Source organism: Planktothrix sp. FACHB-1355, assembly GCF_014748295.1.
Classification (GTDB): Bacteria; Cyanobacteriota; Cyanobacteriia; order Cyanobacteriales; family Aerosakkonemataceae; genus Aerosakkonema; species Aerosakkonema funiforme_A.
Map to the genome: position 1 here is coordinate 1 of NZ_JACJUP010000003.1, position 44,037 is coordinate 44,037.

32 protein-coding genes and 1 pseudogene are annotated in these 44,037 nt (G+C 43.4%); 22 read left to right on the forward strand and 11 right to left on the reverse strand.

Annotated features, from left to right (window positions below; all coding sequences use genetic code 11):
• The first annotated feature begins 492 nt into the window (after positions 1 to 492).
• Positions 493 to 4,605 carry a DUF2157 domain-containing protein gene (locus tag H6S82_RS00575; protein WP_190466135.1) on the forward strand — a complete coding sequence of 1,371 codons (4,113 nt, stop codon included), beginning with the start codon at positions 493 to 495 and terminating at the stop codon, positions 4,603 to 4,605.
• A 186-nt stretch (positions 4,606 to 4,791) separates the two neighbouring features.
• Positions 4,792 to 6,189 carry a 1-acyl-sn-glycerol-3-phosphate acyltransferase gene (locus tag H6S82_RS00580; RefSeq protein WP_190466139.1) on the forward strand — a complete coding sequence of 466 codons (1,398 nt, stop codon included), beginning with the start codon at positions 4,792 to 4,794 and terminating at the stop codon, positions 6,187 to 6,189.
• A gap of 38 nt (positions 6,190 to 6,227) precedes the next feature.
• Here H6S82_RS00580 and H6S82_RS00585 read toward each other — a convergent pair whose 3' ends face one another.
• The 3 genes from H6S82_RS00585 to H6S82_RS00600 all read right to left on the reverse strand — a co-directional run bounded on the left by H6S82_RS00585 (position 6,228) and on the right by H6S82_RS00600 (position 10,299).
• Positions 6,228 to 6,461: a Nif11-like leader peptide family natural product precursor gene (locus H6S82_RS00585; RefSeq protein ID WP_190466141.1), complete on the reverse strand. Its 234-nt coding sequence runs from the start codon at positions 6,459 to 6,461 to the stop codon at positions 6,228 to 6,230.
• A gap of 455 nt (positions 6,462 to 6,916) precedes the next feature.
• Positions 6,917 to 8,524: a mechanosensitive ion channel domain-containing protein gene (locus H6S82_RS00595; protein ID WP_190466144.1), complete on the reverse strand. Its 1,608-nt coding sequence runs from the start codon at positions 8,522 to 8,524 to the stop codon at positions 6,917 to 6,919.
• 311 nt (positions 8,525 to 8,835) lie between these two features.
• A complete protein-coding gene (locus tag H6S82_RS00600; protein ID WP_190466147.1) occupies positions 8,836 to 10,299 on the reverse strand; it encodes a serine/threonine-protein kinase in 1,464 nt (487 codons plus the stop codon).
• A 292-nt stretch (positions 10,300 to 10,591) separates the two neighbouring features.
• Here H6S82_RS00600 and H6S82_RS00605 point away from each other — a divergent pair, with 292 nt between their 5' ends.
• Together H6S82_RS00605 and H6S82_RS00610 are read left to right on the forward strand one after the other, a co-directional pair.
• Complete coding sequence (locus tag H6S82_RS00605) at positions 10,592 to 11,383, forward strand: C1 family peptidase (RefSeq protein WP_190466150.1); 792 nt, start codon at positions 10,592 to 10,594, stop codon at positions 11,381 to 11,383.
• A 121-nt stretch (positions 11,384 to 11,504) separates the two neighbouring features.
• Positions 11,505 to 12,590, forward strand: a complete 1,086-nt coding sequence (locus H6S82_RS00610; protein ID WP_190466153.1) for a nucleotidyltransferase domain-containing protein — start codon at positions 11,505 to 11,507, stop codon at positions 12,588 to 12,590.
• Positions 12,591 to 12,666: 76 nt separating this feature from the next.
• Here H6S82_RS00610 and H6S82_RS00615 read toward each other — a convergent pair whose 3' ends face one another.
• The 3 genes from H6S82_RS00615 to H6S82_RS00625 all read right to left on the reverse strand — a co-directional run bounded on the left by H6S82_RS00615 (position 12,667) and on the right by H6S82_RS00625 (position 15,868).
• Positions 12,667 to 13,518: an Npun_R2479 family HD domain-containing metalloprotein gene (locus H6S82_RS00615; protein ID WP_190466157.1), complete on the reverse strand. Its 852-nt coding sequence runs from the start codon at positions 13,516 to 13,518 to the stop codon at positions 12,667 to 12,669.
• A gap of 150 nt (positions 13,519 to 13,668) precedes the next feature.
• A complete protein-coding gene (locus H6S82_RS00620; RefSeq protein WP_190466161.1) occupies positions 13,669 to 15,180 on the reverse strand; it encodes an NHL repeat-containing protein in 1,512 nt (503 codons plus the stop codon).
• Between the two features lie 109 nt (positions 15,181 to 15,289).
• The gene (locus tag H6S82_RS00625; protein ID WP_190466165.1) at positions 15,290 to 15,868 is read right to left on the reverse strand and encodes a GNAT family N-acetyltransferase; all 579 of its coding nucleotides are present in this window, start codon (positions 15,866 to 15,868) and stop codon (positions 15,290 to 15,292) included.
• A 120-nt stretch (positions 15,869 to 15,988) separates the two neighbouring features.
• On the opposite strand from H6S82_RS00625, the gene H6S82_RS00630 reads away from it, so the two are divergent.
• Positions 15,989 to 16,738, forward strand: a complete 750-nt coding sequence (locus H6S82_RS00630; RefSeq protein WP_190466169.1) for an MOSC domain-containing protein — start codon at positions 15,989 to 15,991, stop codon at positions 16,736 to 16,738.
• 127 nt (positions 16,739 to 16,865) lie between these two features.
• Here the strand turns inward: H6S82_RS00630 and H6S82_RS00635 are convergent, their stop codons facing one another.
• The gene (locus tag H6S82_RS00635) at positions 16,866 to 17,663 is read right to left on the reverse strand and encodes a glucosamine-6-phosphate deaminase (RefSeq protein ID WP_190466171.1); all 798 of its coding nucleotides are present in this window, start codon (positions 17,661 to 17,663) and stop codon (positions 16,866 to 16,868) included.
• Positions 17,664 to 17,930: 267 nt separating this feature from the next.
• On the opposite strand from H6S82_RS00635, the gene kaiC reads away from it, so the two are divergent.
• The 16 genes and pseudogenes from kaiC to H6S82_RS00715 all read left to right on the forward strand — a co-directional run bounded on the left by kaiC (position 17,931) and on the right by H6S82_RS00715 (position 34,232).
• Complete coding sequence (gene kaiC / locus H6S82_RS00640) at positions 17,931 to 19,637, forward strand: circadian clock protein KaiC (protein WP_190466174.1); 1,707 nt, start codon at positions 17,931 to 17,933, stop codon at positions 19,635 to 19,637.
• Between the two features lie 63 nt (positions 19,638 to 19,700).
• Entirely contained in the window at positions 19,701 to 20,057 is a 357-nt protein-coding gene (locus tag H6S82_RS00645; protein ID WP_190466176.1) for a circadian clock KaiB family protein, read from the forward strand.
• A 329-nt stretch (positions 20,058 to 20,386) separates the two neighbouring features.
• Positions 20,387 to 21,172 (forward strand): annotated as a pseudogene (locus H6S82_RS00650) (Photosystem Q(B) protein 1); the annotation flags it as partial.
• Positions 21,173 to 21,361: 189 nt separating this feature from the next.
• The gene (locus H6S82_RS00655) at positions 21,362 to 22,666 is read left to right on the forward strand and encodes an NF041680 family putative transposase (RefSeq protein ID WP_190463076.1); all 1,305 of its coding nucleotides are present in this window, start codon (positions 21,362 to 21,364) and stop codon (positions 22,664 to 22,666) included.
• 174 nt (positions 22,667 to 22,840) lie between these two features.
• Positions 22,841 to 23,179: a TrbI/VirB10 family protein gene (locus tag H6S82_RS00660; RefSeq protein ID WP_191055937.1), complete on the forward strand. Its 339-nt coding sequence runs from the start codon at positions 22,841 to 22,843 to the stop codon at positions 23,177 to 23,179.
• 10 nt (positions 23,180 to 23,189) lie between these two features.
• Positions 23,190 to 23,978, forward strand: coding sequence for a hypothetical protein (locus H6S82_RS00665; protein WP_199317857.1), 789 nt, complete (start codon positions 23,190 to 23,192; stop codon positions 23,976 to 23,978).
• On the forward strand, positions 23,975 to 24,841 hold the full coding sequence (locus H6S82_RS00670) for a hypothetical protein (RefSeq protein ID WP_190475925.1): 867 nt from the start codon (positions 23,975 to 23,977) through the stop codon (positions 24,839 to 24,841). Before H6S82_RS00665 ends, H6S82_RS00670 begins: the two co-directional genes overlap by 4 nt.
• Positions 24,835 to 26,184 (forward strand): AAA family ATPase, encoded by a 1,350-nt coding sequence (locus H6S82_RS00675; RefSeq protein WP_199317858.1) that lies wholly within the window; start codon positions 24,835 to 24,837, stop codon positions 26,182 to 26,184. Before H6S82_RS00670 ends, H6S82_RS00675 begins: the two co-directional genes overlap by 7 nt.
• 74 nt (positions 26,185 to 26,258) lie before the next feature.
• A complete protein-coding gene (locus tag H6S82_RS00680; RefSeq protein WP_190463773.1) occupies positions 26,259 to 26,534 on the forward strand; it encodes a hypothetical protein in 276 nt (91 codons plus the stop codon).
• Positions 26,535 to 26,809: 275 nt separating this feature from the next.
• Positions 26,810 to 28,630, forward strand: a complete 1,821-nt coding sequence (locus H6S82_RS00685) for a M23 family peptidase (protein WP_190463772.1) — start codon at positions 26,810 to 26,812, stop codon at positions 28,628 to 28,630.
• Positions 28,618 to 29,184 (forward strand): hypothetical protein, encoded by a 567-nt coding sequence (locus tag H6S82_RS00690; RefSeq protein ID WP_190463771.1) that lies wholly within the window; start codon positions 28,618 to 28,620, stop codon positions 29,182 to 29,184. The genes H6S82_RS00685 and H6S82_RS00690 overlap by 13 nt, the downstream gene beginning before the upstream one ends.
• Positions 29,185 to 29,348: 164 nt before the next feature.
• The gene (locus H6S82_RS00695) at positions 29,349 to 31,139 is read left to right on the forward strand and encodes a type IV secretion system DNA-binding domain-containing protein (protein WP_190463770.1); all 1,791 of its coding nucleotides are present in this window, start codon (positions 29,349 to 29,351) and stop codon (positions 31,137 to 31,139) included.
• 176 nt (positions 31,140 to 31,315) lie between these two features.
• Complete coding sequence (locus tag H6S82_RS00700; RefSeq protein WP_190463769.1) at positions 31,316 to 32,290, forward strand: GTP-binding protein; 975 nt, start codon at positions 31,316 to 31,318, stop codon at positions 32,288 to 32,290.
• A 128-nt stretch (positions 32,291 to 32,418) separates the two neighbouring features.
• Positions 32,419 to 33,162: a nitrile hydratase subunit beta gene (gene nthB, locus H6S82_RS00705; protein ID WP_190463768.1), complete on the forward strand. Its 744-nt coding sequence runs from the start codon at positions 32,419 to 32,421 to the stop codon at positions 33,160 to 33,162.
• Positions 33,163 to 33,194: 32 nt separating this feature from the next.
• A complete protein-coding gene (nthA, locus tag H6S82_RS00710; protein WP_190463767.1) occupies positions 33,195 to 33,815 on the forward strand; it encodes a nitrile hydratase subunit alpha in 621 nt (206 codons plus the stop codon).
• Between the two features lie 45 nt (positions 33,816 to 33,860).
• On the forward strand, positions 33,861 to 34,232 hold the full coding sequence (locus H6S82_RS00715) for a nitrile hydratase accessory protein (protein ID WP_190463766.1): 372 nt from the start codon (positions 33,861 to 33,863) through the stop codon (positions 34,230 to 34,232).
• Positions 34,233 to 34,310: 78 nt separating this feature from the next.
• On the opposite strand, the gene H6S82_RS00720 is transcribed toward H6S82_RS00715, so the two are convergent.
• Both H6S82_RS00720 and H6S82_RS00725 read right to left on the reverse strand, forming a co-directional pair.
• The gene (locus H6S82_RS00720; RefSeq protein WP_191055938.1) at positions 34,311 to 35,375 is read right to left on the reverse strand and encodes a DNA-binding protein; all 1,065 of its coding nucleotides are present in this window, start codon (positions 35,373 to 35,375) and stop codon (positions 34,311 to 34,313) included.
• A gap of 896 nt (positions 35,376 to 36,271) precedes the next feature.
• Positions 36,272 to 36,613 carry a hypothetical protein gene (locus H6S82_RS00725; RefSeq protein WP_191055939.1) on the reverse strand — a complete coding sequence of 114 codons (342 nt, stop codon included), beginning with the start codon at positions 36,611 to 36,613 and terminating at the stop codon, positions 36,272 to 36,274.
• 268 nt (positions 36,614 to 36,881) lie between these two features.
• Between H6S82_RS00725 and H6S82_RS00730 the strand changes: the two genes are divergently transcribed.
• Positions 36,882 to 41,504 carry a toprim domain-containing protein gene (locus H6S82_RS00730; RefSeq protein ID WP_347339446.1) on the forward strand — a complete coding sequence of 1,541 codons (4,623 nt, stop codon included), beginning with the start codon at positions 36,882 to 36,884 and terminating at the stop codon, positions 41,502 to 41,504.
• Between the two features lie 175 nt (positions 41,505 to 41,679).
• On the opposite strand, the gene H6S82_RS00735 is transcribed toward H6S82_RS00730, so the two are convergent.
• Together H6S82_RS00735 and H6S82_RS00740 are read right to left on the reverse strand one after the other, a co-directional pair.
• Positions 41,680 to 43,254, reverse strand: a complete 1,575-nt coding sequence (locus H6S82_RS00735) for a UvrD-helicase domain-containing protein (RefSeq protein ID WP_191055940.1) — start codon at positions 43,252 to 43,254, stop codon at positions 41,680 to 41,682.
• A gap of 144 nt (positions 43,255 to 43,398) precedes the next feature.
• The coding region (locus H6S82_RS00740) for a hypothetical protein (RefSeq protein ID WP_347339447.1) at positions 43,399 to 44,037 on the reverse strand (639 nt) is incomplete at its 5' end.

Below are 44,037 nucleotides of genomic sequence, written 5' to 3' on the forward strand. Positions count from 1 at the left end.
AAGTTTTAGACAAAAAAATACTTAGTATTTACCCTATTGCCAGAATGACATATATGTGTAAATGTCAAGCAGTATAGGGAATATTCCTAAGTATACGTAGATTTATTTGTATATATTTTGATATTTCTGCGTAAGTACGCAAATGGACATATCTGCATACATCGCATATTAAGGGCAAATTTTTTAAGAATAATTAATATAATTTAAAATTACCTAAAATCCTAAAGTAGAACTATACAGAAGAGCTACTTTTGTTACGGAAAGCGCGGTTAAATAAGTAGCGATCGAAGGCAAAATTTTAAGTTAAATGCAAGCTGCATTCATACAATTAGCTTTCTTGTCCCCTTTTCTTTGCACCTCTGGGAGAGTGCGATCGATCGGGACAATCAAAACAGATCGCTTTCAGAAGTGGCATAGCAGCACATAACTAAAGCCTTCAAAAAAGTTCATAATTGGGTATCTCGCAGTGTGAGAGTAGCGACTAAGTAGGAAATGCCATCCCAACCCGACCGTCAGATCAGACTAGAAATGATGCTCTCGTCCTCGCAGCCGACGCTGTTAGAGGGTCTAGACATATGGCTGCGCTTAGGTTTGATTTCTGATGCACAGGTGAGGCAGTTGTGCCAAAAGTATCTCATCTGTCCTCTACCCCAGCCGATCGAGACACTAGAAGTACCTGCGACGACAGTCCCAGCTCAGAGCAAACCGCCACTAACGCCAGTAAACGAACCGCAACCACCGAAGAGGCGAAACAGGATATTCCAGTCCTTATTGGCAGAACTCAGCGTCCGTTGGCTGCTGTTTTTGGGCGTGTTCATGGTCGTTCTGTCGTCCTCTGGGGTACTAGCCGCCAGTCAATGGCAGAGGTTTCCGGCATTTGGACAGTATGCGGTGTTGCTCGGTTACACCTTAATCTTTTGGGGAGCCAGCTTGTGGACAGCTAGACAGAAAAATTTACAATTGACCGCTCAGACTTTGCAACTGGTAACTCTGTTTCTAGTGCCGGTGAATTTCTGGGCGATGGATGCGTTTCGTTTGTGGGGAAACCCTACTGAATGGGTGACTGTAGGAATCGCGTCCCTTACTTTAACGGGCATAACCGTCTTTACTCTCAAAAATCAACCTCGCAATCTCGAATACTCTGTAGCGATTAACTATTTAGGACTTTGCTACCTGCACTGGGGCTGGGAATTTTCAGGATTTCCGCTACTGGCAGTTTATCTGGGAATAGTGGGAACGGTTGCTTTGCTAATTTGGCGGTTTTTCGTCGCCAAACTCCGCTCTCGAAACACTTCGGAAAAAGCGGAGATAGAAACAGGGGAGGATGCTAAAGCCCCTACAGACACAGACCCAAACATAGATTTGCTCCTATCTGGCTTCTCATCTCTGGGCGAGAAGTCTTGGGACAATAATTTGTCCGGATTACCAAATGATTTATTATCAAATGGTTGGCCTACTTCCAGTTCTCAGCTGCCAGCGACAGATCGCCGCCAAGGAAAAGTCGGTATTGTAGTTTATGCTCTTGCTGTTTTGCTGGTGCGGGCGATATTTTCTAACTATGTAGAAATCGGACAACTCGGCTTAGCGGTAGGAATTTGCGGTTGGCTTTTAGCTTGGCTATCGCTGCAACGTCCCAGTCCCTTAAATTTTTCATCGGCGTTTTCACAATCGAATTGGGAAGCGATCGGCGCTATCTTGTTGTTGGTAGGCTGGGTAGTTTCCGTAGGCGTAGATCCAGCTTGGCAGGCGATCGGAGTTAGCGGCTTAGGTTTATGGTTTTTTTGGAGTCGCTTGCAAAGATTTTGGTTGTGGGTGGATTTCTCTGCCATGTTGGGGATTGGGTTGCAGGCAATTTGGTTATTTTGGCGCTTAATTCCTCCAGAAAATCAGGATCGGTTGATAACTACTGCGATCGAGCTAAGCAATGCACAAGAAAATCCCTATCCTTTACTGAGCCTAGTGCTATTTCCCTATGCTATTTGGATAGTCATCCTGACAGACTGGCTCTGGAGACGGTCAAAGTCGGAACTAGCGGAATTTGGAGAAACGATCGCGTTTTCCTTTGGATTGATTACGACTTGCATTAGCTTAGTTAATCCTTTGTTGCGATCGCTCAATTTGCTGGCTGTTACCATCAACTTGGCAATTGTCAATTGGCGACACCCCAGAAGTACCTTGGTGTATCTGACGCACATCAGCATTATTTTGTCGCTTGTCTCCGCGCTCGATTATTTGTTGCCAAATTTGAGTTTAGAAAATTGGGCGACTGTTTTATTAGGTTTAACGATCGCGGAGTGGTTATTAAGTCTTAAAGGGCTGAGAGATCGAGTACCGCAGATACAAACGCCCATCCAAGCAACAGAAAGCTCACTATTATATAAAAATCCAAATCCTAAATCTAAAACTACAAGTCGCAGTGCTTGGTACATAGGTTTGAGCCTAGCTGCGCTGAGTTACATATTATTTGTGGTTGACTTCAGCAGCACTTCTATTTTGAGGTTGTCGTGGCTGCTAGTACCGCTAACTCTGACCTTAGTTGCCAATCGCAGCGAAACACCCCAAAGATCCCTTGCCAATTGGTTAAGCTTAATTGCTTTTGGGATGGCGCAGATTTTGACGGTGTACATACCAGATGCGAGGTTAGTCGGTCTGGGTGTTGCCAGTATGGCGATGTTGGTAAATAGCCGCTATTTACGGCATTTGGCAGCAACATTAGTTACTGTAGGTTTTACGATCGGCTTCCTCGGTTTTAGCTTGTGGGAAGGCTTTCCAGGATTCCTGCCACTGTCGGTAGATGGTTGGTTTCTGGTAAGTGCGATCGCCATCAATATTTTATGGTGGCTGCGAAGTTGGTTGCTGGAACGATCTGTAAAAGCAGTGCAAGCCGCAGCAGAAGGTGTAGGAGAAAAATCCTCTCCATCTTTATATATTCTTTATGCGCGGGCAGCGGATCTGTGGGCGATCGCCCTGTGCAGTCAGGAACTTGTGGTGCTGACATTCCGCAGTGTGGGGATTTATAACGATATTTTTACTGCCGCACTTACGTATTTAGCAACTGCTGTCTTGCTGATGGGGGCAAATTTTTATCGCTGTTTGCCACATCCCAGGAATCTATGTGTTTATGGGATCGCTTGGGGATTCGAGCTGTTCTTAGCAGAAAGTGTGAAATTGGGCGGTGGTTCTTACTTGGATTTAGCCATTGCCAACATTGGTATCTCACTTAGCGGTTATATTCTGGCTTTATGGTGGATAAAACGCAATCCATCAGCGCCCAGCAGTATCAGAATTTTGCCTCTAATTTATGCTTTTTTGGGTCTGGCGCTACGAGGGAGTACTTTCAACAGTTGGACGGGAGTACTTTTATTTGGCGCATCAATTGTTGGACTTGGGATGGGCGGTAAAAGTCCGGCTTGGAAAGCGTTGCAATATCTTTCGCTTACAGGTATTTCTCTATCTGTATACGAACTGGTAATTTATCAAATGCGACTGTCAGGGGGAGGTAACCTAGCAGATGGTTTGACTCTATTGGCAGTAGTGGCTTGTGCGATCGCTTTTATCTATCGCTTGTTGGCAAGATGGTTACAACCATTTCTACACCTCTCCTTAGCAGAAATTATCAATACGGCTCATATTCATTGGGCGCTGGGTAGTACGCTGATGTTTGCTGTGGCGTCGATAGGAGTTGGCACTGGACCCCAACTGACAGTAATTGGAGTTGCGGTGAGTCTGCTGCTAGCTGCTTACGCGATCGCACAGGGACGCTACGAGTTTAGTCGGTTTAATCCTAGTGAGTGGGTATATCTGGGATTAATTGAAGTTGCCGGAGTATGTGCCTATGCGCGATTATTTTGGACGGAACTGAGCGTATTAGATCCTTGGTTGGCAGCGATCGTCTGTGCCATTGCCTTAATTATGTACAACGCCCCTTGGCAAAATTGGGGTTGGCCAGCAACTGCTTGGAAGAACTCAATGGCAATATTGCCTGGATTTACTGTTTTAGCTACAAGTTTAGTAATCGATCGCATCACTTTAATTGTGGTTGCCATTGTTTATTTATTGCTGGCCAAGCTAGCACAAAATGTTCGCTTAACTTATGTCAGCGTTATCATAGTCGAGTGGGTCACTTACCGCTGGTTTTGGCAAGAGATGCAACTCACCAATATCTCGAATAATATCTTGTGGTATGTCATCCCCCTAGCTTTAGCCGTGCTGTACCTTGCCCAAGTCGATCCTGGATTAACGCAGCCAAAACAAAAACAGATTCGTCATATTTTACGCCTGCTGGCAATAGGTTCGATTTGTGGAGTATCTTTATGGACTGAGCATTGGACTGGTTTGGTTTCCGGCATGATAAGCTGTAGTGCGATTTTTGTGGGATTGGCCTTGAGAATAAGAGCTTTCCTGTTTATCGGCACTGTAACATTTTTAATTAACGCCAGCTTTCAGCTAGTGATTCTCAACGATCGCTATTCGTTTTTAAAATGGGCGATCGGTTTGGTTGTCGGTATCGGTTTTATGTTGCTTGCTGCCAATTTTGAAACTCGCCGTTCCCAGATCTCCAGCTTGGTGCGAAATTCGCTCTCGGAATTGCAAAATTGGGAATAGGGCATAGGGCATAGTTAATAGGGGAGGGTTCTATAGATAAATTAGATTTGGAAGAAGTGAATTTCAGCTAAAGTAAATGCTTACCTAAACTCTATAGGGCACAGGATATCGGACAATTTTTTATCTTTTATGTACTTATGGCTTGTGCCCTATCCTCAATACCCCATCCTCCATACCTCAAGTACTATGAACCAAGTTCAACCCCGTTTGGAATTTATCCCCCCAGCTTTCAATCCCCTAGTACTAAGATGTACAGAATTGCTCCTGCCATTTTGGCTGCGATATCAAACTGCGATCGGTGAAATTACAGCTGAAAATGTTGAAGTTTTGGTCGATCTCTACCGTCAGTTTCAGGCAGGTAAAATCCGCTTTTTGATGGCATTTCGCCATCCTAGCACTGAAGATCCGTTCAGCCTGATGTATCTACTTTGGAAATTAGTGCCGCGAGTAGCCAAAAAGCAAGGCGTTTTTCTGAAATACCCAATTCACGCTCATTTTATATACGATCGCGGCATACCTCTGTGGGCTGGATCTTCCGTGAGCTGGCTGTATTCCCAGTTGGGCGGCACCCCCATTCATCGCGGTAAACTAGACCGAGTGGGTTTGCGATCGGCACGCGATTTATTTGCCAATGCACCATTTCCCATGATGGCATCCCCGGAAGGAGCTACTAACGGTCACAATGAAATTATTAGCCCGCTTGAGCCTGGAATTGCCCAAATGGCGTTTTGGTGTGTGGAAGATTTGCTGAAAGCCGAACGTCAAGAACAAGTTTTTATCGTGCCGATCGGCATAAAATACCAATATACTGAATCTCCCTGGAAATCATTAGAAAAGCTGATGAGCGAGTTGGAAATCGATAGCGGTTTACCTGTAGGGATGAAAGACCAAACCGAAGCGATCAATGAAGATTTATCATCTATTCTTCATCCTTCTTCATTGCTTTATCGAAGACTTTATCGATTGGGCGAGCATATATTAACTTTAATGGAAGACTTTTATATCCGCTTTTATCATCAAACACTGCCAAAAGCACCAGAAATATCAACCGAGAATGCTAACGAAGTACTGGCAATACGACTCAAGGCACTGCTTGACGTGGCATTGCAAGTAGCGGAAAAGTCTTTTAACCTTCCCGCTAAAGGCAGTTTAATCGATCGCTGTCGCCGTTTGGAACAAGCGGGTTGGGATTGGATTTATCGAGAAGATATCAAGAACCTAGAAGCATTATCGCCTCTAGAGCGCGGTTTGGCCGATCGCATCGCCGAAGAAGCGGCACTGCGAATGTGGCATATGCGACTGGTAGAAAGTTTTGTGGCTGTCACTGGCAGTTACGTTTTGGAAAAACCAACGGTAGAAAGATTTGCCGAAACAACTTTATTACTTTGGGATATGTTAACCCGCATTAAAGGCGGTAATCCCTTCGGGCGTCCGCGACTTGGTAAGCAAAAGGTAAAAATAACGCTGGGAGAACCTATATCGGTTTCATCTCAATGGGATGCCTATCAAACCAGCCGCCGTAAAGCTGTTGCCGATTTAACTCAAAATTTGCAAAATGCTTTACAAGATTCGATCGCAAATTGATTCGCTTTAGGGGTGGGCAATGCCCACCCTACAAAATATTACCTTGGCAGCAGATGCCGCCGAGGGCCTACACCCGGATTGATCGCAGAAGCGATCTCTTCTGGAGACAATTTTTCGATCTGAATATGCAAATCTTCAACAGTGAACTGATAACCGCGTTCTCCGGCAATTTTGACAAAAGTTTCTGGATCTTTGGTTGCTTTTAGTTTAGCTTTTAAAGCTTCATCTTGCTGGATAGCTTTAAAAAAGCGGGCAGCAGATTCCTGTGTCATGACCTTACGTCCTTATTCTAATGTGAATTTCAAATCCTGTAGTTCAAGTTGCAGGGGCTTGTAGATCTTGGAAATAGTAATTTGGGTTGAGCTGAATAAACTCAACCTCTGCTGTGAGAAGGCCACTTGGCATCGTGCGATCGCCTACCCCTTATCATATAAGGATAAATCCAGCAACCAAGAATTTCACTAAATCTTGACATAAGTTAAAGCTTTTGGTCTCAGAGATAACCAAAAGATGACAACCTTTATGGTAAAGGATACCGTTGGCGAATTAACTGGGGAGTCTAACCCCTCAATCGATTCGCCAACAGTATCGTAGAAGGTTCAACCAAGCTACTTGTGAATAGAGGCAAGAAGCAAAGTTGCCCCAGATAGGTTGGCTGCTGATAAGTCTGTTTGTTGCAAGTTTGCCCGATCGCTTGGGTATAGTTAACTAAGTTGTTAACGAAAAATTAATTTTCAACTTTAGAGTCTCCATTATTTGGCTGATTGTTCAAAATTACTACATTGGCAGAATCGGGGAATGTAATTCCTTCTCGATCGAACACATCTTTGATCATCTTACGCAGTGTGCGTTCAATTCGGAAATGATTACCCGGTTTTACTTTTGTGATGGTACGAATTAACAATTCAGAACTTCCAAACTTTTCCACACCTTCTACCAGTGTTGGTTGCAGTACCTCTGGGTAATTTTTCTTTAAATCTTTTCCGATTCCTTCCAAAATTTCGTACACATAATTGAGGTCAGTATCATAGGAAATGCCAACTTCTACTACAGCATAAATATACTGCTTAGAGTAGTTAACAATATCTTTTATTTCTCCATTCCTAAGAATGTGTTGCTGACCGTTAGAATGCCGGATACGAGTAGTTCTTAGGTCAATCGCTTCCACAAAACCAGATGCTTGATTAACCTCGATATAGTCACCTACTAAGTAATAATTTTCAAACAATATAAAAAATCCACAAACTATATCATTGATGAGGTTCTGCGCTCCAAAACCAACTGCTATACCTAAGATACCCACACCTGCTAAGATAGGGGTAGGATCGATGCCGATCAGCTTGAGGATGGTAACCGCCGCAGTGAAGTAGATAGCGTATCTCAGGAAACTTTTGAATAAGGGGATGATTGTCAGCCGTCTCTGTTTTTGTAATTCCGTTAAATCTTCACTTCTGAGGACTAAATCTTCTAGAATCGCATTGGCGACTTGGATTAAAACACCGCTAATAAAGAAAATACCAATAATTTCAAGGATTTTAGTACCGTAAACAGCCATCCAAGCAAGAAAATCTATTTGCTGAACCACAATAGTTGCTATGCCAACATAGATGACGTACTCCAGACGTTTTTTCAAAAGTGTAACCAAGTGTCGGAGAGGTTCGTAGAAGCGTAGCAAATTGTCGGGTCTTGCATTTCTAGTAGCTACGACGTCGATAGTTTCAACAATAGTGGATATGGCTTTAACAATGAGTAAGCCAATTGCAATGATGATATAAATTTTTAAACCAACAGATAGATAATTCGGAACGAGTTTTGGCAGTCCGAAAAATTGCGAGGATAGAATAAGAACAAATATCCAAATGATATTGGTGAGGTTCGTTTTTAGGAAGTTAAAAAAAACGGCTATGCTCTCATCATTACCTTCAATGTCATCAAAATTTTGAGCCCGAACGCAGGCCAAGTCTAAGAAACGATGTAGGGGTGGGATGCCATACCTAACCAACCACAAAAGGATAACAGTTTTGAAGCTGGCGGCAACTAAATTTAACCATAATTGCGGCGGAATACCGCGAATTAAATTTACTTGGATTTCCAGAACATTTTTGCCTTGAAAAATCAGAAAGCCGTTCCCAACTACCAGTAGCAGACACAGCATTGCACAAAGAAAAATTAAACCACGCCTGATATTGCGCCGCTGGCCTAGTAGTTTCTCAGTTTTTCCCTCCAACCAAGAAACATTCTTAATCAGCTTAAAGCTGATTCCCACCAGCCAGTAAAACACAGAGAAAGCGAGAATCAGAACACCTACTTCAGCAAGGATAATTACAATGTCCACTTTGATTTACCTGGTAGCTATATTTATTTTATAATTACATAAATTAAAATTATAATAAATAAAATTAATTTAAAATACTTAATTCTATAAGTAAAATCAATATATTAACGCGAATCTTTGCTGTGTAAGCATTCCCATTCCCAATGCCTCTTGCCAAATGGTCAAAAAAACCCCTTTTCCACTGGAAAAGTAGGGAAGAGCTATATTGGTTAACAAACTCACGAAGCGACAACAAGCACTCAAGCATTTACTGGGTGTGAGGTTGATTGGTTTTTGTCAATACAAATAAGTCATATATTCTCAAAAAGACTCTAAATTCCTTCCTCAAGCAAATTCTCCGCTATTTTATACCATTCTTCACGCAAAGCGGCATCTTCTGGTTTATTAGTTAGGGGACGTCCGCGTAACTCCGGATGTTTGGCATGAAATCGCTTATCGACTTTAGCGATAAATACTGCTTCTGAAATTCCGGCAGCTTGGCGACGACTGGCAATTTTTGCGGCTCTATCTTTTTCGCTAAAAGTGGGAAGAGATGGGAAAAATTTTCGGTCTGGTAGAGCGATCGATCTTGTCGCCTGCATCAGCCAATTAAAGCCTGCCCAGGCAGCAATTCCGGCTATTACAGTCAAACTAACGCCTGCAATTCTTTTTCCCCAGCTTCTCAAGAAACCTTTGGCTGGAGACTTTACTATTGTGGGACTGGATGGAGTTGTGGCTGTCGGTGCGGCGGGATGGGGTTTGGCGGGAGCAACCACAATTGTACGGATTTGGGTAATGTTTGGTTGTACGGGTTTTACGGATGGTACGGGTTGTACTGGTTGTACTAGTTGTACGGATGGTGCGGGTTGTACTGGTTGTACTGGTGTGGTAGAAGGGAAATACTTAAGTACTTCGTCAGCAGATTGATAGCGATCGCGTGGTTTATAAGCCAACATTTTCTTTAGCACTATTTCCAGTTGAGAACTAACTTTTATTACCTTTCCCCAATGCCAAGTTCCTTTATAACTATCGTACAAATCCTGGGGCTTCTTGCCAGTTAGCAATACAAGTGCCGTCACTGCCAAAGAGTATAAATCGCTATTGGGAAAAACTTGTCCCTGTTGCAGTTGTTCCTCTGGGGCATAACCTTCTTTACCTAAAAGAGTCGGTAATTTACCTACTTGAGTAAACTGGGAAATAGCTGCGATCGCAACTTGCTTGACACCACCAAAATCAATTAACATCGGCAAGTTATCGGCAGACCTGATGATTATGTTATCTGGAGAAACATCCCGGTGAATCACTCCCTGTGAGTGGATGTAAGACAGCACAGGCAAGATTTGTGCGAGTATTTGCTTAACTTCTGCTTCTGGAAAAGTACCGCGAGATTTTAATAAATCCCACAAAGTCCGACCTTCAATGTAATCTTGCGCCAAAAACAAGCAACTACTTCCAGCAATATTTGCCTCAAAAAATTCCCGAAACCCCGGTACTTGTGGATGTTTGAGTTGATAAAGCGCACCGGCTTCGCGCTGAAATAACTCCTTGGCTTTTTGTAACTCGCCTGCGCCTTTAACTTGAGGAGCAAATTCTTTGAGTACGCAGCGTTCGTTAAAGCGATGCAGATCCTCTGCTAAATAGGCGCGTCCAAAACCACCCGCTCCCAAATGCTTCAGAATGCGATAGCGAGTTTCCAGAATATGCCCCACAGCTAGCCAAAGCGGTTCCCCGCATTGGAAACAAAAGCGGTTCTGAGTCTGGTTTTGGTGTCCTTTACTGCAATAGAGAGGCATCATAGGTTTGGGGCAACTTCTGGAAATATGATAGCTCTGCCTTATCTCAAATTCTAAGCTTGACTGTGAAAATCTGAATGATAACCTAATCGTCTCCACAGTCAGATTTGGCAGTAATAGAAATCTTTGTATTCTCTTGTTGCTACTTTCAAATTTAATTGGTAATTTTTCTACGGATACAGTTCACACGCCTAGCGGCAAAGTATGACGAAAAGTTAAATTTTCGACCTCCGCAAGTGCGGCAAGATATGATCCTCATGCAACACTTAGTCCCCTACGACACGCATCTATACTTATGAAGCACATCAGACGAGTTCTCGCCTTGACCGCGATCGCCCTGCTGCTGTTCTGTCTCCACCCACTATCTGTCCGCGCTGCCCGACCGAATACTGTAATCGTCCCCGAAACGTATGTCCCTCAAACAGAATACTTTCTCAGCGATCGAGAACAGTTCCCAGTCCGGTCTTTGGGTCTGTGCGGTAGTTCGGCGATCTTCTCTACGATCGAGGCGTATCAATATAAATACAGGCTTAATATAGGTAGTCGTATGATATCAGTGCAAAACCCGATTAATAACTTAGGAAAGAAATGGTTATGGGACACTTGTATCAACGACACCGACCCGAAAGACGTACTGGCATATGAGGCAGATTTAGACCATCTCTACGAGGATCTAGACCCATTTACAAGTAAATGCGACCCCGATGCGTGGGATACGAAATGTGCAGGGCAGAGCGGCTCGTCTCGATGTACGGGAACAGGGTTGTATTATAATAGTTACGACGTGGCCAACCCCGATCCGCGCACGATTAAGTATGTGATAGAAAGCGATCGACCAGTGATAGCCAGGATCAGGATAGATGGCAGGTGGGGGCAATACCACGGTGGCGTATATCACAATCAACCCACAACACAGCCAAATTTTGTCATATCAGTAACTATATGGGGATTTGGACACGACGAGAGTGATGGAGATTATTGGTTGGTCAAGAATAATTGGGGGCCGACCTGGGGCAACAATGGCTGGATGCAATTAAAAATCGACACTCAAACAGTACTGACAGCCTACGCACTACCGCCAAATTAGGTCAAGAACTCACCGTCAACCCTAACGGGTATGACGGGAGTCCCCTTGCCGCATCTCAGATGGGAACGCCAGACAAGAAAGAGCAAGGGATTTCCCTAAGATCGTTCTCGAACTAACTCTTATGAATCGTCAAGAAGTCGAACAAAGAACAATTCTCATCGCTTTAACGGGCAGTCGAGGTTACGGTTTAGCTACGGAAACTTCTGACTATGACTATCGCGGTATCTTTGTGGCGACGAAGCCTTATTATCTAGGATTAAAACAGATTGAGCAAAAGGATACGGGTTGGACAGAAGAACCGGGAGAATTTTCTTATTTAACGAAAGATACTTGCATTTATGAGTTAAGGAAGTTTCTGGATTTGTCTGTAGACAACAATCCCAATATTTTAGAACTGCTGTGGTTCAAAGACTACGTTCACCTCACGGAAGTTGGCAGAACCTTAATCGAACATAAGCAAATGTTTCTGTCAAAAAAAGTCAGACAGACTTACGCTGGTTACGGTTATGCTCAAATCAAAAAGTTAGAGTCTCACCGCCGCTGGTTACTCAATCCACCTCAAGATAAACCGAAACCGGAAGATTTTGGTTTGGCATCAAACGAACCGCTCACAATCGTGCAAATTAATTCGTTTCTGGAATATCTCTATATTTTGATAAGGGAACGCATTCAATTTTTGTCAGAGGCGGAAGAGCTTCATAATTTGCTGATGGCTGAAATAGATTTCAAGGCTGTATTAAAACAGTATCCTTTGCCAGAAGAGACTCTAGAATATACCAGGAACATCACTAACACATCGGAAAATTTTATTAAATTGCTGCAAAAAAGTCAACAGTACCGTAGCGCTCGCAGAGAATATGAAAACTATCAAAAATGGAAGCAAAACCGCAATCCGGCAAGGGCGGCAATGGAAGCCAAAGTAGGGTACGATGCTAAATTTGCTATGCAGGCTATTCGGCTGTTAAAAAGTGGAATTGAGATTTTGGAGACGCAAAGGGTGATAATCGATCGCAGAGAAGCAGGTGATGCCGAAGAGTTACTGGCAATTAAAAAGGGCGAGTACAGCTATGAACAAGTAATGGCGATCGCTAACAATTTGTACAGTCACCTTGATGTTGCTTATGCTAAATCTACACTGCCAAAAAACGTGGATAAAGAAGCCGTTAATCAACTTTGCATTGATTTAGTAACGAGACAAGGATGGTAACTTTATCTAATTATAATTGTAGGGTGCTTGGGAAAGCACCCTACAAGTAAATTTGCGCGAACATTTACCAATATATTTAAGATGCCCCAACATTAGATTGCTCATGCTCCACTACGAATACATTCGCGTAGAGATTAGCTAAAACTTGTTTCCCTTCTTGCGTCAGTTCTAAATAGCGCAGCCCATCTTTAATGTAAGGATAGACTACATTCCAGTAAAACTTGGCATAATTTTGACGCACATCGCCTGGGTGATGATAGCCTAAGTTTTTATTCACACCCGTTTCTTCAAATTCATAGTAGAGGGCGCTAATCTTTTTCAGATATCGCGGATCGCTCAACTGACCGATGAGATCGGCGGCGCGAACTAACCCTGGATAGTTGAGTGTATCTTGGTGATCCTCATCTGCGGGTATGGGGAAACGAGTGAGCTCGATGTTGCGCTTAATGATCTCCGCATCAATTAGCTTGTGATATCCAAAGCGCTCCTCAATAAAAAGTTTGCCTCGGTCTACGTGATAAGCAGCTAAACTGGCATCGGATGACCCTGGCGGCAGCTGGATCATTGTGCCGTTTATGCCGGTGGCGCACAATCTGTCATATGGATGATCTTGCCTGCAAACGCCCTTAACGTAACCGATATCGTGACACAACAAGGAAATGATGGCGTGTAACCAATCTTCACAGGATACCCCACCTTCGCGAATGTGTTTGCCTCGCAGAATTTCTTGTCCGACTAAGGTGACTAAGATGGTGTGTTCGACATTGTGATAAAGAGCGTCGCTATTGGCGATATTTTCTAGGGCCATACTTCCGGCCCAACCAATTATATCGGCGTAGTCGGGTTTCCAGCCGCCATAGGTGCGTCTGTAACCTTCTCGCAGCTGGTGGACGAAGTGATCGATGATGAATTGAGTAGCATCAAACATGATGTGAAACGAGACACGACAGGTAGTGGGCGAGTTATGCGGTTTGTGACCGCATTAGTTTAAATGTTTACTTTTTATGATGAAATGTTTCCCTGGTGAACTGGGTGATGGTAGGCACCACCCATTGTGACTTGAGTTCTACCGATGCGGTTAACCAAGAAAAAATGTGATGCCGATCGGACGAGCTAATCTGGTATCGGGAGGCACCAATAGAGATCTGGTAGTTCCGTTGTAACGCAAGACTGCACCTATGTTAGAAGCATTTCGGCGATTATCGAAACCGACAACAAACAGGTTGCCGTCGGGTGCAAACGCCAAGCTACCGATGAAATTGCTACTGGGAGAAGTGCCAGTATAATTTGTCGATAAAACGCTGACTGAATTGCCGGTTTCCAAATCGTAGCGTCTGATATCGTTGGCGAAGTCGCTGACGTAGAGGTCGCCGTCTATGGGATTTATTGCCATTCCCAGAAGACTGACAAAGCCAAAACTTTCCGGTGACGGTGAAGGGGATGCAAACACGGTGGATTGCTTTGTTTGGATGTTGTAGCGCAATAGCTGACTGGGGAGACCGTCGCTAAAATCGGCTTCGCCATTACGTGCGATGCTACCTTCAGTGGTGACGTAAAGGCTACCGTCGAGGCCAAACAGCAGACCGTTTGGCCCGTTTAAGCCGCCCGGTTGTTGGTTTCCTGTCGCAAATACGTCGATGAATTGGCCTGTTTTTCCGTTGTAGCGCAGGATTCGATCGCTCAGAAAACTGCTGACGTAAAGATTGCCATCGGGGCCAAAGGCTGTACCGTAGGGGCGAAACAAACCGCCCGTTTCGTCAGCGGGTGTGTTGGGATGATCGCCAACGAAGACATCGATAAATGCTCCCGTGACGCCATCGTAACGTAAGATGGCGGAAGCGCCCTGTTCTCTTGCAGTTGCGGGTTTATTTCCGCTGCTGATATAAAGGTCGGAGATGCCATCGCCGTTACCGTCTGGCCCGTAGAGCAGGTTGTCGGGAGAAAACAGTCCGCCGCTGTTGGCGGGAATGAATTCTCCTAGAAAAGTTCCGGTTTTGGGATCGAAACGCAGTACGTTGTTACCTTCGGTATTGCCAACTAGAAAAGTATCTAATACGCGGAAAGCTTGGACGGGGAAGCGTTGTTCTTTAATGCCGAATTTGACGAAATGGTCAAATGCTGTGAGTTCTCCCCGTTGAACAGCTGCGGCAACATCTGGATTTCGCTGTAAATAAATGCGGGTATTGAAAAGTGTATTGGGGTCGCGATTTTCAAATTGACCGAATTGCTGGAAGTGGTCGTAAGCGGTAATGCGATCGCTTTCTACAGCAGTGGCAACATCTGCATTTTTTTCTAGATAAGCGCCGGTATTAAATAATGTGCTGGGGTCGCGACCCTCAAATCGACCAAATTGCTGGAAGTGGTCGTAGGCGGTAATGCGATCGCTTTCTACAGCAGTGGCAACATCCGCATTTCGTTCTAGATAAAAGCTGGTGTTAAATAGGGCGCTGGGGTCGCGACCTTCAAATCGACCGTATGCGTTAAAGTGGTCTAACCCGCTGTTAAATAAACCGTTAATTAGGGCAGATGCAACATCGGGATTGCTGTTTAGATAAAACTTTTCGTCAAAAAGTCCTATAGCGTCTACCATAAAATAGATTTTTCCTCTTTTCTTGAGTTGGCTAAATTAGTGAATTTTACACTTGAAAGAGGCTTTAGTCAACTTAGCGATCGCCTTTTGTCTATCCTCTCCTTACGCTTCAGTTACCAAATAGCAGCGGTAAGATTATCGCTAAGAGAAAGAAAAGCATTAGCAATACGTACATTACCCAAGTGATAATAATTTCTATCCGATTTGGTAGAATCAATACTTTTTTCATTACTATCACTGGTATGGGAACTCCAATACCAAGCGAAATTGTAACTTCCTTGACATTTTGATATCCTTGCGATCGATAAAATTGTACGGCATTGAGGGCAGCAGAAACCCACAAACATCTAATTCGTCTTTTTATTGCTTCATCTTCTAAAACTGTCAATAATTTTGTCCCTATGCCTTGACGAACAAACGCTGGAGCGACGAATATGGCGTTGATGTTTGGATCGATAAGTGAAAGTGCAGAGAAGCCAACTATTTGACTTTCTGTTTCGGCTACAAAAATAATTTCTGGCCAGTTGCGACCTTGTTTTTTGTTATTGAGTAATGTTTGCAGTTGACTCGCGTTATAATCATGAGCGCAAAGGACTTGAATAGAATCAACTTGAAGTTTGGTTATTTCGCTCATGTCTTGCGACTGTGCAAGGCGAATCGAAATGGGAGTGTGTTCAGTGGGGGACACTTTCAGAAAAACAAAGTTAAGGGATAGATTAGTCTATTCTAGGGCACGTTCTCCAGAACTGTAAATTAATATCCGATCGCATATAATTTTACCATCGTTAATTTGCTTAATAACTTAATAATGAAGGTTACAAAACTTTTTGTCAAACAGCAACATAGAATGCCCGTAAAAGAGTGTAAAATTATTAGTTTACGTCGGGAATACGGTATTGAGGGAGATATCAACGCACAAGCGGGTAGTCCGCGTCAGGTGCTGATTGCCAGTACGCCAACTCTGGCTGATTTTAACTTAAATCCTGGCGACTTGGGAGAAAATATCGTTATTGATACGCAAGTCGAAAGTTTTTCATCCGGTCAAGTTTTGCAGGTGGGAAAATCAGCACTCATCCGACTGACTTTTATATGCGAACCTTGTGCAAATTTAGAGAAAATTCAACCAGGTTTAGCTAAAAGGATCGCAGGTAAACGAGGATTTTTAGGAATTGTCGTTAAGGATGGTGTTATTGAGTTAGGTGACGAAGTTTCTTTAACTTCGCAACTGTTTCCAGCACTTCCTGATGATACCAAAGGACGGTTTAATGAATTTGTCCGGAGAATTCCTCCAGGAAAAGTGGTTAAAACATCGGATTTATTGTTAGCGCTGGGTGTATCGAAAGCTTACTATCGGACTATTCCTATTTTTTTGAAAAAAGCTAGTAGGGATTTGCCTATTCATCGGATTGTTCGCGCCGATGGCAGTTTGCTTTCGGAGTATATTTCAGAGCAAGAGCAATTGCTAAAGCAAGAAGAAATTGAAATTGCGTATAATCGAATATCCAGCGATAGCCACTATTGGGATACCTGGAATTTTCACGAATTAGAATTGTTATAATGAGCAAAATATGATATGATGATGGGTTAGGGCACTGCAATCAATTATTAGTTGAAAAGGCTAAATTTATCGCCTGTGCCTAACCCACCCTACGGTTAGATAAGCTTTTAAGAGCGTAAAAAATAAGTCAAAGCAAGCTGGCTGAATCTACATCCAAAAATAATATTGCTTGCTCATGTCGCCGAAGTACAGAAGCAGGAATTGCCGTACTAATTTCTCCTTTCAACATATCTCTAACTGGAGCAGCTTTGCGTTCTTCTGGCGCTAGGCAAAAGATTTTTCTTGCAGAGAAAATCATCGGAATGGTGAGTGTAAAAGCATATTGCGGTACGGCTGATAAATTGGGAAAATGACCTTCGTTTACTTGTTGTTCGCGTGTCTTTTCATCCAACTTTACCAGTTTGATAAGTCTAGTTTCATCGAAAGATGCTACAGACGGTTCGTTAAAAGCTAAATGTGCGTTTTCTCCTACACCAAGACAACAAAGGTCGATCGGTTGAGCTTGCAAAAGTCGGGTGTAGCGATCGCACTCCTTTAATGGTTCCATTGTATCGCCTTCGATATAATGAAAAGCAGCGGGATTTACCCGATTTTCCACTCGATCGCGCATATATCGCCGAAAACTGGCGGGGTGTTCCCGATCGATTCCCAGATATTCGTCGAGATGGAAAAGCGTAATTTTAGTCCAATCTACGCCGCCTTTGACAATCAGAGCATCTAGAAATTCGATTTGGGAATTGCCTGTAGCCAAAATTACAGTAGCAGAACCCTGTTGCGCGAGGAGGTTCTGTAAATAATCTTGTGCGAGTTGCGCCAAATCTTGAGCCATTGTAGCTTGCGAGTCGTACACTCGCACTGACAAGGCATCGACCCGAAAAGTTTTGACGGGTGCAGGTGATTGGGAAGTGCTTTCTGGATTAGACATAGTTCGATTCTACCGCTCCTGGTTTCTCCCGAAAGAAGGAGACTGGCTTCTATCGAAAGAACGTTTTTATGGTTGAGTCCGTGTGAAGAAATGGGAAAAATCGGAAATATAGTGGAATTTCAACCTAGAATGGAGTTAGTAAGATAAAAGAGGGGAATCTGCAACAACTGCTTGTGTCTATATAGCAACAAAACCAGGAACGACAAGCTCTTTTTGCAGCTGCTGGTGAGGCCACTGTTTGAATTCCCGCTCACTTTTTAACTGGATATGACTGAACAAAAGACGATCGCACAGCCACACAAGGCTATCCTAATCAAATGTCCGACCGGAATTCAGGGACTTGACGAAATTACCGATGGGGGATTACCGCAAGGGCGTCCCACACTTATTTGCGGCAAAGCTGGCTGTGGCAAAACGCTAATGGCGATGGAATTTCTGGTACGCGGCGCACTTGAGTACGACGAACCGGGTATTTTCATGTCCTTTGAAGAATCTGCCCAGGAACTGACGGAAAATGTCGCTTCTCTTGGTTGGGATTTAAAGGATCTGATTGCCGAAAAGAAAATGGGGATTTATTACGTTCATGTGGAACGCAGTCAGATTCAAGAAACGGGCGAATACGATTTGGAAGCTTTATTTGCTCGGCTTGGTTATGGGATCGACTCTATTAATGCCAAGCGAGTTGTTTTAGATACAATAGAAGTTTTGTTTGGCGGTTTATCTAACGAAGCTGTGGTACGAGCGGAATTAAGGCGGCTTTTTCTGTGGTTAAAATCCAAAGGAGTTACCGCGATCGTTACCAGCGAAAGTGGTAATAATACACTGACACGGCACGGTTTGGAAGAATACGTTTCTGATTGCGTAATTCGCCTGGATCAGCGCGTCAACGATGAACTTTCTACGCGACGTTTGCACATAGTTAAGTATCGCGGTTCTAGACACGGCACGAATGAATATCCATTTTTAATCCAAGAGAACGGTATTTCTGTTTTGCCCATTACTTCGATCGCATTAGAACACGAAGTATCCAACGAACGCATATCAAGCGGTATCGATCGCCTGGATACAATGCTGGGCGGTAATGGATTCTTTCGCGGTAGCAGCATCTTGATTTCCGGTACGGCTGGAACTGGAAAAAGTTCTATTTCCGCCCATTTTGCCAACGCTACTTGTCAGCGAGGGGAACGATGTCTCTATTTTGCCTTCGAGGAATCTGCAAACCAGATTGTTCGCAATATGCGCTCGATCGGCATCGATCTGGAAACAGCAATAAAAAAAGGTCTGCTGAAAATCAAAGCCTTACGCCCTACTATGTATGGGTTAGAAATGCACCTTGTCAATATCCATCAGTTGGTTAACGAATTTAAACCGACTGCCATTATTATCGACCCGATTTCCAATCTCACTTATACCGGCAACGAAAGTCAAGTCAAATCATTTTTAATGCGCTCGATCGATTTCTTTAAAACCAAACAAATCACGACTTTATTGACAAGCTTAAATTCTAGTGGCGCTCTTGTGCAACAGACAGACGTAGGGGTTTCATCCCTAATGGATACCTGGCTGATGCTGCGCGATATAGAAAGTAACGGCGAGCGCAATCGCTTGCTTTACGTACTAAAATCTCGCGGTATGGAACACTCGAATCAAGTGCGCGAATTCCGCTTAACCAGTTCTGGAGTAGAATTAGTGGATGTGTATCTTGGAGCGGGCGGTGTAGTTACGGGTACAGCCCGCACTGTGCAAGAAGCGCAGGAAAAAGCTGCTGCTTTGGCTCACCGACAAGAAATCGAACAGAAGTACCGCGATATCGAACGTAAGCGCAAAGTGATGGAAGCCCAAATTACGGCTTTGCAGGCTGAGTTTGAGAATGAGAAGGAACAAGTGGAGCGCATAATTCAACAAGAGGAACAACAAGAGGTAACATTGCTTCAAGAACGGAGAAAACGAGCCGATATGCGTCGGGCAGATTAACTAAAAAAATTGTTTAAATACTGCAATTGTAAGTAACATAAAGTCAGGTAAGGAAGGATAGCGATGAATAATTTTATAGAATATAAGGGGAGCGCAAATGCAGAGTCGAAAAACTCTCAAGAAGTGCTAGGCGAAGATGATTTAAATTTAGAGTTAGAAAAATACGTTCTCCATTTATACGTGGCAGGAAACAGTCCCAAATCAGTACGAGCTATCCAAAAGCTTAAAACTATATGCCAAGAATACCTGCAAGGGCGTTACGAACTTGAAATAATTGATATCTATCAGCAACCAGAACTCTTAGAACAAGAGCAAATTTTCGCCGTTCCTACACTTATAAAGAAACTTCCACCTCCTTTACAGAGGTTGATTGGGGATATGACTAATACAGAAAAAGTCATCGTTTCTTTGGGTCTTTGAAGGGACTGGGGTCTAGCCTCGACGCTCTAACCGCTTTTTTACTTCACAAAAGGCATAGCTCGATCCTACTAATCCCAATGTTTCGCGCAAGCAATCTCTTTGGCTTCTACCTGTCAGAAGAATAGTTGCGATGGTGAAGCCGCCAAAATAATAACCGAATATTCCATTTTACAACTAAGTAGAGAGATTTGTCAAACTAAAGTTTTTATCTCGTCGAACTTGACAACTAAATAACTAGATGGTTATATAAATATAGTAGGCGATCGACAACGTTGCTGCGATCGTGCCGAACATAATCGCATTTATCTAATTACGGAGTTTTTCGAGCGATGACAAGCACTGTAGCAAGACCTACAGGCGATAGCCTGTGGTCGCGGTTTTGCGACTGGATTACCAGCACGGATAATCGGCTGTATATTGGCTGGTTTGGCGTGTTAATGATTCCTACCGTCCTAACTGGAGCGATCGTTTTTATTCTGGCGTTCGTTGCGGCTCCCCCTGTGGATTTGGACGGGATACGGGAAGCAGTTTCCGGCTCTTTGCTCTATGGCAACAATATCATTACAGCTACCATAGTTCCAACTTCAGCTGCGATCGGCTTGCACCTGTACCCAATTTGGGAAGCAGCTTCTGTGGATGAATGGCTTTACAATGGCGGCCCGTACCAATTAATCGTACTGCACTTTTTGATTGCCATATATGCGTACATGGGTCGCGAATGGGAGCTAAGCTATCGATTGGGAATGCGTCCTTGGATTGCAATTGCTTTTTCTGCTCCTGTTGCGGCTGCAACTGCCGTTCTGTTGGTTTATCCCATCGGTCAAGGCAGCTTTTCTGATGGATTGATGCTGGGAATTTCCGGCACTTTCAACTTCATGATCGTTTTCCAAGCAGAACACAACATTCTCATGCACCCTTTCCATCAGTTAGGTGTAATTGGTGTGTTCGGCGGTGCGCTGTTTGCCGCGATGCACGGTTCTTTAGTCACTTCTAGCTTGATCCGGGAAACGAATGAAAACGAATCTGCCAACTATGGCTATAAGTTCGGTCAAGAAGAAGAAACTTACAATATCGTAGCAGCTCACGGTTACTTCGGACGCTTGATCTTCCAATACTGGAGTTTAGACTATCGCACCGCAGGTGCGATGTCTAAACTTTGATTGACACAGAGAAGACTAAGTAAGAGCTACCTGTCCTCACTAAAGTAAAAAGATGGCGAAGGCTAGAGTACAAGTGTACTAATAGACACCTGTACTCTAGTGTGGTAGAAGCAGCAAAGTTGTTCCACCAACTAGCATCTACCAATGATTCAAACTGACAAACTAAAAGCTTTTCGTCAAGCGGCTTATCAACATCTCACTAGAGCCAAAGATGCCACGTTTGAGTTAACAGATGCCATACTGCTCACTCGCCACGCTGACTGTTTGGCAGACCTGTCATTATCCCCAGTATTTCGACGCAGTTGGCCAAGTATCTATGAAGCTTTACAGGATTGTAGACCGCAGCGCAATAAGTTGATGCGTTTGTACATCGAACAGATGCCAAGGGATGTACGTCCGATCCTAGCAGGTGACCACACGAATTGGCCACGACCAGACGCTCACACACTACAAGAAAGAACAATTGAACACCAGGCTGCTGTCATTTATGGGAATCGACCAATTACAGTAGGTCAGGGATATAGCACTCTGGCGTGGATACCAGAAGCAGAAGGGAGTTGGGCCATTCCGTTAAGGCACGAACGGATTACCAGTTGGGAAAATCCCATTGATAAAGCAGTATGGCAACTCAAGCAAGTCTGTAAATACTTGCCTTCGCGACCGATTTCCTTATGGGATAGCGAATATGGATGTGCGCCTTTTATACTGAAAACAGCTTCGATTCCAACTGACAAATTAATCCGACTACGTTCTAATTTATGCTTGTGGACTGCCCCACCAGCTTATTGTGGAAAAGGTCGTCCTCGTCTACATGGAGATAAGTTTAAACTCAACGATTCTGCCACTTGGATACCAGCAGTTGACACAGTAGAATTAGACCATTCCCAATTAGGACGATTACGAATTAGCTTGTGGAAAGATTTGCATTTCCGAGCTTCCCCACACCAACCAATGCAACTAATTCTTCTTGAGCGCATTGACCAATTGTACGGTGGGAAAACGCCATCGCCTTTATGGTTGATTTGGATAGGGGAAGAAATGCCACCCTTAAGTGAAATCTGGCAACTGTACTTGCGACGCTTTGGAGTAGATCATTGGTATCGCTTGGCCAAACAACGGCTTCATTGGACTTTACCGAAGTTGAGTACGCCCAAGCAGTGTGAGCGGTGGAGTGATTTGATGCCGATGATTACTTGGGAACTTTGGTTAGCACGCGAAATAGTCAAAGATAGACCCTTACCTTGGCAAAAATGCCTGGCTAAATTAACCCCTGGTCGAGTTGCACAAGCCATGCCAGGAGTTTTAGCCGTGATTGGTACACCTGCTGATTCTCCTAAACTCCGTGGAAAGTCTCCTGGCTGGCCCACCGGACAACAAAGGCCACCTCGTACTCGTTATCCCATTGTTAAAAAAGGCTTTTCTCCAACTAAAAAAAGCTCGAAAACTTAACTTTTTTCTCTCTTAAATCCTGATTTAATCGCTCTTTCTGACTCAGCTGGAAGCTGAGGAATTTTGGATTGCTTGGAGTTTAGACTATCGCACCTGCGGTGCGATAGTCTAAACTCCAGTAAATAAAGTATCCTCATTCGGGGAAAAAATGGCGAACCTTTAATTGCTAAAGGAATGCGCGATAAAGGTGGAGAAATCGCCCGACAAGATATTTTAATCGGGTTGTTGGGTGCGGCTGGAAGAGCAGGTGAAGTTATCAACCAAAATCAAAATCAATCTTCCACCATTATTTCCAGTGGCGGTTTTAGCAGCCAAACTATCACTACATCTGCTCGCCGGCCCGACGTTTTAGCAGCAGCGATCGAAGGCTTTTTCAAACCGATGTCCCAACGTCTGAGCCAGCGTGCCGATCGCACTTCTCAAGAAATCTTGAATCGTTCCAATGTGGCAATTATACCACAAGGAACTGAAGTTTCTGTCTTTTTTAATACTTTCTTTGTTGTCAATCGTTGAGGATGTAAAAATGAAAAATATTAGCATCAAGCTAGGATTAACCTTGTGCTTGGTATTGGGTTTTTCACAAATAGCTCAAGCACAGTCTAACCCAAACTCAAATCAACCAGCCATATTAACGATTAGCCCCCAAGAAAGTAGCGGTCTTTCTGGAGCAGCTCGTACAGTAGAAGTATGGTCTGGTAGGGGGACTGCTATTGATTTTACCAGAGTTAACGAGCGGATTATTCAGGTGTTTTTAGCTGACCCCAGTCGCTTTACTTATACTACCGATACCCCACTGGATAAAGGGAACGCGACTACATTATTTTTGCGGCAAATAACACCATTGCGATTCCCCAATCTTACCACCGCTCGCGTTACTAATCTGTTCGTAAAAACGCAATCGCCAGATGGAACGATGCGACTTTATACTTTTAATTTACAAGCTGGTGGAAATGCAAGACAAAGGTATAATGGGTTGAGCATCGCTACAACTTCTCCTACCCGTTATAGGAGAACATCAAGATTGCAAGCTAGTTCGTCTCGTTCCGTGAGAATTGATGATATCGAACGAGGTTTGCAAGTTGCTATTGCGAGAAGATACACTTCTTCTAATGACCCGGTTGTGTTGAAGGTGAGGGATTTTTTAGCAACAGCAAGAAGTAATTCCAATCGCTCATTAACTGAATTAGCACAAAGAGTTAATCTGCGCCCTGAATTGCTTCCTCAACTAGCTACTTTGGGTAGGGAAAAATCTAATTCTCCCACAACTTCATCTAGAAGGAACGCTCCCAATTTGCTAAGGTTTAATCGGTGAATAAGAGTTATCCTGTTGTCCTTTATCCCAACCAAATTCTGAGATTTCTAGCAACCAACGCGACTTCAAATATTTCCAATTCTCAGCCAACAGCTAATTCTCCTATTCTATCTAAGAATAAGTCTAATATTCACTGGCTTTTTCTACCAAGATCTCAATTACTGGGAGCGATTGCTGTTGGCGTTATTATAGCATTATCTTTGGCTCTTTTATCTCCTTTTTGGTTGGTTGCTAGCGTCTGGCTAGTGATTTTCTTAGGAGTTATCTGTAATGAGATTTCAACTTCTAAAAAACAGCCAGTTAAAAGACAGAAGATAATTCCGTCCCCTGATTTCAGCACCCTTAATAATCAGCCAGTTAGAATGCCTCTACAATCTATTCACTCTGAACAATTAAGTAAGCTGCTTAATGGTACTGTAATGCCTTCAGTAGGCATGAGTACTGCAAAAACAGGTGTTTCTGAGAAAGCTTTTAAACAAGTGTTGCAGCAAATATTTCCGAATATCGTGCAAGGATTGTCATTTCATAACCCTGCTTTATCTATTCCCTATTCGGCTGATTTTGCTCTCATACATCCTAGTGGATTAAGTATCGATATTGAGATTGATGAACCGTATGTTGGCAATACGAAAGAACCCCATCATTGTACAGATGGCGGTAAGGATGATATTAGAAATCAATTTTTTCTTAGGGGAAATTGGGTAGTAATAAGATTCAGCGAAAAGCAAGTAGTTTTATACCCGAAAAGCTGCTGCAAAGTAATTGCTTCTGTCATTGCACGGGTAACTAGCGATCGCACTTATCTTACCCAACTTCAAAGTATACCAGTATTAAGTGTACATCTGGTCTGGCATGGTTGGTAGATAATAACGAAGTACCGGGGGTGTTTGTTTTTGAGGGTATGCTAACACCCGATACTTCTGGAAGAAATAAGCTAGAACAGTTAGCTATGATTAGTAACCTAGCTTATGATTTACCTACAAGAGGTCAACAACAATTCGTAGTAGCACTTGAGACTTACGTCGAACTACCACAGGAATTGATGCCTTTAGTTCCTGTATTGGTGAATTCACTACCAGATGCTTCTCAAATGCGACAGATAGTACAAGATTTGGGTAATCAGTTATTTTTAGCGCCAGCAGAATTAGAACAATTGATAAGGACTTGTCTGGGTTTACCAATAGGCGAACTGTCCATGCTTTTGCAGCACTCCCTATCAAATAATTGTACTACCGAACAACTAATTGATGAAGTGCTAACTTACAAAAAATCTAAATTAAAAGGACGGGGGATTGAATTTATCAGCGAACCGGATGTACCTGCTGCGGGTGGATTAGACTTATTAGAAGAAATGCTAGAACGCGCTGCTGCATTACTCAAACCGGAAGCAAAAGAACACAATCTTAAATTCCCCAAAGGTATGATATTATGGGGGCCACCCGGTACTGGGAAGAGTTTAAGCGCCAAATTAGCAGCTAAAAAAATGGGCGTACCGATGGTTGCTGCTGATTGGACTTCTTTACGCGGTGCTACTGCTTATGAGTCAAGAAAAAATTTACGAGAATTCCTGCAATTATGCGATTCTTTGGGCGAATACGGTCTTGTCCTTTATTTTGATGATTTCGATAAGGGTTTTGCTGGTTTTGATTCCGATAGCGATGGTGGAGTATCGAGACAATTAGCTGGTAAATTACTCACTTGGATGCAGGAGAGAACTTCTCAAGTATTAGTAATGGCGACTGTGAATAGATTGGACTTCCTTCCGCCTGAATTAATTCGCCGTTTTGATGATATCGTTTTTGTTGATATTCCCCACACTGGCGCACGTTACGAAATTATAAAATTGCATTTAGCTAGATATTTCCCTGATTTAGATTTTAGCGAACGAGATTGGTGGCGACTTTTGCGCGAAACCAAAATGCTTACTCCCGCCGAAATTGGGAATTTGGTACGAAAAACTGCCGAAGAAGCTTTTTATCGAAATACTCAACATTTTGCTTCTTCAGAATTACACAAACAACCGCTTAATGTTACTGTAAAAGATTTCTTGGCACAACGATATAACTTTACTCCTAGCATGATTAGGGAAGAGGATAAAATTGTCGAAATTCGCAACAAAGCATCCTACGCCCGTCCTGCTAGTTCACCCGATAGAAGTCGTTGGCGTCAAGAACCAGAAGTTTTGTTTGGTTCTACTCCAAATTAATAGATTTATCGCTTTCGGTAGAAAATATTTTTTTCTAATCAAGATAAGTTTAAAGAAATAGATAGGAGTCAATTATGAGCGAACCAAATTCTTACAATGGTTACAACGAATCTGGTTGGGATTCTAACGGTTATGGTGGCGAAACTGGCTATGGCTACGATACTAACATAGCTCAGTCTTCAAGCAGTTGGGGCGCAGGAGATACGGCATACAACACGGACAATATTACTAATCCGTATGCCGAAAATCCTTACGAAACCAATGTATTTGACAATGCTTATACGGAAACTTTTTCCAATCCCAACCCAAGCCATGATTATTCTAGTTCATCCGGTTTTGAATTAGAATAGTTTGTTCCTTCGTACTTTTGTAATCTATAGCACTACGCGATGGTATCGTTACAGATTGGATAGATTATGCCGAGACAGAGGTTCAACTCAGCAGTTGTAAATACACCACCGCGTAGCGCTATAAGTGCCGTTTCAGTTAAAGAAACGGCATTTTTTTATTGCTGAAAATATCTATCACTATTTACGTATATGCTTTTATCTCTTTAGTTAGGGCTGGTTAGTAAATATAGTTATTAATTTAGGAATAAGCACTGATAGCTTCTCACACAGCAATTATGAAATGGCATCGGTTTTGTGCTTTAGCATTGTTATCTCTTTCTTTAATTATTTTGTCAGCCGGATACTTACCAATGCTGGCACAACAGAATGCAACTATACAATCTGATTTGCCTACCAGATTGATGCCATCCGTATTGTCTGATAGCCCGCAAGTTTTGCTACCAGATTGGCAGAGAATATCGTTTGGTTCTATGCCACCAATTCAAAATAACGGTTTTTCGATTATTGAAGGTAATACACGCACTTGGTCGGCGGGACAAACACCCGATCGCTATTTAACATTACTCGATATTCAATCTCCATTAAGACCCGATTTACTCAATCTGGACAATATTGGAAAAAGTTCAGACTTCAAGACGATTCCCATGACTAGCTTTCCTTTACTCGGTCAGCAGACTATTAAACACCTAGTAGATATCGTACCTTCTTTAGGTCAGTTTTCCATGAGGCAAGTTCCTCCCATTGCTGCACTACTATCTCAAAAAGGCTCGCTCTCAGAAAATACCACTCCTCTTTCTACTTTATTAATCCAGAATCCAAATTTGGGCGAACTAAAACTCAACCAAATTGATTTATCCGAATATGCGATCGCTGATATTCCCAATATCGAATCGGTTCAGTTAGGGCAATTTTCAGGTTGGCAAGATACTTTAATTGCTGATGTACCTAACCTCAATACTTTACCTCTGGGTTCTTTCCCCGTTCCCCTAACAGAATTAGGCAATGCGGTAGCCAGAATAGATTTTATTTGGAGTAAAGCAGAACAGAAGCGGTTACGGACGATTTCAGGCTCAGATGTAGCTGGTTTTTCCGTACCCTGTCAAGGTCAAGAATGCCCTCATATCGAACTGGACGATTTAGAAAATTCGGGACGAAACCACCGGGGTGAATTTGAAGGTCGTTCTTGGATATCCGGTAAATACCAACAAGTGGAAGGCGGTTGGGGTTGTCTCAAAGGAGTTAATGGCGGTAAAGAACCCACTGGTAGATTGCCTTTTGGCAGTTTCGCCAAAGTAGTAGTGATGGAACCGGATGAAAAAACCGATACCGTTGATACTGCTTTGTTCTTCCGCTTCAAAACCTTTTGCGGTGCTACCCCTTATTTTATTGGCCCAGTTCCCTTTCTTACCTACAGGGTGAACGCGCCCATATTCATCGGTATTTTAGATAAGCAGCTACAAAGGACTGTTTCGGTTCCCCAGGCGAATAGCAGCGGTAGTGCGTTCGCATCCCCAAATGAAGAAGCACTTTCTCAAACAGAGTTCGCTGCTGACGAACCTTGTCCCACTGCTGCTAGTTCTCCAGCTGGCGTGAATGTTGCAGCACTTAAAAACGCGATCGCATTCCTGGAAAGCAGCGGTCAGTCCGATACCATTGGCCCCTTTGTCTGTGCCGATCGGGGACGCAACTGCGGACGCGCTTTGGGGAAATACCAGGATATGAGTTATAACCCCTATGCAGCGCAGGCTATAGCCAATAAACCAGGGGGTCAAGAATGGCTTTCTAAGCTTAATACCGGGGCCAACGTGACTCCTCACGAGCTATTCCAATTTTACCCCCCGGCGGATCAGGAAGCTGCTGTAAAAGCTGCCCTGCTGGATAAGATTACTCTCACCTCGACTGAAATTGACCCGACTACCGGGCTACCTTTTTCAGGCGATCGCCTAATTGAAAGGGTAGCTCAAAAGCACTTCGGCGGTGATGGTTCCATTGTGGATGGGGGTGCTACCGATGCTTTCGGGCGGTTGAGTTTGAAAAGTTACGGTCTAGATGTTTTGCAGCGCTACAAGGAGAATTCTTCTTTATGCAGATTATAAATACCAAAAAAATACCAAGTGACAAACTCGTTCGTTTGGTACGGATTTTTCATTTCAGTTTGGCTTTCTTTCTGTTACTCGGTACTCTCTTCCTAAATGGTTGTACTAACAATTCAATAGCAGCAGTACCTTTACAATGGAAACAAGCTGACTCGATTCCACCTATTTTATTGCAATTAGCCGTTAATGAAAATACTTCTGCTACACCCAACAGGTTGAATGATGTTTTAGTTGCTTCTATCCCAACTAAAGATAAGAAGCAGTTGTATATTTTTAATTACAATAGCCCGGATACCTGCGGTAAGTTGGGATGTTTGTATGTGGGTTATCTGGAAAAAGGAGAATCATCCTATCAACGAGTATTGAATCTTTACCTGCAACCAAATTTACCTCCCAAGCACTCATTGATTAGCATCAATTCAGATGTTTCTAGTTCATCTCTACCTTGTTTAGAGATTAAACAAGTAGATAAGAGTAATTTACAAATTGTTACCTACTGCTTCAATGGTAGCTTTTATCAGCCTACTAAAAGTATTCAGACGCTTGTCAAGTAAATTGAAACTATTAGTCGTCTAGCAATTGAAAAACAATCTTAAATTCTTTGCATTTCCCGGTCTTCTAAACCCGCTTTAGTTGTTTAATTGGCTCTCCCTAATTTTGATAAACAGTCTGTTTTTTTCTAATCTAATGTTTTTACTAGCAATTTACCTATTTTATCATGAATCATTACATAATAGCCAATCAAAAACCAGTTGTAAGTAAACCCACAACAGGCTATCAATCTAGTTTTGATTTCCCCGGACTGTTCAAGTCTTTCGCCAATCCAGAAGGTTTGGGTATGATAGGTGCTTTAGTTTTGGTAATTGTCTTCACTCAATTAACTGGTAATAAGAAAGGAAAGATTTCGACTGGACGGGTAGTAGGAATGGCTGAAAAGCTTGCAGCTACTAACCTCGCTCTCAAACAAATTCACGAACGCAAACACAATAAAGTTTGTTTTTGGTGCGGTTCTCCTCGTTATTGGTGGCGAAGTAAATTAAAAGGGATAGGCGCAACCATTCAAACTGCTTTGGGTGCTTCTCCTACTGTTTGGATTCCTCATGCAGAACGCTCTACTCTCGTTCTCGGTGCGCCTGGAAGTGGTAAAACTTACGGTTCTATTGACAGAATGGCTGAAAGTTGTATGGTACAAGGATTCCCTTTAATTGTCTACGATAAGAAGGGCGATCAGATGCGTCTGTTAGCCCCTTTAGCCGCCAGATACGGGTATGACGTGCGGATTTTTGCACCTGGAGAATCTTACAGTGAGGTAATCAATCCTTTAGATTTTATGAGAAATGAAGAAGATGCGGAAACTGCTACTCAAATTGCTCGCGTTATCAATGCTAATGCTGGTGGTAATAAGGGAGATAATGATTTTTTCTCGAAAGCAGCCGATATGCTGGCTACGGCTTTAATTCAGTTAGCTAAAAGCACTGATTGTCCTGACTTAGGTACTGTCTACGGTTTGATTTCAACCGAAGGATTTGTTAGTAAGTTAGAAACAGCTATTCAACAGAAAAAAGTTTCTGTCTGGGTGGCTTCTAGTTTTCGCCAATATTTGAAGGCGAAAGATAGCGAAAAAACGATTGCTAGTATCGATACAACAACGGTAGGGATATTTTCTGGTTTAATCAAACGCAATTTATTATCTTCATTTTTAGGTAAGACTACGATTCCCATTCGTTTATCCGGGAAACAGATTTTGATTTTCAAGTTGGATGATGAGCGACGGGATGCAGTTGGCCCATTGCTGGCGGCGGCTTTCCACATGACCGTGGTGAAGAATTTAACTCAAAAGCGTTCCGACCCTTTGGGAATATTTATTGATGAATTACCTTCGATTTTTCTGTATGCTTTACCCCAGTGGATTAACGAGTATCGCAGTAATGGTGCTTGTTTCGTGTTGGGGGTGCAGAGTTTGGAACAATTGGCTAATGCTTATGGGGATAATTTAGCGGCTGCGATTACCAGTGCTTGCAGTACTAAAATTTTGTATAATCCTGCTAATTATGCAACGGCGGAAAAGTTTTCTCAATCTTACGGTCATAAGGAGTTGATTGTTAAGGAGCGATCGATTACTCAGTCTAAGGAAGGTCGTAGCGTTACTTGGGCCGATCGACTGCAAACTATGCCGATGATTACAGCGGATGAGATTATGCGCTTTCCGCAAGGTAAGTGCGTGATTACCAATCCCGGTTATAGTTCGGGTGGCGAGGGATCGATTCCTTATCCGCTGACTATTTTTATTCCTAAGTCTGACCAAAAAAGGATTTTAGAATGTTCTAAGCTTTGGGACGAGCAGGTTTGTCCCAGACTGATAGAGCGATCGCAGTTGATTGACCCGACTGAGTTGGATGAGGCGATGGATTTGAGGGAGAGAATTGCTAATTCTCTTTTGACTGTATCCCAGAGTGAGCAAGGGCAGAAAGCGCAAGAAGCTGAGGTTACTTTGGAGTCACCCTGGTAGTATCGCAAGAAAATCGCTGTGAAATATTTTAGCTGTCTTCGCGATCGCGTAACTCTCGATGTGGTGAGCAGTTACGCATTATGTAGCCTATTTAACATTTTTGGGTCTCCCTTTTCTCCTACATACAGAGTGGATAGGTCGAATGCAGACCCGATCGCTAACATCAGGAGCGTTCCATGCCCAATAGAGCATCCAGTTCCATCCCCGTCACAATTCTCACAGGCTATTTAGGGGCAGGTAAAACTACCCTGCTTAACCGAGTTCTAACATATCAGCACGGCAAAAGAGTCGCGGTAATTGTCAATGAATTTGGGGAAGTCGGCATTGACAGTCAGCTTGTGATTAATGCCGACGAAGAGATTTTAGAAATGAATAACGGTTGCATCTGCTGTACTGTACGCGGCGATCTCATCCGCATTTTCAGTGACTTGATGCTCAAGCGCGAAAAATTCGATCATTTGGTGATTGAAACAACTGGACTGGCAGATCCAGCTCCCGTGATTGGGTCGTTTTTTGTGGATGACGTGATGCGTAACCATACCCAACTAGATGCGGTAGTAACCGTTGTGGATGCTCTTCACATTTGGTCACATTGGGATGCAGATGAAGCCCAGGAACAAATTGCCTTTGCTGATGTGATTTTGCTCAACAAAACCGATCTCGTTTCCCTTGAACAATTAGAGGAATTGGAGCAACGCATTCGCAGTATGACTCCATTTGCCAAAATTTATCGCACCCAAAATTGTGACATTGACATGGATGCTGTACTGGGTATCAAAGCATTCGACTTGAAGCAAGTATTGAGCATCGACCCAGAATTTCTCAAGGACGACACTCACGAGCATGACGAATCTGTTTACTCGGTATCGATTGTCGAACAAGGTATCGTCAGCGGTGACAGATTTAACCGTTGGCTAAATCAATTAGTTCAAGTTAAAGGAACAGACATCTTTAGGATGAAAGGCATTTTGGATGTCGATGCAGAAGATCGGCGCTTTGTCTTTCAGGGCGTTCATATGTTGCTGGATGGAAGGCCAGGTCGCCCCTGGCAGCCGGGAGAGCAGCGTAAAAATGAAATGGTATTTATTGGGCGCAACTTAGATGCAGCCCAACTCAAACAAGAATTTCGAGCTTGTTTACTTGAGGCGTAATACGTAACCAATTGCTTACTTTGCCAGAAAAGTAAGAGCCATAATTTACTCTGTAAGCTGAAATATACAGGCAACATTTTCCCAAAAAATTCCAAGAGCCGATTGTTCACTGCAACTGGAGAAATAGCATGAAATTACAGCATTATCTGGGCGGGCTAGAAGGTATAGATTCTGAACCACTTAATTTTGAGAAACGGGTGTTTGTCGAACCTTGGGAAACCCGTATTTTTGGCATTCATGTAGCCATGATGGGTCTGAGCAAACACCTGAACAAAGCCCTGCCACAATATCCGATCGAAAGCGTACCGACTAAATTTAAAAGTATTTGGACTTGGGCAGACCTACGCAAAGGTGCAGAGGCGATGAACCCGTTTGACTACTTTAGGTTTCGCTACTATGAAAAGTGGTTGGGCGGTATTTCTGGCTTTTTTGTACAGTCCGGCTATATCACACAGGAAGAATTGGATGCACGGACAGTGACCTACCTAGAAAAGACGAATACTTCCTTACCAAGATTATCTGAACCTGCTATTGATGACCAAGTTATTGATTACCTACATCGTGGCGATCCTGCTATTCGAGAAGTTAACCGACAACCCAAGTTTAATGCAGGACAAAAGGTTTTAGTGAAGGATGTCCCTACTACCGACCATACACGTCTACCCGGATATCTACGCAATAAAACTGGCATTGTCGATCGAGTCTATGAGGGCGCGTATGCTTATCTTTGCTCCACTGGAGCGGATGGGCTGGGAGAGCCAATGTATGTCTACAGCATCAAGTTTGACCCCAAAGATATTTGGGGTGAGATGGCTGAAACGAATTCTTGGGTCTATGCTGACCTGTTTGAAGTTTACGTTGAAGCTGCCTAGTAATTGTAGAAAGTATTGAGGAGGTTTTAATCGTGAGCGAACGTTTTAGTTATAGACCAAATCGCGAGGCTTATAATGCTGCTAAAGTTAAGGCTTTAGAGTCCTTGCTGATTGAAAAAGGCATCATTAGCAGCGAAACGGTTGATAAGGTACTCACTTTCTTTGAAACCGATTTCGGACCATTTAATGGTGCAAAGCTGGTTGCTAGAGCATGGGTCGATCCTGAATTTAAAGCTTGTCTACTTACCAATACACCAGAAGCGATCGCGCAGATGGATTTCCCGCCTGGAATGGCTGGAGCCGAAGGGGAATACATGAAAGTGGTAGAAAACACGCCCAAGGTTCATAATCTGGTTGTTTGTACCCTCTGTTCTTGTTATCCTTGGCCTATGTTAGGATTGCCGCCTTACTGGTACAAAGACCCTACTTTTCGATCGCGTGCTGTTAAAGAACCTCGCAAAGTTTTGAAGGAGTTCGGATTGGAACTGGATGAGTCAAAAGAGGTGCGTGTTTGGGATAGCAGTGCCCAAATTCGTTGGTTTGTGCTTCCAGAACGTCCGGCCAGAACAGAAGGTATGAGTGAAGAAGAACTCGCCGCCTTGGTCACTCCAGAAGCAATGATGGGCGTTGCCCAAGTCAAAGTTCCTGCTTAGTTGAATTGTTTACATAAAGCGATCGACAATTTAGGAGGTAATCTATTGCAACTTCGATTTGAGCATTTTGCTGTTACTTCTATGATGGGTAGCGAAACTTCTCCTCCTCACGAGCGTGGCACGTTGAAATTTGAGCGGTTCTGGGAAGAACGTGCTTTTGGCATTGCCCTTGCCTTGTCCAAGAAGGGGCATTATGAATGGGAAGACTTCCGGCTGGAGTTAATTGCTGCGATCGCACAATGGGAAGCAACTCACTGTAAAGATGACCCCACTTGGGACTATTACCAACAATGGCTTCAGGCTCTAGAAGAGTTAGTTTTTGAATCTAATTTGATTGATGCAGATGAATGGGAAAGACGCACACTTGAATTAATGGAACAGGAGCAAAACGAGAGCAATTCAATTAGCACTATTTAAACTTGTTTATGGCGTGGATATACTAAGCAGTACCTACAGTGCTTAGTATATCCCCTATTCGGGGGAATGTCAATCAAACTAACCTTTTTTGCGTTTCGCTCCTTTCACTGGAGGTTCTTGACTTGGTTGATTTGAAGAATTTTCAGTTTCATCTGAAGAAGTTATTTCTTCAACTACTGGTTGCTCGAAAGATGGCTGAGCTTGCTTAAATCTAGATAACTCCTCCTGTGCTGCTCCATACTTTTGGTAAAGTTCTTTAAGTTGTGCCTCCAGAAATTGATTGCGCTCTGTTAGCTGGGCATTACGTTCTTTCCATTGCGCGAGCGCTCCTTCTTCTCCTACCTCAAACACTGGTGCATCGGGCAGAATTGGCTGGGCAATTAGCTGAGCTTTCAAGGCATCTATTTCATTCACTTTAGCACCTAACGCTGCTTCTAGCTTTTGCGATCGCTCTAGCAGTTCCATGTTTCTTTCTGCTACTTGAGTAAGCTGAATTGATAGCTTATCTCGCTCTGCTCTAATCGCACTCAGTTCCTGACTTAAGCGACCAGCATCCTCTACTTCCTTTTGAAGTTGTGTAACTTGCATACTAAGTAAGTGCTTTTGCTCGCTCACCTCAACTACTTGATTTTGCAGTCGGTTTATTTCTGCAAGACAGGTGCTTATTTCGGCTCCATCCCCCATTTTTACCAACATTGCATTATTGCGGACTATCAACTGCATCTGCTCCACAATATGCTGGTATGCTTGTTCCATCCCTTTCAATTTCGCATTGGCTGTCTGTAGCGCTGCTTCTGTCTCCGATAGCTTTTCTCGCAAAATCTCTGATTCTACATCCAATTTCTCTTGTGCTTCCGAACTGTACACCAGTTCGGTCGCTCGGCGAATACTGTGGTACACCCGTCTCATCAACTCCTGGTGTTCTATTGGAATTGGCTCGTCATCAGAGTTAGTTCCCTTGAAAAATTCATCGGGGTTGGAAGCTCGGAATGCTTTGAGGTGTTTCTGGATTGTAGCGTTAGACATTTTTGCTCCTGTCTTGGCGAAAACAACACCTCTGATTTTCTCTTGAGAAGGCTGCTCTCCCGCTTCTATTAACTCCCGGAAAGCTGCAACAACTTGGTCGTATTTTGATTCTGACATAATTAATTGTTTTTTATTTATTTGCTTCGCGGAGGGATCGCGCCCTCCTTTTTTGTGCCTTGCTGTCTTAGACACCTGTCTTAATAATACACCTTGGGAGGGCGGTTATCAATCTCTAACTGTCTTTCTCTGGCTGTCTTTTTAGGACATATAAATAGGACAGGTTATAGAGATTTTAATTCTTTAATGTCCTGTCTTGCTGTCTTAGTAAGACAGGAGCAGGCAGATTGAGGGAGACCCGTTCCCACAATATGTCTTTAAAAGACAGGTGTATAGGACATCTAGTTGACAAGATTTCTCTATCTCCCTTAATCCTGTAGGAATTACTAGCAGGGTCAATTGTTTTGTTAAGACAGGTGCCTTTGACAGGTTTTCCAGACTGTACTGTCCTAGCTGGACACATATATCAGACAGGTAAGGTAGTTATGTAGAGTATGCCTGTCTTAAAAGACAGGTATTTAGGACAGTTTTAGATGCAGCGAAGCGATCGAACAAGATTTTACTTACCCTCCCTGTCTTAATTAGCTGTCTTAACAGGACAGCTAACAGAATTAATTGGGCGATCGCAGATTCTGAGTTTTAAGAGGGCACAGTACTAAGACGGTAAGAAAGATATAGCAGAAGGCAGAAGGAAAAAGTAATCACAGTAAGGGTTCTAGCCCTTCATAATGGCCTAATCGCCGATTCGGTTGCTATATAAACCTGTACTAACTACCTGTCTTGGTAGGACAGGAATAGGTGAGCGATCGCACATCCTATGTTTTAAGACAGCTATAGAGTACAGGTCAGTACAGTGTGAAAATACGATATCAAGGTGTAGACAACAGGAAACATACAAACCTGTACTAATTACCTGTCTTGACAGGACAGCAATAGGATATCCCCAGTCTAGTTTTTCAACTTGCTTGCAAAACTTTATTCTCGGTAGCTCTCCACCGCTGGGCGATCGCCATCAGCAGATCGGGAATTTCATCTTCAGAAATAGCCTCGATTATTTTTTCTACGGTTGTGACTCCAGCGGGCTCTCCTGCTACAAGCGAGCAGAAATATTTACGCGACCCCGGTGCTATCTGCTGCATTGCCTGAAGAAGCTTATCAAGCATTTGATCGGTTACGCCTGTCTTTCCGTGCCTGAACTGCGACACAAGGCTTTCACTTACCTCAGCGGCTTGTGCTAAGGCTCTGCCGCCAATACGGTAACGCTTTAAAGTTTCGTTGAAAGCTTCGTGGATCAACATTAAGATTTATGTCTCTAATTCATTATTACTTAATTTTGCTTTATCTTTAATTAAGTATTTTTTACCAAACGGAGGCACTTAAATAAATGCAGCCATCATGCTGAATATTACTAAATTAGCTTGATGGTAGACAGCTAAGTAATCGAGTTTATTTAACTTTAACAAATTCTGGAAATTTGCCAACACAGTTTGTCCGGTTTGGCAAAAAGGGTCATTAGCATATCTTTCCTACGCACCAATCTCATAAATTCCACTTCTGGCCACCATCGTGACAAGCAATCAAGGCTCTTTCGACGATGCCCAGCAACCATCAGGGGCATCTCAACTACCTACTGTAAGTTCCATCCCCGGAACACAGGCGGGCACTTCCACCCTCCGCGACCATTGGGAAAAAGAAGTACTGCCCAAACTAACCCCAGAAATGGTCTACACCGACCCAAACCACCGATTTCAAATCAGTGCAGACCGCTGGCGAGGCGGCAGTCCCTTCCGGGAAAGTAAGTCAGGCACATCCTTCGCAGTCTGGCCAGATACCTTGCGATTTTACGATTCCGGCATGGGATTTGCCGGAGATCCCATTTCCTATATCCACAGCCTGAAAATGGGACATTGGGAATACCCCAAAGGAGCTGACTGGGTAGAAGCCCTACGAGAATTATCTCGACGCGCTGGGGTAGAACATTTATTTCCAGAGCGCAACTACTCCAAACAGCACATAGAAAGAGCGCAGAAATGGGAAGAACGTCGGGGCATCTTTGCCACAGTCTACAACCTCTGCGCCGAATACCTCTGGACAGATGAAGCCGCCTATGTCAGAACCCACCTCATCAAAGAACGCGGCTTCACAGAAAAGCAACTTCAAAACTTACAAATCGGACTCTACCCCAGCCTAGAAGCAGTACAAGGTACACTCCGCGAACACTTATTCAACATCGACCTAGCATCGGAATGCGGAGTACTCACCCGTAAATGGGAAGGTTACGTCATCTTCCCCTGGCTCACGCCAGAGGGAGAACCGCTGACCATGTACGGGCATTGGCCCGCAGACAAAGACAACATCCCCCTCAAGAAAAACCATCCCGGTTGGAAAAAAGAACATGAAGCAGCTAGGAGAAGCTGGAACAAACTCAGCGAAGCTCAAAAAATAGAACACCCCTGGTCTGACCCGCACATACCCAAAAAATATGCCTGCTGGAATCCAAAAGACGAAAATGGTTCCTGGCTTTCCACTAAAGAATCTCCTCTTTACTTCGATCGAGCAGTCAAAGCCAAACAGAAGGAAGTTGTTTTGGTAGAAGGAGTTACCGACACGGCAATGGCCCAAAGCTTAGAGGATACCAGAGTAATAGCGTGTGTCGCCGCCAGTTTATCAAAAGAACAAGTCCAAACACTATCCCGCCACCGCATCCAACGAGTCAACATCTGCCTTGACCCTGACTCGGCAGGCGACAAAGGAATTATCAGCTGTATTAAAAGTTTACTTGCAGTCGGAATTACCCCTTACGTCGCTCCACGCTTACCTGATGGCGACGACGGCGACGGTGACCCCGATAAATTTATCATCAAAAACGGCATCGAAGCCTGGAAACAGCACACCAGTTTCGACAGAGCCATGCACGGTTTCCGGTGGATGGCCTGTCAGATCGTAGCCAACCATTGTCCGGTTGCATCGGACGGCTCAAGGTCTTCTACCCACCAAAACGAACACATATCAGATGCAGTTCGCGAAATCATCCTACGTGAAGCATATTTATGGACTTCCTCTATAGATAAACAGTGGTCAGAAGCGCTGGCTACCTATTTTTGGCCACAAATCAAACAAGCTGTAGGAAGCATAGAAATTCCAGAACTAAAAGAACAATCAGCCGACTCGTGCGGTGGCGTAGAAATATTACCATCACACGAGCAAACTTTAAAACTCAAAAGTCAGTCTTCAAAAGAAGAAACTGACCCAGGCTACTCCTGTGACTCTGAGCCTCAACCAACTACGGGTACAGTTTCCCTATTACGGGGAAACGATGGAGGCAGCAAAAAAGGCTCTAACCGCGATCGTCATAACCGCCATAGTCCAAACAACTTTAACCGCAGTAACGACAACTCTGGAGGAGGAGGGAGAGGTAGCGATAGTGGCGATTATAGCAATAGCGACGACTGGGATGAAAACGACTGGAGGGCACCCGTGTCTTGGAATGGAGAAATCGGTAAATGGTTTAAAAATGAAGATGGCACCTTCAAATTCAAACCCCTAACTGACTTTGACTTTATCATTATCGGTGAAGTAATGGCCGCACCCGGTTCGGACGCTGGCGGCGGCTATGTTGTCAAAATCAAACGCGCTTTCGAGTCTACCGAACGCGAAATTCTGCTCAAATCCCTAGAATGCATTACCGTTAAAGAATTTACGACTACCATCAACAAAAAATTTGGCGTCCACCTCAGCTGTCGCCTTTCCCAAGATCAACTCGTAGCCCTCATTCACGAACGTTTAAAAGACTACCATGTCAATCGTGGTGGAAAAACATATCGCTGCATCGATCGGTGGGGTCAACAAGAAGATGGCACCTGGGTTTTCGCCGATTGCCAATTTTTAGCGGATGGCACCCCTACCGATCGAGAGGGATCGCTCTGGGTTTACAATCCTAGCTTGGGCGCTGTAGATAACATTCTTCCTCCAGAAATCTTACCTCACAATCCCCACGCGCTGCGAAACCTGTTAGAAGCGCAGCAAAAATTTGCCGGTTCTAATTTCATTTACTTCTTACTATGCAACGGTTACGTTGCCGCTTCCCTTAACTTTCAAGAAATCATCAAAGTTGAGAAATTTTTCCCCATCTTAAATCCCTGTGGTGACGGTGGAAGCAAGAAAACAGTTGCCGTGCGGTCTGCATTATCTTTAGCGGGTTGGGGCGATATGGAAAGAGGGGGATTAAGCTCTACCACTATGAGTATGGCTTACGAACGGTTGAAATGTTTGGGTTCTATTCCCAGTTTGTGGGATGACCCCTTTGGTAATAAAAAACAAGACAGCGAAACTTTAGATGAATTCATGCACCGTTTGTACAACGCTTTCCCCAGACAGGTGCGCGGCAATTCTCAACAGCCCCATTCATCTCTGATTGTGACCAGCAATAAAAGTTTGGGAGAAAGCAATCCGGCTACTAAAAGTCGCATTATCCATCTATTTATGCCCGTTATCAAAGATGGCAACAGAGAAGCTTGGAATGAACTCAGACGAGCTTGTTTGCAAGCTGCGGGTGCTTTTCAAGATTTGATAAAAATTGGCTATCCTCAAAAGGAAATTTACGCTTTACGCTCACGTCTAGATCGACATCTACCTACCGCTCACGAACGCGCTGCAGATAACTTAGCGCCTTTGGTTTTCTATACTAAAAAAATTGCCGAATTAGGTGGGTTAGATATTGATGTTGAAGGTTGGGTAATTAAGTATCTCTGTCCCGCAATGAACGAAAATTTAAGCGGACTCAATAGCGTGACAGATTTTTTTGAGAAGCTTCCCGCTTTGATGGGAGCCAACGATGTCGGAACTTGGAACGCAGATACGATCGAAAGTAGGGAATACGGAAAAGTGCTGGCATTGCATTTACCTTCGATTTGGACTCAATTCGAGCGCCAATTCTCTCCAGCTTACAACCGTCCGGTTCTAGAACGGGTTTTGGTTCAGATGGGGGCACTCAAGAATAAGAGTGCTAAATTGCATAGCGATCGCGACTCAGTTCTAGCTTACCAGCGGGCTTTGCTCAATTTACGCTTTGACGAAAACGGTGATGCACTTTACCCCAATCAGCCGGAACGTATCAATAAAAAGTGTTTGTTTGTACCGCAGAAATTGTGGCGCACTCTTAACTTAGATTGGTTATTAGATGACGATGACCCGGACGACAGTTCTCCCGGTGGCGGCGATGGTTCTGGTGGAGGTGGTTCTCCAGGTGGTGGGGGTTCTTCTGGTGGAGGTGACTTAAACAACGATCTGGTGACTGAGTTTTGTCAAGAAGATACTATCGAAAATTCGGCCACTTCCTCACGTTTACCAGAAAGTGACTTTAGCTTTAACGAAGATCGTACCCGCGATCGCGGTTATTTTTCTTCAAGTAACCAAGCCTGCACTCCAGTTACACACTCGGTCACCACCGATTCGGTGAATTGTTATAACCTAGAAAGCAAAAGCATTTCAGCTTCTGTTTCGAGTGCAAGTAACTTAGTAACCGAAGACCGACTGCAATCAGAAGCTAAACAAAATTCCGTTCTGCCTTCAATTGTAGAAGTGAACGAGAGTCTTGATGTAACTTCTGCTGTTGCCTTTCCGGCGACCCCTACATCGGGCGACGAGGTTACTCAAGACAGCTATTCGGCTCAAAGTGTTGATAGTACTGGTGTTCAAGAATCACCAAGTTCCGACGGATTAAAGGTTACTAGCTCGCAGAATTTGGTTACTCGATCGCATTCTGGCTCAATATCCCCTTCTCAAGGAGATCTAGTTGAAGAATTAACAAAAGAGTGCCTCGTTCTCAAAAAACAGTTAGAAGATTCAACAGCAGAAGTACGGTTAGATGAGCGTTCTAGGACTTTTCGTGAATTGCAGACACTGTTGACTAACTATTGCAGTGTACGTGCGGCTGTACAAGTCAACCCTCAACTGCCTGCTTCTAATATAGTTTCTCTATTCGTACCGTTGGATAATCTGTTGGCAAGCTGGGGTATCGAACCATTAGGTCAAGTTTGGGAACAAGTACCTTACAATCCCCAGTTACATCAAGCAGATGTCAATGATATTGCTGAGGGAGAGTTGGTTTTTGTGAGGTTTGTAGGGTATAAGAATGGCTCTCGCATTCTTTGTCCTGCCAAAGTCAGCCGGACTCGACCATTTAGCTAAAATTAGATTTTTTAGACCTAAAGAGAGATGCTACTGTAATGGCTTCATCCGGTCTGAAGAACGAGCCACTTGGTACGATTCCTTTGTGCAGATGTTGGATGTTCTCCAAGCGTGGAGAATGTCTGTAGACGCAAGAATATGCGTAGCTGCGAGCTCGCAGAGCGTCAAATATTAACTATTTGTTCGCTAAAAACAAATCGTGTTTGGCCCTCGTAGCAGCGACAAACTGCAAGTTTTTTTCCTGCTCCTTTTCCCAATCCTTCTCAGCTCTTGGATGTGGAAGCAAATCCGGTCTAATATGAAAAACTCTCTCAGCCTCCAACCCTTTAGAGCCATGTATCGTGGTCAAGAACACTTCATTAAAATCACCTTTAGATAAACGCTCGATCGCCCCAGTCAGTTCGGCTGTATCTTGGCAATGATTACCTGTATAAATGGCATTAAGGGTTAGGATGCGATCGTGCAAATCTACAACTACTGTAATCGGTACTCCATCAGCGAGCATCTCTTTTTTTCTTGACTCATACCACGCTTGCAAAGTATTAGTAAATTCCTGGCAACTATACTTTTTCACTGATTCTCCTACAATTTCGCCAAGTAAGCTATTTAGTTGACTGGCTATATCTTTATTTTTAATTTTTGCTGCAATTCCTGCCTTGAGCAGTTCGTAATATACTGGTATCAACGGATAAAAGCAGCGACAGATAATCAAATCGCCAGCTTTAGCTAACTTGGGAATTTCTGCTATTTTTATTAACTTAACCGTCCCTAGTGGCGCATTCTGACGAGGTTCGATTACATTATAAATCTGATTGGCCAACTCGATATGGGTAGTCGGACATCTATAGCAAATAGATAAAGGTAATTGAATCGCACTCCTGCGCTCTATAATATTAGCAATACTCTGTCGATCGGCGGCACTAAATCCCATGATAGCTTGACGTTCGTCACCAACAAAAATACCCCTAGCTCCTGCTTTATATGCCCTCATGACAATATCGATTTGTGCGGCGTTAAGGTCTTGCACTTCATCTACACACAGAAAATCGTAGCTATATACTGGCAAATTCAACACAGATGGTAGCCACACCATATCTTCGTATGAAATGAATTCTCTACACTGACGTATTCCTATTTCTAGAATCTCAAACACAGCTTTTTGAATAAAATCCCAATCTCCTATGCTAGGCAATCCATAATAATGGCATAATTGTTTTAACGTTGTGCTATTGCTGGGGTCAGCTAGAGTAAGTTGACTGAACTTTACCAGCGATACCAATCGATGGTATTCCAGTGGCGAGTGTACTTTTCTATCTGCTAAATAATCTTTAACAATTACTGAATATTTACGTTTGTTAATCTCAGGCATATTGCGAAAAGCACGACATAAGCTTGATAAACCCAAACTGTGTATAGTACTCGCTTCGATATGTTTGGGCAGTTTACGATTTAGCTCATCAGCAATATGTTTGTTGAATGCTAGAAAACGCGATCGCAGATTTTTGGGAATGAAATTAGCGCCTTTAATTAAAGTAGTAGTCTTGCCGCTGCCCGGTACAGCAGAAACTACACATGACCCTTGACCGGATGCTAACCAATCGAAAATTGCTTTTTGATAGGCAGATGGCATAAATCCCAACACCATATCTCCTGATGTTGGTTGGCTATTAGCCTTATTATGAGAAAGGCGGTGCGGTGTTCCCAGCACCATATCGCCTATTCCTGGAAGTGGAAGTTGTTCGTGATCCACGTTTCTTACTTAAAAATGTAGGTTTTCATCAAACTATCGCTCGCTACTAATATTTGTGTCTGTATGCTTTGAAAAAACTGGGCGATCGCATTTATTTTCGGGCTGCTTTTTTGATAAACATTGGTAATATTATAGATAACAGTATTAAATTATAATACATAAAATCACCGAAACTGATGCCCAAGGATGAGAAAACCCTTCCCCTACCATGCCACAATGTACGAGGCAAATATATTCACCGCTAAAAAAACGCTGATAGGTTGCACTCGGTTTACCTGCTAAGTCGAAACCTTCCTTCTCGCTATGAACTAAGCCAACGCGCTCTTTCAGGATAGGAAAGTTTTGCAGCAGTTGGTATAATCGATGGGCGTGCGGTATGTTGAGAGCGCGGACAATCATGGCGTGCGGTCGCTCTGTGTCACGCTTTTGAGTTAAAATTTCTACAGCTTTTTCTAAGACTGGCAAGCAAAAGGAATCCGCTAGTAAAATTTTTCTAAACCATTCTTTATCTGATTCAGCTTTGGCAAAAAATACTTCTGGTGTATATTCAATTTCTTCTCCATTTAACTCTTCTACCAGGAATGCTTTACTCGTTGCTTCTTTGTACATTACCCGTTTGATGGGTGGTTCTTTGAGTTGCCAAGCATCCTGAATGGTGAACTCGTAATCTGTAACTGGGGAATAAGTAGTCGGACAAAAGTAATCGACACTGTATGAACTTTTGTTAAGGCACTTGCAGGAGTGCCTTCGCACAGCGTGCCGTAGGCATATCGTGCATCGGCA

Coding starts and splice junctions, on each gene's coding strand:
- H6S82_RS00575 (WP_190466135.1), top strand. CDS start 493: ATGCCATCCCAACCCGACCGTCAGATCAGACTAGAAATGATGCTCTCG.
- H6S82_RS00580 (WP_190466139.1), top strand. CDS start 4,792: ATGAACCAAGTTCAACCCCGTTTGGAATTTATCCCCCCAGCTTTCAAT.
- H6S82_RS00585 (WP_190466141.1), bottom strand. CDS start 6,461: ATGACACAGGAATCTGCTGCCCGCTTTTTTAAAGCTATCCAGCAAGAT.
- H6S82_RS00600 (WP_190466147.1), bottom strand. CDS start 10,299: ATGATGCCTCTCTATTGCAGTAAAGGACACCAAAACCAGACTCAGAAC.
- H6S82_RS00605 (WP_190466150.1), top strand. CDS start 10,592: ATGAAGCACATCAGACGAGTTCTCGCCTTGACCGCGATCGCCCTGCTG.
- H6S82_RS00610 (WP_190466153.1), top strand. CDS start 11,505: ATGAATCGTCAAGAAGTCGAACAAAGAACAATTCTCATCGCTTTAACG.
- H6S82_RS00615 (WP_190466157.1), bottom strand. CDS start 13,518: ATGTTTGATGCTACTCAATTCATCATCGATCACTTCGTCCACCAGCTG.
- H6S82_RS00620 (WP_190466161.1), bottom strand. CDS start 15,180: ATGGTAGACGCTATAGGACTTTTTGACGAAAAGTTTTATCTAAACAGC.
- H6S82_RS00630 (WP_190466169.1), top strand. CDS start 15,989: ATGAAGGTTACAAAACTTTTTGTCAAACAGCAACATAGAATGCCCGTA.
- H6S82_RS00635 (WP_190466171.1), bottom strand. CDS start 17,663: ATGTCTAATCCAGAAAGCACTTCCCAATCACCTGCACCCGTCAAAACT.
- kaiC (WP_190466174.1), top strand. CDS start 17,931: ATGACTGAACAAAAGACGATCGCACAGCCACACAAGGCTATCCTAATC.
- H6S82_RS00645 (WP_190466176.1), top strand. CDS start 19,701: ATGAATAATTTTATAGAATATAAGGGGAGCGCAAATGCAGAGTCGAAA.
- H6S82_RS00655 (WP_190463076.1), top strand. CDS start 21,362: ATGATTCAAACTGACAAACTAAAAGCTTTTCGTCAAGCGGCTTATCAA.
- H6S82_RS00660 (WP_191055937.1), top strand. CDS start 22,841: ATGCGCGATAAAGGTGGAGAAATCGCCCGACAAGATATTTTAATCGGG.
- H6S82_RS00665 (WP_199317857.1), top strand. CDS start 23,190: ATGAAAAATATTAGCATCAAGCTAGGATTAACCTTGTGCTTGGTATTG.
- H6S82_RS00680 (WP_190463773.1), top strand. CDS start 26,259: ATGAGCGAACCAAATTCTTACAATGGTTACAACGAATCTGGTTGGGAT.
- H6S82_RS00685 (WP_190463772.1), top strand. CDS start 26,810: ATGAAATGGCATCGGTTTTGTGCTTTAGCATTGTTATCTCTTTCTTTA.
- H6S82_RS00690 (WP_190463771.1), top strand. CDS start 28,618: ATGCAGATTATAAATACCAAAAAAATACCAAGTGACAAACTCGTTCGT.
- H6S82_RS00695 (WP_190463770.1), top strand. CDS start 29,349: ATGAATCATTACATAATAGCCAATCAAAAACCAGTTGTAAGTAAACCC.
- H6S82_RS00700 (WP_190463769.1), top strand. CDS start 31,316: ATGCCCAATAGAGCATCCAGTTCCATCCCCGTCACAATTCTCACAGGC.
- nthB (WP_190463768.1), top strand. CDS start 32,419: ATGAAATTACAGCATTATCTGGGCGGGCTAGAAGGTATAGATTCTGAA.
- H6S82_RS00720 (WP_191055938.1), bottom strand. CDS start 35,375: ATGTCAGAATCAAAATACGACCAAGTTGTTGCAGCTTTCCGGGAGTTA.
- H6S82_RS00725 (WP_191055939.1), bottom strand. CDS start 36,613: ATGTTGATCCACGAAGCTTTCAACGAAACTTTAAAGCGTTACCGTATT.